The 57671-nt window shown below is 71.8% G+C and carries 48 protein-coding genes and 2 riboswitches (2 of these 50 cut by a window edge); of the genes, 30 read left to right on the forward strand and 18 right to left on the reverse strand.

Annotated elements, in window-relative coordinates:
- On the reverse strand, window positions 1-5672 hold the beginning of the coding sequence (locus ACFYYF_RS14460) for a non-ribosomal peptide synthase/polyketide synthase (RefSeq protein WP_388775265.1). Its footprint begins 16531 nt before the window's first position; only the first 5672 of its 22203 coding nucleotides appear in the window; it begins with the start codon at window positions 5670-5672; the stop codon falls past the left edge of the window.
- 188 nt (window positions 5673-5860) lie between these two features.
- On the opposite strand from ACFYYF_RS14460, the gene ACFYYF_RS14465 reads away from it, so the two are divergent.
- From ACFYYF_RS14465 to ACFYYF_RS14475, 3 genes are all read left to right on the forward strand, one after another.
- Window positions 5861-6886 carry a FecCD family ABC transporter permease gene (locus ACFYYF_RS14465; protein WP_388775729.1) on the forward strand — a complete coding sequence of 342 codons (1026 nt, stop codon included), beginning with the start codon at window positions 5861-5863 and terminating at the stop codon, window positions 6884-6886.
- 85 nt (window positions 6887-6971) lie between these two features.
- Window positions 6972-8018 (forward strand): FecCD family ABC transporter permease, encoded by a 1047-nt coding sequence (locus tag ACFYYF_RS14470; protein ID WP_388775732.1) that lies wholly within the window; start codon window positions 6972-6974, stop codon window positions 8016-8018.
- A gap of 49 nt (window positions 8019-8067) precedes the next feature.
- Window positions 8068-8901, forward strand: coding sequence for an ABC transporter ATP-binding protein (locus tag ACFYYF_RS14475; protein WP_388775735.1), 834 nt, complete (start codon window positions 8068-8070; stop codon window positions 8899-8901).
- A gap of 178 nt (window positions 8902-9079) precedes the next feature.
- Here the strand turns inward: ACFYYF_RS14475 and argB are convergent, their stop codons facing one another.
- Window positions 9080-9943, reverse strand: coding sequence for an acetylglutamate kinase (gene argB, locus ACFYYF_RS14480; protein ID WP_388775268.1), 864 nt, complete (start codon window positions 9941-9943; stop codon window positions 9080-9082).
- The gene (locus ACFYYF_RS14485; RefSeq protein WP_388775271.1) at window positions 9940-10887 is read right to left on the reverse strand and encodes a methionyl-tRNA formyltransferase; all 948 of its coding nucleotides are present in this window, start codon (window positions 10885-10887) and stop codon (window positions 9940-9942) included. The genes argB and ACFYYF_RS14485 overlap by 4 nt, the downstream gene beginning before the upstream one ends.
- 85 nt (window positions 10888-10972) lie before the next feature.
- On the opposite strand from ACFYYF_RS14485, the gene ACFYYF_RS14490 reads away from it, so the two are divergent.
- The 7 genes from ACFYYF_RS14490 (at window position 10973) to meaB (ending at window position 22373) form a co-directional block, all read left to right on the forward strand.
- Entirely contained in the window at window positions 10973-12319 is a 1347-nt protein-coding gene (locus ACFYYF_RS14490; RefSeq protein WP_388775273.1) for a lysine N(6)-hydroxylase/L-ornithine N(5)-oxygenase family protein, read from the forward strand.
- Between the two features lie 168 nt (window positions 12320-12487).
- On the forward strand, window positions 12488-14182 hold the full coding sequence (locus ACFYYF_RS14495; RefSeq protein ID WP_388775277.1) for an ABC transporter ATP-binding protein: 1695 nt from the start codon (window positions 12488-12490) through the stop codon (window positions 14180-14182).
- Window positions 14179-16152 carry an ABC transporter ATP-binding protein gene (locus ACFYYF_RS14500; protein ID WP_388775279.1) on the forward strand — a complete coding sequence of 658 codons (1974 nt, stop codon included), beginning with the start codon at window positions 14179-14181 and terminating at the stop codon, window positions 16150-16152. Before ACFYYF_RS14495 ends, ACFYYF_RS14500 begins: the two co-directional genes overlap by 4 nt.
- Complete coding sequence (locus tag ACFYYF_RS14505; RefSeq protein WP_388775281.1) at window positions 16152-17213, forward strand: iron-siderophore ABC transporter substrate-binding protein; 1062 nt, start codon at window positions 16152-16154, stop codon at window positions 17211-17213. Before ACFYYF_RS14500 ends, ACFYYF_RS14505 begins: the two co-directional genes overlap by 1 nt.
- A 194-nt stretch (window positions 17214-17407) precedes the next feature.
- Window positions 17408-19219, forward strand: coding sequence for a methylmalonyl-CoA mutase family protein (locus ACFYYF_RS14510; RefSeq protein WP_388775284.1), 1812 nt, complete (start codon window positions 17408-17410; stop codon window positions 19217-19219).
- The gene (gene scpA / locus ACFYYF_RS14515) at window positions 19219-21393 is read left to right on the forward strand and encodes a methylmalonyl-CoA mutase (protein ID WP_388775287.1); all 2175 of its coding nucleotides are present in this window, start codon (window positions 19219-19221) and stop codon (window positions 21391-21393) included. Before ACFYYF_RS14510 ends, scpA begins: the two co-directional genes overlap by 1 nt.
- Window positions 21390-22373 (forward strand): methylmalonyl Co-A mutase-associated GTPase MeaB, encoded by a 984-nt coding sequence (gene meaB / locus ACFYYF_RS14520; protein WP_388775289.1) that lies wholly within the window; start codon window positions 21390-21392, stop codon window positions 22371-22373. The genes scpA and meaB overlap by 4 nt, the downstream gene beginning before the upstream one ends.
- Before the next feature lie 225 nt (window positions 22374-22598).
- Here meaB and ACFYYF_RS14525 read toward each other — a convergent pair whose 3' ends face one another.
- The 3 genes from ACFYYF_RS14525 to ACFYYF_RS14535 form a co-directional block, all read right to left on the reverse strand.
- Complete coding sequence (locus tag ACFYYF_RS14525) at window positions 22599-23357, reverse strand: CbtA family protein (RefSeq protein ID WP_388775292.1); 759 nt, start codon at window positions 23355-23357, stop codon at window positions 22599-22601.
- Between the two features lie 20 nt (window positions 23358-23377).
- The gene (locus ACFYYF_RS14530; RefSeq protein ID WP_355775546.1) at window positions 23378-23599 is read right to left on the reverse strand and encodes a CbtB-domain containing protein; all 222 of its coding nucleotides are present in this window, start codon (window positions 23597-23599) and stop codon (window positions 23378-23380) included.
- A gap of 40 nt (window positions 23600-23639) precedes the next feature.
- Window positions 23640-23785: riboswitch (cobalamin riboswitch) on the reverse strand.
- Between the two features lie 60 nt (window positions 23786-23845).
- On the reverse strand, window positions 23846-24961 hold the full coding sequence (locus ACFYYF_RS14535; RefSeq protein ID WP_388775295.1) for an enoyl-CoA hydratase/isomerase family protein: 1116 nt from the start codon (window positions 24959-24961) through the stop codon (window positions 23846-23848).
- Between the two features lie 404 nt (window positions 24962-25365).
- On the opposite strand from ACFYYF_RS14535, the gene ACFYYF_RS14540 reads away from it, so the two are divergent.
- Window positions 25366-25719: a PRC-barrel domain-containing protein gene (locus ACFYYF_RS14540; protein ID WP_388775297.1), complete on the forward strand. Its 354-nt coding sequence runs from the start codon at window positions 25366-25368 to the stop codon at window positions 25717-25719.
- 118 nt (window positions 25720-25837) lie between these two features.
- Here ACFYYF_RS14540 and ACFYYF_RS14545 read toward each other — a convergent pair whose 3' ends face one another.
- Entirely contained in the window at window positions 25838-26743 is a 906-nt protein-coding gene (locus tag ACFYYF_RS14545; protein WP_388775299.1) for a LysR family transcriptional regulator, read from the reverse strand.
- 136 nt (window positions 26744-26879) lie between these two features.
- Between ACFYYF_RS14545 and ACFYYF_RS14550 the strand changes: the two genes are divergently transcribed.
- From ACFYYF_RS14550 to ACFYYF_RS14565, 4 genes are all read left to right on the forward strand, one after another.
- On the forward strand, window positions 26880-27698 hold the full coding sequence (locus ACFYYF_RS14550) for an inositol monophosphatase family protein (RefSeq protein ID WP_388775302.1): 819 nt from the start codon (window positions 26880-26882) through the stop codon (window positions 27696-27698).
- 63 nt (window positions 27699-27761) lie between these two features.
- Window positions 27762-28358, forward strand: coding sequence for an NADPH-dependent F420 reductase (locus ACFYYF_RS14555; RefSeq protein ID WP_388775304.1), 597 nt, complete (start codon window positions 27762-27764; stop codon window positions 28356-28358).
- Window positions 28359-28478: 120 nt separating this feature from the next.
- The gene (locus ACFYYF_RS14560; RefSeq protein ID WP_388775307.1) at window positions 28479-30851 is read left to right on the forward strand and encodes an ADP-ribosyltransferase domain-containing protein; all 2373 of its coding nucleotides are present in this window, start codon (window positions 28479-28481) and stop codon (window positions 30849-30851) included.
- A 296-nt stretch (window positions 30852-31147) separates the two neighbouring features.
- Complete coding sequence (locus ACFYYF_RS14565) at window positions 31148-33772, forward strand: hypothetical protein (protein ID WP_388775311.1); 2625 nt, start codon at window positions 31148-31150, stop codon at window positions 33770-33772.
- A gap of 17 nt (window positions 33773-33789) precedes the next feature.
- On the opposite strand, the gene ACFYYF_RS14570 is transcribed toward ACFYYF_RS14565, so the two are convergent.
- A complete protein-coding gene (locus ACFYYF_RS14570) occupies window positions 33790-34299 on the reverse strand; it encodes a cupin domain-containing protein (protein WP_388775314.1) in 510 nt (169 codons plus the stop codon).
- A gap of 139 nt (window positions 34300-34438) precedes the next feature.
- On the opposite strand from ACFYYF_RS14570, the gene ACFYYF_RS14575 reads away from it, so the two are divergent.
- The 12 genes from ACFYYF_RS14575 (at window position 34439) to ACFYYF_RS14630 (ending at window position 46238) form a co-directional block, all read left to right on the forward strand.
- The gene (locus ACFYYF_RS14575) at window positions 34439-34873 is read left to right on the forward strand and encodes an Rrf2 family transcriptional regulator (protein ID WP_365494198.1); all 435 of its coding nucleotides are present in this window, start codon (window positions 34439-34441) and stop codon (window positions 34871-34873) included.
- 92 nt (window positions 34874-34965) lie between these two features.
- Entirely contained in the window at window positions 34966-35877 is a 912-nt protein-coding gene (locus tag ACFYYF_RS14580; RefSeq protein WP_388775738.1) for a DsbA family protein, read from the forward strand.
- Between the two features lie 670 nt (window positions 35878-36547).
- Window positions 36548-38119 (forward strand): ABC transporter substrate-binding protein, encoded by a 1572-nt coding sequence (locus ACFYYF_RS14585; protein WP_388775318.1) that lies wholly within the window; start codon window positions 36548-36550, stop codon window positions 38117-38119.
- A 31-nt stretch (window positions 38120-38150) separates the two neighbouring features.
- Window positions 38151-39179: an ABC transporter permease gene (locus ACFYYF_RS14590; protein WP_365494204.1), complete on the forward strand. Its 1029-nt coding sequence runs from the start codon at window positions 38151-38153 to the stop codon at window positions 39177-39179.
- Between the two features lie 2 nt (window positions 39180-39181).
- Window positions 39182-40072, forward strand: coding sequence for an ABC transporter permease (locus tag ACFYYF_RS14595; protein ID WP_388775321.1), 891 nt, complete (start codon window positions 39182-39184; stop codon window positions 40070-40072).
- The gene (locus tag ACFYYF_RS14600; protein ID WP_388775323.1) at window positions 40069-40965 is read left to right on the forward strand and encodes an ABC transporter ATP-binding protein; all 897 of its coding nucleotides are present in this window, start codon (window positions 40069-40071) and stop codon (window positions 40963-40965) included. The genes ACFYYF_RS14595 and ACFYYF_RS14600 overlap by 4 nt, the downstream gene beginning before the upstream one ends.
- Window positions 40962-41789 (forward strand): ABC transporter ATP-binding protein, encoded by an 828-nt coding sequence (locus tag ACFYYF_RS14605; protein WP_388775325.1) that lies wholly within the window; start codon window positions 40962-40964, stop codon window positions 41787-41789. The genes ACFYYF_RS14600 and ACFYYF_RS14605 overlap by 4 nt, the downstream gene beginning before the upstream one ends.
- A 28-nt stretch (window positions 41790-41817) precedes the next feature.
- Complete coding sequence (locus ACFYYF_RS14610) at window positions 41818-43137, forward strand: NtaA/DmoA family FMN-dependent monooxygenase (RefSeq protein ID WP_388775327.1); 1320 nt, start codon at window positions 41818-41820, stop codon at window positions 43135-43137.
- A 143-nt stretch (window positions 43138-43280) separates the two neighbouring features.
- Window positions 43281-44315 (forward strand): LLM class flavin-dependent oxidoreductase, encoded by a 1035-nt coding sequence (locus ACFYYF_RS14615; protein WP_388775330.1) that lies wholly within the window; start codon window positions 43281-43283, stop codon window positions 44313-44315.
- Between the two features lies 1 nt (window position 44316).
- Window positions 44317-45093, forward strand: coding sequence for an alpha/beta hydrolase (locus tag ACFYYF_RS14620; RefSeq protein WP_388775332.1), 777 nt, complete (start codon window positions 44317-44319; stop codon window positions 45091-45093).
- A gap of 156 nt (window positions 45094-45249) precedes the next feature.
- A complete protein-coding gene (gene ssuE / locus ACFYYF_RS14625; RefSeq protein WP_388775334.1) occupies window positions 45250-45807 on the forward strand; it encodes an NADPH-dependent FMN reductase in 558 nt (185 codons plus the stop codon).
- A gap of 62 nt (window positions 45808-45869) precedes the next feature.
- A complete protein-coding gene (locus ACFYYF_RS14630) occupies window positions 45870-46238 on the forward strand; it encodes a YciI family protein (protein WP_388775336.1) in 369 nt (122 codons plus the stop codon).
- 55 nt (window positions 46239-46293) lie between these two features.
- Here the strand turns inward: ACFYYF_RS14630 and ACFYYF_RS14635 are convergent, their stop codons facing one another.
- The 9 genes from ACFYYF_RS14635 to ACFYYF_RS14675 all read right to left on the reverse strand — a co-directional run bounded on the left by ACFYYF_RS14635 (window position 46294) and on the right by ACFYYF_RS14675 (window position 54862).
- Window positions 46294-47421: an MsnO8 family LLM class oxidoreductase gene (locus ACFYYF_RS14635; protein ID WP_388775341.1), complete on the reverse strand. Its 1128-nt coding sequence runs from the start codon at window positions 47419-47421 to the stop codon at window positions 46294-46296.
- A 67-nt stretch (window positions 47422-47488) separates the two neighbouring features.
- The gene (locus ACFYYF_RS14640) at window positions 47489-48865 is read right to left on the reverse strand and encodes an NtaA/DmoA family FMN-dependent monooxygenase (protein WP_388775343.1); all 1377 of its coding nucleotides are present in this window, start codon (window positions 48863-48865) and stop codon (window positions 47489-47491) included.
- Between the two features lie 19 nt (window positions 48866-48884).
- Window positions 48885-50093 (reverse strand): LLM class flavin-dependent oxidoreductase, encoded by a 1209-nt coding sequence (locus tag ACFYYF_RS14645; RefSeq protein WP_388775345.1) that lies wholly within the window; start codon window positions 50091-50093, stop codon window positions 48885-48887.
- Window positions 50094-50165: 72 nt separating this feature from the next.
- The gene (locus tag ACFYYF_RS14650) at window positions 50166-50279 is read right to left on the reverse strand and encodes a putative leader peptide (RefSeq protein WP_388775347.1); all 114 of its coding nucleotides are present in this window, start codon (window positions 50277-50279) and stop codon (window positions 50166-50168) included.
- 104 nt (window positions 50280-50383) lie between these two features.
- Window positions 50384-51169 carry a GNAT family N-acetyltransferase gene (locus tag ACFYYF_RS14655; protein WP_388775350.1) on the reverse strand — a complete coding sequence of 262 codons (786 nt, stop codon included), beginning with the start codon at window positions 51167-51169 and terminating at the stop codon, window positions 50384-50386.
- A 90-nt stretch (window positions 51170-51259) separates the two neighbouring features.
- Entirely contained in the window at window positions 51260-52285 is a 1026-nt protein-coding gene (locus ACFYYF_RS14660) for an ABC transporter substrate-binding protein (RefSeq protein WP_388775353.1), read from the reverse strand.
- 160 nt (window positions 52286-52445) lie between these two features.
- Complete coding sequence (locus ACFYYF_RS14665) at window positions 52446-53210, reverse strand: amino acid ABC transporter ATP-binding protein (protein WP_388775740.1); 765 nt, start codon at window positions 53208-53210, stop codon at window positions 52446-52448.
- 200 nt (window positions 53211-53410) lie between these two features.
- On the reverse strand, window positions 53411-54415 hold the full coding sequence (locus tag ACFYYF_RS14670; protein WP_388775356.1) for an amino acid ABC transporter permease: 1005 nt from the start codon (window positions 54413-54415) through the stop codon (window positions 53411-53413).
- 312 nt (window positions 54416-54727) lie between these two features.
- The gene (locus ACFYYF_RS14675) at window positions 54728-54862 is read right to left on the reverse strand and encodes a hypothetical protein (protein WP_388775359.1); all 135 of its coding nucleotides are present in this window, start codon (window positions 54860-54862) and stop codon (window positions 54728-54730) included.
- A 156-nt stretch (window positions 54863-55018) separates the two neighbouring features.
- A riboswitch (SAM riboswitch) is annotated at window positions 55019-55164 on the forward strand.
- Window positions 55165-55200: 36 nt separating this feature from the next.
- Between ACFYYF_RS14675 and ACFYYF_RS14680 the strand changes: the two genes are divergently transcribed.
- Both ACFYYF_RS14680 and ACFYYF_RS14685 read left to right on the forward strand, forming a co-directional pair.
- Window positions 55201-55266 carry a putative leader peptide gene (locus ACFYYF_RS14680; protein ID WP_355773383.1) on the forward strand — a complete coding sequence of 22 codons (66 nt, stop codon included), beginning with the start codon at window positions 55201-55203 and terminating at the stop codon, window positions 55264-55266.
- Between the two features lie 111 nt (window positions 55267-55377).
- On the forward strand, window positions 55378-56172 hold the full coding sequence (locus ACFYYF_RS14685; RefSeq protein ID WP_388775362.1) for a cell envelope biogenesis protein OmpA: 795 nt from the start codon (window positions 55378-55380) through the stop codon (window positions 56170-56172).
- Between the two features lie 258 nt (window positions 56173-56430).
- Here ACFYYF_RS14685 and ACFYYF_RS14690 read toward each other — a convergent pair whose 3' ends face one another.
- On the reverse strand, window positions 56431-56703 hold the full coding sequence (locus tag ACFYYF_RS14690; protein WP_365494255.1) for a hypothetical protein: 273 nt from the start codon (window positions 56701-56703) through the stop codon (window positions 56431-56433).
- 307 nt (window positions 56704-57010) lie between these two features.
- Here ACFYYF_RS14690 and ACFYYF_RS14695 point away from each other — a divergent pair, with 307 nt between their 5' ends.
- A protein-coding gene (locus ACFYYF_RS14695; protein WP_388775365.1) for an acyltransferase family protein crosses the window boundary here: on the forward strand, window positions 57011-57671 show its 5' portion. 647 nt of this gene lie beyond the right edge of the window; only the first 661 of its 1308 coding nucleotides appear in the window; its start codon is at window positions 57011-57013; its stop codon lies beyond the right edge, outside the window.

A 57671-nucleotide genomic window follows, 5' to 3' on the forward strand; every position in this document is an offset into this window, starting at 1 on the left:
CCGGAGGTGTAGATCAGGTAGGCCGGGTCGTCGGGACCGGCCGCGACGAGCGGCTGCGGGCCGTCGGCCGCGGGCACGGACGGGGCGTCCACCAGCAGGTGGGTGAGGCCCGGCAGGGACGGCAGCCGGGACGCGGTCCCGGTGGTGGTGACGACGGTGGCGGTCCCGGAGTCGGCCAGCATGTGGGTCACCCGGTCGGCCGGGTAGTCCATGTCGACGGGAAGGTAGGCGGCGCCGGACTTCAGCACGCCCAGCAGGGCGACGAGGAGGTCCGTCGAGCGCGGCACGGCGACCGCGACGATGGTGCCCGGACCGGCGCCGCGGGCGCGCAGCAGGTGTGCCACCCGGTCGGCCCGCAGGCCGAGTTCGCGGTAGCTGACGGTCCCGTCCTCGTCGATCGCCGCGGCGGCCTCGGGAGTACGGGCCACCTGGGCCTCGAAGGCTTCGGCGATGGTGGTGTCCGGGACGGCGACGGACTCGCCCGCCGGGTGGGCGCCGGCCATTTCCGGCTCCGTGAGCAGCCCGATGTCGGCGGCGCGCTGCCCGGGGTCGTCGGCCAGGGCCCGCAGTACCAGGGTGAGCCGGTCGGCGACGCGCCGCGCCTGCTCGGTGCCGATCCGCCGGGTGTGGTGCTTGAGCCGCAGGTCGAGCCGGCGGCCCGGCTTCACGACGAGGGCGAGCGGATAGTGGACGGTGTCGTGGAAGGCGTGTCCGGTCACCCGGACCGTGCCGGTGGGGTCGGCGAGGCCGCCGGCGGCCGGGTAGTTCTCGAAGACGACCAGGGTGTCGAAGAGTTCGCCGCCGCCTGCGTGTCCGGCGACGCGCTGGATCTCGGCGAGGCCGAGGTGCTGGTGGTCCAGGAGCCGGGCCTGCTCGTCCTGAAGGCGGCCGAGCAGCCCGGCGAGGGTGTCGGCGGGCTCCCAGCGCAGCCGGGTGGGCAGGGTGTTGATGAAGAGACCGACCATCGACTCGATGCCCTCGACCTCGGCGTCCCGGCCGGAGACCGTGGTGCCGAACAGGACGTCCTGGCGGGCGGTCAGCCGGCCGACGAGGAGACCCCAGGCGCCCTGCACGACCGTGCCGAGCGTGACGCCCAGTTCACGGGCGCGGGTGGTCAGCCGTGTGGTGAGCCGCTCGGACAGCTCGATACGGACCTGGGCGGGCTCGATCGGGCCGCCGTCGGCGGGGGTGTCGACGAGCCGGGTCGCCTCCTCGGTCCCGGCGAGCGCGTCACGCCAGGCCGTACGGGCCGCCTCCCGGTCGGCGCCGGCCAGACGGCGCAGGTACGTGCCGTACGGGGTGACCTCGGGCAGCGGGGCGGGGGCCTCCCCGTAGCCCGCCATCAGCTCGCGGTGCAGCACGGGCAGCGACCAGCCGTCAGCGACGATGTGATGAAAGGTGAGCAGCAGGCGGCAGCTCTCCCCGGCCAGGCGGACGAGGGTGCAGCGCATCAGGGGCGGGTGGGCGAGGTCGAAGCGGCGGCCCCGCTCGTCGGCGGCCACGGCATCCGCCAGCGAGGCGGCGATCGTGCCGTCCTGGAAGGAGAGGTCCACCTCGCGCCACGGCAGTTCCACGCCCGTGGCCACGATCTGCACGGGCCTGCCGTCGGGGAGGGACCGGAAGCACGAACGCAGCGGGGCGTGCCGGTCCAGGACCCGCTGGGCGGAGCGGCGCAGCGCCTCGGCGTCGACGGGCCCGGACAGTTCGAGGGCCTGCTGCACCACGTAGGCGTCGCGGGCCTCTCCGTCCACGACGGAGTGGAAGTAGAAGCCCTCCTGGAGCGGGCTCAGCGGGAGCAGGGCCTCGACGGCGAGTGGATGCTCGCCCTGGAGTGCCGCGCGGTCGGCCTCGGTCAGGTCGAGCAGGGGGGCCTCGGCCGGACCGCCGGTGCGATCGGCGCCTTCGTCTTCGGTCCCTTCGGTGCGGTCGGTGCGGCCGGTGCGGTCGGCGGCCGCCTCTGCAAGCGCGGCCATCGTGCGGTGCCGGAACACGTCCCGGGAGGTGAGCCGCAGTCCTGCCGCGCGGGCGCGCACGAGAAGCTGGATGGCGGTGATGCTGTCGCCGCCGAGTGAGAAGAAGTCGTCGTCGACGGTGACGGAGTCCAGGCCCAGCACCTCGGCACAGGCGGCGCAGAGCGCTTCCTCGCGCGCGTCCCGGGGCCGGCGTCCGGAGCTGAGGGCGGCATGGTCGGGGACGGGGAGGGCGGCCGCGTCGAGTTTGCCGCTCGGGGTGACCGGCAGGCGGTCCAGCGGGACGAGGGCGGCGGGGACCATGTAGTCGGGGAGCTGTCCAGAGACGTACGAACGCAGTGTCTTCATCAGGGAGTTCACGTCCCTGAAGGGCGCCGGCCGGTTGGCCCGGGGCACGGTGCCGTTCACCTCGTACGGCCCGGGGAACGGTGTGCCGGAGGGGGCGAGGAGCACGTCGAGGCCACCGTCGTCGGAGCCGCCGTTCCAGGTGACGGCCACGCGCAGACCGTGCCGGGCGCCGAGGGCGTGGAAGGCCTCCGGGTCGGGCGCGCCGGCCGGTGCCGGCGTGTGGCTGCTGCCGTCCAGGGTCGCCAGGGCGGCCAGGTCGCGCGCCAGGCGGGCGTTGGGCACGCCCGTGACGCGCAGCGGGGCGCGGCCGTCGGCGAGCAGGGCGTCGACGGCGGCGAGTCCGTCCGGTCCGGACCACGGCACGGTGTGCGGGACGGCGGGGGCGGCCGTCGTGGCGGGGGCGTCGGACCGCTTGCGCAGGACGACGTCGTACCGGTACCGGGTCAGTTCGTTGTGGTGGCTGCCCCGCTTGACACGGATGTCGGCGTCGAAGCCGTCCAGGGTGGCGAAGAAGTCGGGGTCGAGGAGGAGTTCGCCCTCCCAGGCGACCGACCGCTCGACGGCGGCGCGCAGGGCGTGCTTGTCCTCGGGGTCGGTGGCGCGGCGGGTCTCCACCGCGGCGCGCAGGCACCTGAGCAGACGGGCGTTGCGGACGTCGCCGACGAACAGGCTGCCGCCGGGTGCCAGCAGCTCGCCCGCGGCCCGGATCACGTCGGCGAGATAGTCGGCGCCGGGGAAGTACTGGGCGACGGAGTTGAGGACGACGGTGTCGAAGTGGCCGCGTGGCAGGCCGGTGGTGTCGTGCGCGGGGCGGGCGTCGAGCCGGACGCGTCCCGCGAGTTCCGCGTCGGAATCGACCTGGGCCCGCAGGGCGCGCACGGCTTCCTCGGAGAGGTCGGTGCCCCGGTACTCCTCGCAGCCGGGCGCGAGACGGGAGAGGAGGAGGCCGCTGCCGACGCCGATCTCCAGGATCCTGCGCGGCCCGAGTTCCCGGATGCGGTCGACGGTCGCGTCGCGCCACTCCCGCAGCTCCCGGACCGGGATGGGCAGGCCGTCGTACATGCTGTTCCAGCCGGCGAAGTTCTCGCGCAGGCCCGCCAAGTTCCCTTCGTGGGCTGCCGAGTTCTCGTCGTGGTCCGCCGCGTTTTCGTCGCGGTCCGGGGTGTCCTCGTCGTGGTCCGGGGTGTCCTCGCCGTCGTTCGCGGTGTCCTCGCGTCGGCCCTCGGATCCGGCGGCGGAGTACAGGAGTTCGTGGAGGTCCTTCCATTCCTGGACCCGCTCGTCGGCACCGGCGCCCGGTCCCGCGTCGAGGGAGGGGACGACATAGACGGCGAGCCTGCGGTCACCCGGCCTGTCCTCGCGGATGACGACGGCGGCCTGGTCGACGGCGGGGTGGGCGCGCAGGACCGACTCGATCTCGCCGGGCTCGATGCGGAAGCCGCGGATCTTCACCTGGTCGTCCGCGCGTCCCAGGAACTCCAGGCGTCCGTCCGTCTTCCAGCGCACGAGGTCACCGGTGCGGTACAGCCGCTCCCCGGGGTCGCCGTAGGGGTCGGCGACGAAGCGTTCGGCGGTCAGGTCGGGCCGTCCGAGATAGCCGCGGGCCAGTCCGGCGCCACCGAGGTACAGCTCGCCCGTGACACCCGGGGGGACGGGCCGGAGCCGCGCGTCGAGGACGTAGGCGCGGGTGCCCGGGTCGGGAACCCCGATGGGCACGACGGCGCCACTGGGCGTGTCGGGGTCGCACAGGCCGAGCGTGGAGTTGGTGGTGGCCTCGGTGGGGCCGTAGGCGTTGAACATCATCCGGCCCCGGGCGTAGCGGCCGACGAGCTCGGGTGAGACCCGTTCGGTGCCGGCGAGCAGGGTGGCCGGCGGCAGTTCGACGTCCTCGGGCATGGCGGCGAGCAGGGCCGGCGGCAGGATCATGAAGGTGATGCCGTGGGCGTGGGCGTAGTCGGCGAGCGGGGCGCCCGGGACGCGCAGTTCGGTGGGCACGACGACGAGGCGGCCGCCGGAGAGCAGCCCGAGGCACAGGTCCCAGAAGGCGACGTCGAAGCTCGGGGAGGCGAACTGGAGGACCCGGCTGTGCGGTCCGATCCCGAACCGCTCGCTCTGGGTGGCGACGAGTTTGGCGACACCGGCGTGGGAGAGCACCACGCCCTTGGGGCGGCCGGTGGAGCCGGAGGTGTAGATGACGTAGGCGGCACCCGCGACGGCCAGCGGGCCGCGGTCGGGCTCCCCCGGGTCGTGGACCGGGCTCGCGGCCAGCTCGCTCCTCGTCCCGGGCGCGTCGAGCACCAGGACGTCCGTGCCCGGGCACGGCGGGATGTCGCCGGCCACCTCCGCGGTCGTGATCAGGCAGACGGGCGAGGCGTCGGCCAGCATGTACGAGACGCGGTCGGCCGGGTAGTCGGTGTCGACGGGGAGATAGGCCGCGCCCGCCTTGAGCACCGCGACCTCGGCGACGATCAGCTCGGCGGAGCGGGGGACGGCCAGGGCCACCACCCGTTCGGGTCCGGCGCCGCGTGCGATCAGGCTGTGGGCCAGACGGTTGGCGCGTTCGTCGAGTTCGGCGTAGGTGAGGCGGACGTCCTCGAAGACGAGCGCGACGGCGTCCGGCCGCAGGCGCACCTGTTCGGCGAACATCTCGGGCCAGGTGCGGGAGGGGACGTCGTGCGCGGTGTCGTTCCACTCCCGGAGGACGCGGTGGCGTTCCTCGGCGCCGAGCAGGTCCAGATCCCCGACGAGGGCGTCGGGCCTGGCCTGCGCGTCGGCCAGCAGGGTCGCGTAGTGGTCCGCCACGCGGTGGGCGGTGGCGTCCGTGAAGAGGTCCTGACGGTAGGTCAGCCTCAGCTCTTCGGGGCCGACTTCGAGGACGAGGTCCAGCGGAGGGCGGGCGGAGTCCGAAGCGGGGGCCGGCGCGGCGTCACCGGTTCCGGTCGCGGCGTGGAACGCCGTATTGAACAGCACGCCCCCACCGCGGGTCGGCTCCGGGGCCAACTGTGCGATGAGCGTGTCGAGTTCGATCCGGTGGGCGCGCGCCTCGTCGCACGCCCGCGCGACCCGTTCCGTAAGATCCGCGAATCCGGTGCCGCCGTCGACGGCGACCCTGACGGGCAGCGCCTCGACCCCGACGGTGACGTCGTGCCCGCCGCCGTAGCGGTGCAGCAGGGCCACGTAGGCGGCCAGCAGGGTGGACTCACCGGCCGCGTGGACGAGCGCGCGGCGCAGGGTCCGCCGGTCGCCGCCGGACCGCGCCGGATACGCGAAGTCGACGGGCAGCACCGCCTCTTGGGCGAGCGGATCCAGCCGCCGGCGCCAGTAGGCCACCACGCCGTCGTCGACACCGGACACACGATCTTCGATAGCGGACACAGGTGACCGTGCCTCCCGAATGCGCGGAACCGGCTCAGCCGGAGGACCGCGGCCATACTAAGGTAAGGATTACCTAACCAAAAGGCAATGGCCTCGGAGATTCCCGAGTCGCCCTCTACGCTTAAGGCCTGCCTAACCTAAGGGAGTTGGCCGTTGGAGACCGCAAGGTGACCGGGGGCAAGCGCGTCCGCCCGGTCTTTCTCGTGACACTTCTGAGCACGGTCCTGGCCGGGTTGTGCCTGGTCTCCATCGCCGTCGGCGCGGCCGGAATACCGCTCGACGACGTGGTGCGGGCCGTGTTCGGACACCCGCCGAGCCGGCTCGTCGACAACATCGTCTGGACGGCGCGGGTCCCGCGCACGACACTCGGCCTCGCCGCGGGCGCGGCGCTCGGTCTGGCCGGGGCGCTCATGCAGGCGCTGACGCGCAATCCGCTCGCCGACCCCGGCGTCCTCGGGGTCAGCGCCGGGGCGTCGTTCGCCATCGTGGTGGCCGTGGGCGTGTTCGGGTTCGGATCGTTCTACGGATACGTCTGGTTCGCCTTCGCCGGCGCCCTCGCGGCGAGTGTGCTGGTCTACTTCCTGGGCAGGCTCGGCCGATCCGGTCTCACCCCGGTCAAACTGGCGCTCGCCGGCATCGCGGTGACCTCGATGCTGTCCTCCCTGACGAGCGCGATCGCGCTCACCGACCCGGACGCCCTGGACCGCTACCGCTTCTGGTCCGCGGGCTCGATGGCCGACCAGGACGGCACCACCGTCCTGCGTATCCTGCCGTTCCTCGCCGTGGGCGCGGTGCTGGCGCTGGCCTGCGCGCCCGCCCTCAACAGCCTGGCCCTGGGTGACGACGTGGCGGCCTCGCTCGGGCGGCGGCTGGGTCTCGTCCGGCTCCAGGGCGTCACCGCCGTCACCCTGCTCACCGGTGCGGCGGTCGCGGTGATCGGCCCCGTCGTGTTCATCGGACTGGTCGTGCCGCACATCGCCCGGGTGCTGGCCCGTTCTGCGGGCCTCGGGCCGGACCACCGCTGGCTGCTGCCGCTCTCCGCCGTGCTCGCCCCGTGCCTGCTGCTCGCCGCCGACATCCTCGGACGGGTCGTCGCCCGGCCCACCGAGGTGCAGGCGGGCGTGATCGTCGCGTTCATCGGCGGCCCGTTCTTCATCGCCCTGGTCCGCCGCCAGCGTCTGGCGGAGGTGTAGCGTGCCCGATCCCGTGGTCACCGGACCGACCGTGAACTCCACCCCCAACCCGAAGGCGTACGAGGCCGGTTCGGGTCCGCCGCCGCTGCCGTCCTCCTTCCGCGCCTACCGCCTCGCCGTGCCGCCCGTCTCGGGGATCGTGCGGCCCCGGCTCGTCGCGCTGTGCGCGGTGCTGGGCGTCGGCACCTTCCTGCTGTTCTGCTGGGGTCTGACGATCGGCGACTATCCGGTCGGCTTCGCGGACGTCGTACGCGCCCTGGGCGCCTCCGGGGATCCCGGCACCGTACTGGTCGTCCAGGACCTCCGGCTGCCGCGCGCGCTCGTCGGACTGCTCGCGGGAACCGCGTTCGGCGTCTCCGGGGCGCTGTTCCAGACGATGACCCGCAACCCCCTGGCCAGCCCGGACATGATCGGCCTCACGCAGGGCGCCGGCACCGCCGTGGTCGCGGGCCTCGTGCTCGGCTGGGACGCGGGCCTCGGCACCCAGTCCCTCGGTCTCCTCGGCGCGCTGGCCACCGCCTTCCTCGTGTACCTCCTCGCCTGGCGGCGCGGCACCACCGGGTACCGGATCATCCTGGTCGGCATCGGCGTCTCCTGGATGTGCGCGAGTGCCACCGACTACCTGATGGCCAAGGGCGGGCGCTTCGAGGCACAGGCCGCCCTCGGCTGGCTGGTGGGCAACCTCAACGGCCGCACCTGGGAGGAGACCCGGCCGCTGGCCATCGCGCTGGCGGTGCTGCTCCCGGCGGCCCTGCTGCTCGGCCGGCTGCTGCGCACCCTCCAGCTCGGCGACGAGGTCGCCACCGGCCTCGGCACCCGGGTGCAGCTCGTCCGGCTGTCCGTCCTGCTCACCGGGGTCGGCCTCATCGCCTTCGCCACCGCGGCGGCCGGCCCCGTCGCCTTCGTCGCGCTGGCCGCCCCGCAGATCGCCCAGCGCCTGGCCCGTACCGCCTGGCCCCCGACCGTCGCCTCCGGCCTCACCGGAGCCCTGGTCGTCCTGGGCAGCGACCTGATCGCCCGCACGCTCGTCCCCGGCACGGAACTCCCGGTCGGCATCGTCACCGGCGTCCTCGGCGCGCCGATCCTGCTCTGGCTGCTCGTCCGCGCCAACCGCGCGGGTTCAGGAGGTTGATCCCATGTCGGCGAATCCCCTGTCGGCGGACGCCCCGCCGGCCGACCTCGTGCCGGGAGCGGGCCCGGACCTGCGGGCCGCCGGTCTGCATCTGGCCTATGACGGCCGGACGGTGGTGGACGGCCTGGACCTCGCCGTCCCGCCGGGCCGGATCACCGCGATCGTCGGCGCCAACGCGTGCGGCAAGTCCACCCTGCTGCGTGCCCTCGCCCGGCTGATGACGCCGCGTGGCGGCACCGTCCAACTCGACGGCAGGGCACTGCACTCCATGCCCTCGCGCGAGCTGGCGCAGCGGCTCGGCATCCTGCCGCAGAGTCCCGTCGCACCGGAGGGACTGACCGTCGTCGACCTGGTCAACCGCGGCCGCTCGCCGCATCAGACGTGGTGGCGGCAGTGGTCGAGGGCGGACGAGCAGGCCGTGCGGGCGGCCCTGGCCGCCACCGGGATGACGGAGCTCGCGGACCGGCCGGTCGACGAACTGTCCGGCGGACAGCGCCAGCGCGCCTGGATCGCCATGGCGGTCGCCCAGGGCACCGAGGTCCTGCTCCTCGACGAACCGACGACCTATCTGGACCTGGCCCACCAGATCGACGTACTGGACCTGATCACCGATCTCAACCGGCGGGAGCGCCGGACGGTCGTCATGGTGCTGCACGACCTCAACCAGGCCTGCCGGTACGCCGATCACGTCGTCGCCATGAAGGCCGGGCGGATCGTGGCCGAGGGTCCGCCGGCCGAGGTCATCACCGTCGCGACCGTCGAGGACGTCTTCGATCTGAACTGCGCGATCACCACAGACCCGGTGAGCGACACCCCGTTGGTCATTCCGATGGGGCGGCACCACGGAGCGCCCGCCCTGGAGGCCGCGGCACGGGCCGACTGACCGGCCCCCGGGCCCCGTTGGGGCTCCGGACCCGGGCGGGACCCAGGCGTGGTTGGGGGTCCTTCCGGCCCCCGGACCCGGGCGCGCTCCGGGTCCGCTTCGGGGCCGACCTGCCGGCCGCGCGGCACTTGTTCCGTTCGGCCGGCCGAACCGGTGCCCGCCGGCCGGGGGTACGGGACTACGCCCGGGCCTCCGGCACGACCGTGGTGCCGTGGTCCCCGGCCAGGCCGTGGAGGAGGGCGTGCGGCACCCGGCCGTCGAGAACCCGGGCCGTGCTCACTCCGGCCCGCACGGCCCGCAGGCACGCCTCCATCTTGGGCACCATGCCACCGCCGAGCCGGGGCAGCAGCGACTCCAGTTCGGCCGCGGTGAGACGGCCGACGACCTGGTCACCGTCCGGCCAGTTCGCGCACAGTCCCGGCACATCGGTCAGGACGACCAGCGCGTGCGCCCCGAGCGCGGCGGCCACCGCCCCGGCGGCGGTGTCGGCGTTGATGTTGTAGACCTGGCCGTCCTCACCACGGCCCACCGAGGACACCACGGGGATGTGACGGTGTCTCAACAGCAGTTCCAGGACCGCCGGGTTGACCTGGACCACGTCACCGACGAGACCGATGTCCACGCGTTCGCCGCCCACTTCGGCGTACCGTTTCACGGCGGTGAGCGTGCGCGCGTCCTCGCCGCTGAGCCCGACGGCGTACGCGCCGCGCTCGTTGAGCAGTCCGACCAGTTCCTTCTGGACCTGCCCGGAGAGCACCATCCGCACCACGTCCATGGTCTCGGGCGTGGTGACCCGGAGCCCGCCCAGGAAGGCCGACTCGATGCCCAGCCGGTCCAGGTGGGCACCGATCTGCGGGCCGCCGCCGTGCACGACGACCACCCCCGCCCCGGCGCGCCGCAGGGTCAGGACGTCCTCGGCGAAGGATCGCCGGAGCGGCGCGTCCGCCATCGCGTGGCCGCCGTACTTGACGACGACCGTACGGCCGCGCAGCCGCTCGACCGGGACGGCGGCCCGGTCGGCGACGCCGAGCGGAGCGCTCACGGACGGGCCGTGAGGTAGCCGCCCATGGTCCGGAAGTAGTCGGTGGCCGCGTGCTCGGCCCCGTCCTCGGTGCGCACGCGCCGGACCACCAGACCGGGCAGCCTGCCGTTCCTGGCCTGCGCTCCGGCGACGACGACGATCCCGTCGTCCTCGCGGATGAAGATCCGCCCCGGCGTGCCGCCGTAGCGCCCGCGGGACACGGCGGCGTCGACGATGCGGATCCGCTCGCCGCGGTGGTGGGTGAAGGCGTTCGGGTACGGGTCCGACTGGGCGCGCACCAGGCGCTCCAGGTCCTCGGCCGGCCAGGTCCAGTCGATACGGCTGTCCTCCGCGGAGCGCTTGTGGAAGAAGCTGGCCCTGCTGCGGTCCTGGGGTATCCAGCGGGCCCGGCCGGAGGCAATCAGGTCGAGGGACTCGGTCACCACCGGCGTGATCAGGTCGACGGTGCGGTGGAAGAGGTCGGTGACGGTGTCGGCCGCGCCGACCGGGACCGCGCGCTGCAACAGGATGTCCCCGGCGTCCAGTTCGGCGTTCATGCGGTGCGCGGTGACACCGACCTCGCGCTCGCCGTTGATCAGCGCCCAGATGAGGGGCGAGAACCCCGCGTAGGCCGGAAGCAGGGAGTCGTGGATGTTGAGCGTGCCGTGCGGCGGGAGGTCGAAGACCTCCGCGGGGAGCACGGTGCGCCAGTTGTTGGCGACGATGATGTCCGGCGCCGCGTCCCGCAGCGCGGCGAGGAGTTCGGGGTCGTCGGGCCGGTTGCGCAGCAGCACCGGGATGCCGTGCTTGTCGGCGAGGTCGGCCACGGAGTCGTCCCAGATCTTTTCGTAGGCGTGCTCGCTCTTGGGATGGGTGACCGCCAGGACCACCTGGTGGCCGGACTCCAGCAGGGCCTGGAGCGTGCGATGCCCCCAGGTCTGGTAGCCGAACATGACGACCCGCATAGTCGATCCTCTCTCGGAGACCACCATTGCAAGGTAAGGCTAACCTTATTTACCATCAGGGGCGCCCAAGGGAAGGGAAGTTGCGGTGAACGCACTGCACGACGAACCGGACGCCATACACGACGTACTCGGGATCGGTTTCGGCCCGTCAAATCTCGCGCTGGCCATCGCCATCGAGGAGCACAACGCCCGGTCAGCGGCGAAGGACCGGATCCGCGCGGAGTTTCTGGAGCGTCAGCCCTCCTTCGGCTGGCACCGCGGCATGCTGATCGACGACGCCACGATGCAGGTCTCCTTCCTGAAGGACCTGGCCACGATGCGCAACCCCACGAGCGACTTCACCTTCCTGTGCTTCCTGCGGGAGCGGGGCAGGTTGGTCGACTTCCTCAACGCGAAGACGCTCTTCCCGCTGCGGATCGAGTTCCACGAGTACTTCGCCTGGGCCGCGGCCCGGCTCTCGCATCTCGTCCGCTACGACTCCGAGGTCCTCGCCGTCGAACCGGTGACCGGCGAGGACGGCGAGGTCCGCTGGTTCGACGTGACCAGCCGGATGCCCGGCGTCCCGGGGCGCACCGTCACCCGGCGGGCCCGCAACCTGTCGGTGGCGGTCGGCCTGGAACCCCATCTGCCGCCCGACACGACCCTGTCCGACCGCGTCTGGCACAACAGCGAACTGGTCCCCCGGGTGGCCGAGTTGACCCGGTCCGCGACCCCCGTCGAACGGATCCTGGTGCTCGGGGCGGGCCAGAGCGGGGCCGAGGCGGTCGACTTCCTGCACCGGTCGTTCCCCGGGGCGGAGATCTGCGCGGTGTTCGCCAAGTACGGCTACACACCGGCCGACGACAGCCCCTTCGCCAACCGGATCTTCGACCCCGAGGCGGTGGACGTCTACTTCCGGTCCGCGCCCGAGGTGAAGCAGTCCCTGGTGGACTACCACCGCAGCACCAACTACTCCGTCGTCGACATGGACCTCATCGAGTCGCTGTACGCCACCATGTACCGCGAGAAGGTACTGGGCCGCGAGCGCCTGAGACTGCGCAACGTCTCCCGCATCCGTGACGTACGGGCCCGGGACGACCTGCTCGACGTCACGGTGGAGTACCTGCCCACGGGCGAACGGGAGACCATCTCCTGCGATCTGCTCGTCCACGCGACGGGTTACCGCCCCCGGGACCTGGACGCGCTGCTGGGCCGCGCCGGGAAACTCTGCCTGCGCGACGACAACGACTCCGTGCTCGTCGGCCGCGACCACCGGGTGGAGCTCTCACCCGAGGTGACGGCGGGCATCTACGTCCAGGGTGCGACGGAGCACACGCACGGCCTCACCTCCACCCTCCTGTCCACCACCGCCGTCCGCTCCGGCGAGATCCTCGACTCCCTGCTCACCCACCGGGCGGGCGACCCCGTCCCGGCCATCGACCGGCCCGCCTGAACTCCGCAGCACTGAAAGGCAGTTGCCCCCGGACAGGCCGACGCGCGACCGAACGCCGACCTGTCCGGCAGCACCGCCGAACCACCCGCGCCTCCGCGGCATATCTCGCCGCAACTTAAGGTAGCCTCACCTAAGTTTCCGTCGTCCGTCCTTCCCGGAGGGGTATGGATGAGTGCCGCACTTCCGTCGGGGCGCAGCGTCCTGAGAGCCTCGGTAGAGGGACAGCGCACCCGCGTGGCGCTCGGCACGCTCCTCGCCTGCGGACACCAGATCGGCGAGGCCCTCGTCCCCACCCTCATCGGCGTCGTCATCGACCGCGCCGTCACGGGATCCGACTCCGGCGCCCTCGTGCTGTGGCTCGCGGTCCTCGCCGCCGTCTACGCCGGACTGGCGCTGAGCTTCCGGATCGGCGCGCGGTCCGGTGAACTGGCCGCCGTCCGGGCCGAACACACCCTGCGCGTCACCCTCGTACGGCGGGTGCTGAGCCCGGGAGGCGGCACGGAGGAAGGCAGGCTCCCCGGCGCCCTGGCCAGCATCGCGACCGAGGACGCCAAACGCGTCGGCGCGGTCAACCTCGCGCTGACACTGGGCTTCTCCTCGCTCGTCGGCATCGCCACCTGCGCGATCGTCCTGCTGCGCACCTCGCTCGCCCTGGGACTGGTCGTCCTCGTGGGCACCCCGGTCCTGCTGTGGCTCGGGCACCTGCTGAGCAAGTCGTTGGAATCACGCAGCGAGGCCGAGCAGGACCGGGCGGCGCACGCCTCGGCCATCGCCGCGGACCTGGTCACCGGACTGCGGATCCTCAAGGGCATCGGGGGCGAGCCGGCCGCCATCGAGCGCTACCGCGTCACCAGCCGCGACTCGCTGCGCGCCACCCTGCGCGCGGCGCGGGCACAAGCCTTCCAGAGCGGCATGGTGCTCACCCTGACCGGCTGTCTGATCGCCGCGGTCGCCTTGGTCGGCGGCCGGCTGGCCGCCCAGGGAAGCATCAGTCTGGGCCAGTTGGTGTCGGCGGTCGGGCTCGCCCTCTTCCTCGTCGGACCGCTCGAGGTACTGGCCTGGGTGAACGCCGAACTCGCCCAGGGCAGGGCCTCGGCCGCGCGGATCGCGGAGGTGCTGGCCACCGCGCCCGCCGTCACCGCGGGCGGCAGCCCCCTGCCCCAGCCGGTGCGGGGCGCCGTCCGGCTCGACGGTCTCAGCCACGGCGGACTGCGGGGCGTCGACCTCGACGTCTCCCCCGGCGAACTGGTCGGCGTCGTGACGACCGACCCGGCCCACGCCGCCGACCTGCTGCGCTGCCTGGACCGGCGCAGCGACCCGGACGCGGGATCGGTCCAGCTGGACGGAGTGCCCCTGCGCGACCTCGACCCGGCCGAGATCCGTACCGCGATCCTCGTGGCGGAGCACGACGCGGACCTCTTCGAGGGCACGATCCGCGGCAACGTCACGGCCGCCGCTCCCGAGGCCGGCACCCCCGAGGCCGCGATGACGGCGGCCGGGGTGACCCAGGTGTCCGAGACCCTGCCAGACGGCGAGCACACGGCGGTCAGCGAACGGGGCCGGTCGCTCTCCGGCGGGCAGCGCCAACGGGTCTCCCTGGCCCGTGCGTTGGCGGCCGACCGGCCCGTCCTCGTGGTCCACGACCCGACCACGGCGGTCGACACGGTCACCGAGGCCCGCATCGCCTCGGGCATCCGTGAACTCCGCAAGGGCCGCACCACGTTGCTCGTGACGACCAGCCCCGCGCTGCTCGCGGTCACCGACCGGGTGCTGCTCATCCACGAGGGCCGGGTCAGGGACACGGCCCCGCACACCGACCTGGTGCGCCGCCACGAGATCTACCGATCGGCGGTGCTGGTATGAACACGAACGCGGAGACGTACGCGGACGCGGAGAGCGGGACCGCGGAGAACGGAACCGGGGAGACCGCGACCCGTCGCGAACTCCTGCCCACGGCGACCCCCGCCAGGACCCGCGCCGCCCTGCGCGAACTGGTCCGCCCGCACCGCCGTACGGCTCTCGCCTGCTTCGCCACGATGACCGCCGCCACCGCGGTGGGACTCCTCGTCCAGCCGCTGCTGGGGCACATGGTCGACCTCGTCGCCGACCACCGGCCGCCCGGCGATCTCACCCTCCCCGCCGTCCTGCTGGTCGTGGTGGCCCTGGTCCAGGGCGGCACCACGGCGCTCGGGCTCTCCCTGGTGTCGCAGCTCGGCGAGAGCGTCCTCGCGCGGCTGCGCGAGCGGTTCGTGGACCGGGCGCTGCGGCTGCCGCTGGAGCAGGTCGAGAAGGCGGGCACCGGGGACCTCAGCGCTCGCGTCACCCGGGACGTCGCGCGGGTCGGCGAGGCCGTCCGCTCGGCCCTGCCCGAACTGGTCCGCTCGGTGCTGGCCATCGTGCTCACACTCGTCGCGATGGCCGCGCTGGACTGGCGTTTCCTGCTTGCGGCCCTGATCGCCGTGCCCGTACAGGCGCACACCGCGCGCTGGTACGTGCGCAACGCCGTGCCCCTGTACGCCCGCGAGCGGATCGCCACCGGGGCCCAGCAGCAGCAGTTGCTGGACACCATCGCGGGTGCCGGAACCGTGCGGGCGTACCGCCTGGAGGAGCAGCACACCACCCACGTCACCGAACGCTCCTCGGCCGCCGTGGGGATGACGATGCGCGGGGTCGAGCTCGTGCTGCGGTTCTACAACCGGCTGCACGTCGCGGAGTACGCCGGACTCGCCGCCGTCCTGGTCACCGGGTTCTTCCTGGTGCGCGCGGGGTCGGTGAGCATCGGCACGGCCACCGCCGCCGCCCTCTACTTCCACAGCCTCTTCTCACCGGTCAACTCGGCCCTCGTCCTGCTCGACGACGCCCAGACGGCCACGGCGGCACTCAACCGTCTGGTCGGCGTCACGGACGACACGGGCACGTGCACGGACACGGACACCGGCACGGGCACGGACATCGGCGGAAGCTCCAGCTCCAGCACCGGCAGCGGCAGCGGCAGCGGCAGCGGCAGCGGCAGCGGCAGCGGCAGCGGCAGCGGCACCGAACCGGCCGCCTCGGGGATCGAAGCGTCCGGCGCCGTCGCCGTGGTCGGGGTCCATCACGCCTACGAGCCGGGCCGGCCCGTACTGCGGGACGTACACCTCACGCTGCGGCCCGGGGAACGGGTGGCCCTGGTCGGCCCGAGCGGTGCGGGCAAGACCACCCTCGCCAAGCTCATCGCCGGGGTCCACCGGCCGGCCTCCGGCTCCGTCTTCCTGCCCCGCCCGAAGGCGCCGGGCGGACCGTCCGTCGCCCTGGTCACCCAGGAGACGCACGTCTTCGCCGGGCCTCTCGCGCAGGACCTGCGGCTGGCCCGGGACTCGGCCGGCGACGACGAACTGCGCGCCGCGCTCGCCACCGTGGACGCGCTCGACTGGGTCGAGGCCCTGCCCGAGGGACTCGCCACCGTCGTGGGCGAGGGCGGCCACCGGCTCACCCCCGCCCAGATCCAGCAACTCGCCCTGGCCCGCCTGGTGCTGACCGATCCGCCGGTGGCCGTCCTCGACGAGGCGACCGCCGAGGCCGGCAGCACCGGCGCCCGGCTGCTGGAGCGGGCCGCGGCCCGGGCGGTCGAGGGCCGCACGGCCCTCGTCGTCGCCCACCGCCTCACCCAGGCCGCCGCCGCGGACCGGATCGTCGTCATGGAGGACGGCCGGATCGTGGAGAGCGGCCGCCACGACGAGCTGTGCGCGGCGGGCGGGACCTACGCCTCCCTCTGGCAGGCCTGGTCCGGCACGCGTGCGGACGCCGACCACCCCCCGCACACCACCACCGCTCCGACCCCGAAGGACCACTGATGCCCGGCTCTCTGAGGGGCACACGGCTCGCCGTGGCCCTCGCCTCCGTCCTCATGCTCCTGACCACCGTCGCGGCCTGCGGCTCCTCGGGGAGCACCGACGACGCCGACGCCGCGAAGCCCGCCGCCCCGGGCAAGGCGTGGCCCGTCACCGTCGCGCACAAGTACGGCAGCACGACCATCAGGTCCGAACCGAAGCGGATCGTCACGGTGGGCCTCACCGACCAGGATTCGGTGCTGGCTCTCGGCAAGGTGCCCGTCGGCACCACCGAATGGCTCGGCGGCTACAAGGGAGCCATCGGCCCCTGGGCCGCCGGCAAGGCGTCCGGCGCCGCGACCCCGACCGTCCTGAAGGACACCGGCACCGGCCCCCAGACGGAGAAGATCGCGGCACTGCGCCCCGACCTGATCCTCGCCGTCTACGGAGGCCTCACCAAGGCGCAGTACACGACCCTGTCCAAGTTCGCCCCCGTGGTGGCCCAGCCGAAGGAGTACAACGACTTCGGCGTGCCGTGGCAGAAGCAGACCGAGATCATCGGAAAGGCGCTCGGCCAGGAGGCGAAGGCCACGTCGCTGGTGTCCGGCGTCGAGGACGGCATCAAGGCCGCCGCCGCGAAGAACCCCGCGTTCTCCGAGGCCAGCGCCGTCGTGGCCACTCCGTACGAGGGCACCTTCGTCTTCGGCAGCCAGGACCCCCGTTCCCGCGTGCTCACCGGCCTCGGCTTCTCCCTGCCGGCCGACCTGGACAAGGTCATCGGTGACGAGTTCGGCGCCAACATCAGCAAGGAGCGCACCGACCTGCTGGACACCGACGCGATCGTGTGGATCGTCTCGGACACCGCCAAGGACGAGGCCAAACTGCACAAGGACGCCCTCTACGCCGACCTGAAGGTCGCGAAGCAGAGCCGCGAGGTCTTCATCAAGGAGACCAGCGACTACGGCAACGCGGTCTCCTTCGTCAGCGTGCTGAGCCTGCCGTACATGCTCGACCGTCTGGTGCCCCAGCTGGCCGCCGCCGTCGACGGCGACCCCGCGACGAAGGTGCCCGCCCCCGCGGCCTGACGACCGCTTCCGGCGGGCCCGCCGACGGGCCCGCCGGAGGGCACGGGGCCGGGCTCCGCCTCCCCGGAACGATCACGGACACGGGCCGTACGACCCCGGTCCGGCCGTTGAGATCTGGATCACCGACAGCAAGAGGTCAAGGTCACAGGCTGGGCCTCTGCTGTCGCCCTAGTGCTCTGACCTAGCATCCGAGCATGACAGTCCTGCCCAACGACGGGCTCGCGCTGGCCGCCGAGTTCCCTTCCGCGACCCATGACCAGTGGCAGCTCCTGGTAGAAGGTGTGCTGCGCAAATCGGGCAAGGAGGTCTCGGGCGCGGCCGCGGAGGACGCGCTGTCCACCTCGCTCGAGGACGGTCTCGCCACCAGGCCCCTCTACACCGCGCGCGACACGGCCGCCGACGCCGGTTTCCCCGGCTTCGCCCCCTTCGTCCGGGGCGGCAGGCCCGAGGGCAACACCGTGGGCGGCTGGGACGTACGGCAGCGGCACACGGCGGCGGACAACGCCCTCGTCCTCGGCGATCTGGAGAACGGCGTCACCTCGCTGTGGCTCACGGTCGGCGAGGGCGGCGTTCCGGTCTCGTCGCTCGAAGCGGTCCTGGACGGCGTCTACCTCGATCTGGCGCCCGTCGTCCTCGACGCCGGACGTGATGTCGAAGCGGCGGCCCAGGAGTTGCTGCGGCTCTACGCGGCACGCGGCGTGGCACCGGTTGCCGCGCGCGGCAACCTCGGCGCGGACCCGCTCGGCCACGAGGCCCGTACGGGAACGGCGCTGGACTTCGCCCCGGTCGTCCCGCTCGCCCTGCGGTGCGCCGACGCCTACCCCGGAGTGCGGGCGCTGACCGTCGACGCGCTCCCGTACCACGAGGCCGGCGGCTCGGCCGCCCAGGAGCTTGGCGCCTCGCTCGCGACCGGTGTCGCCTATCTGCGCGAGCTGACCGAGGCGGGCCTGTCCGTCGAACAGGCCTGTGCGCAACTGGAGTTCCGGTACGCGGCGACCGCCGACCAGTTCCTGACGATCGCCAAGCTGCGGGCCGCGCGCAGGCTGTGGGCCCGGGTCGCCGAGGTGTGCGGGGCCCCCGCCGCGGGTGCGCAGGTGCAGCACGCCGTGACCTCGCCGGTGATGATGTCGCGCCGCGACCCGTGGGTGAACATGCTGCGCGCGACGATCGCGACGCTGGCGGCCGGTGTCGGCGGCGCCGACTCCGTCACCGTCCTCCCGTTCGACCACGCGCTCGGCCTGCCGGACGCGTTCGCGCGGCGCATCGCCCGCAACACCTCGACGATCCTCATCGAGGAGTCGCACCTGTCCCGGGTGATCGACCCGGCGGGCGGCTCCTGGTACGTGGAGAAGCTGACCGACGAACTCGCCCACGCGGGCTGGGAGTTCTTCCAGGGGATCGAGCAGGACGGCGGCCAGGCCGCGGTGCTGCGCTCGGGCCGGCTGGCCCGGGACCTGGCGGACACGTGGGCGGCCCGCTCGGTGAAGCTCGCCAAGCGGCGCGAACCGATCACCGGCGTCAGCGAGTTCCCGCACCTGGCCGAGCGCCCGGTGGAGCGCGAGCCCGCTCCCGAGGCACCCTCCGGGGGTCTGCCGCGGGTGCGCCGCGACGAGGCTTACGAGGCGCTGCGGGCCCGCTCCGACGCGCATCTCGCCGCCACCGGGTCCCGGCCCCGGATCTATCTCGCCACGATCGGCCCCGCCGCCGCGCACACCGCGCGAAGCACCTTCGTCGCGAACCTCTTCCAGGCCGGCGGCATCGAGCCGGTCACGGAGGGCTCGTTCGAGGACAGCGGGGCCACCGAGGCCGTCCTGTGCTCCAGCGACGCGCTGTACGAGGAGCAGGCCGTGAGCACGGCCGAAGCCCTCGCGACGGCCGGCGCCCGGCACGTCTTCCTGGCCGGCCGGCCCGCGCAGTACGCCGGTGTCGACTCCTACGTCTTCGCGGGCTGCGACGCCGTCGCCGTCCTGACCGCCACCCTCGACCGCATGGGAGTGTCCTCCTGATGGGAATCCCCGACTTCTCCGGGATCGACCTGGGGACACCCACCGCCGAAGGCGGTGCCGACGAGTGGAGTGCCGCCGCCGGGAAGGCCACGGGCGCCGGTGAGGCGTTCTGGGAGACCCCGGAGGGCATCGCCGTCAAGCCGCTGTACACCGGCCGTGACGTGGAGGGCCTGGACTTCCTGGAGACGTACCCGGGCATGGCGCCGTATCTGCGCGGCCCGTACCCGACGATGTACGTCAACCAGCCCTGGACGATCCGCCAGTACGCGGGCTTCTCCACCGCCGAGGAGTCCAACGCCTTCTACCGCCGCAACCTCGCCGCGGGCCAGAAGGGTCTGTCGATCGCCTTCGACCTGCCCACCCACCGCGGCTACGACAGCGACCACCCCCGGGTGACGGGCGATGTCGGCATGGCGGGTGTGGCCATCGACTCCATCTACGACATGCGGCAGCTCTTCGACGGCATCCCGCTGGACAAGATGACGGTGTCGATGACGATGAACGGTGCCGTGCTGCCCGTCCTCGCGCTGTACATCGTGGCGGCCGAGGAGCAGGGTGTGCCGCCCGAGAAGCTGGCCGGAACCATTCAGAACGACATTCTGAAGGAGTTCATGGTCCGCAACACCTACATCTATCCGCCGAAGCCGTCGATGCGGATCATCTCCGACATCTTCGCTTACACCTCGCAGCGGATGCCGCGCTACAACTCCATCTCCATCTCCGGGTACCACATCCAGGAGGCGGGCGCGACGGCCGACCTGGAGCTGGCGTACACCCTCGCGGACGGCGTGGAGTACATCCGGGCGGGCCGCGAGGCGGGCCTGGACGTGGACGCGTTCGCGCCGCGGCTCTCGTTCTTCTGGGCGATCGGCATGAACTTCTTCATGGAGATCGCCAAGATGCGGGCGGCGCGCCTGCTGTGGGCCAAGATGGTCAAGCAGTTCGACCCGAAGAACGCCAAGTCGCTCTCCCTGCGCACCCATTCGCAGACGTCCGGCTGGTCGCTGACCGCTCAGGACGTGTTCAACAACGTCACGCGCACGTGTGTGGAGGCCATGGCCGCCACCCAGGGCCACACCCAGTCGCTGCACACCAACGCGCTGGACGAGGCGCTGGCCCTGCCCACCGACTTCTCCGCGCGGATCGCCCGCAACACCCAGCTCCTGATCCAGCAGGAGTCCGGCACGACCCGGGTCATCGACCCGTGGGGCGGCAGCGCGTACGTGGAGAAGCTGACGTACGACCTCGCCCGCCGGGCCTGGCAGCACATCGAGGAGGTCGAGGCCGCGGGCGGCATGGCGCAGGCCATCGACGCCGGCATCCCGAAGCTCCGGATCGAGGAGGCGGCGGCCCGCACCCAGGCCCGCATCGACTCCGGCCGCCAGCCGGTCATCGGCGTCAACAAGTACCGCGTGGAGTCCGACGAGCAGATCGACGTCCTCAAGGTCGACAACTCCTCCGTCCGCGCGCAGCAGATCGAGAAGCTGCGCCGGCTGCGCGCCGAGCGCGACGACCGGGAGGTCCAGGGCGCGCTGGAGGACCTGACGCGGGCGGCGGCCGGCGAGGGCAACCTGCTGGAACTGGCGGTCCGCGCGGCCCGCGCGAAGGCCACCGTCGGCGAGATCTCCGACGCCCTGGAGAAGGTGTACGGCCGCCACGCGGGCCAGATCCGCACGATCTCCGGGGTGTACCGCAACGAGGCAGGGGAGTCCCCTTCCGTGGACCGCACCCGCACGCTGGTGGACGCGTTCGAGGAGGCCGAGGGCCGGCGCCCGCGCATCCTGGTCGCCAAGATGGGCCAGGACGGTCACGACCGCGGCCAGAAGGTGATCGCGACCGCCTTCGCCGACCTGGGCTTCGACGTCGACGTCGGCCCGCTGTTCCAGACGCCGGGTGAGGTCGCCCGTCAGGCGGTGGAGGCGGACGTGCACATCGTGGGCGTCTCGTCGCTGGCCGCAGGGCACCTCACCCTCGTACCGGCGCTGCGCGAGGAACTGGCGGCGGAGGGCCGGGAGGACATCATGATCGTGGTCGGCGGGGTGATCCCGCCGCAGGACGTGCCGACGCTGCTGGAGATGGGCGCCGCGGCGGTCTTCCCGCCCGGGACGGTGATCCCGGACGCGGCGTACGACCTCGTCCAGCGGCTCTCTGCCGACCTCGGGCACGACCTGTGATCCAACTCGACACCTATGTCAAGGGTGTGCTCGACGGGAAGCGGGCGCTGGTCGCCCGCGCCATCACGCTCGTCGAGTCCACCCGGCCCCAGCACCGCGCGCTGGCACAGGAGTTGCTGACCGAGCTGCTCCCGTACAGCGGCAAGGCCCGCCGGATCGGTGTCAGCGGGGTGCCGGGCGTGGGCAAGTCGACCTTCATCGACGCGTTCGGCACGATGCTGACCTCGCTCGGGCACAGGGTCGCGGTCCTCGCCGTCGACCCGTCCTCCAGCCGTACGGGCGGTTCGATCCTCGGCGACAAGACGCGTATGGAGCGGCTGGCCGTGGACCCGGCCGCGTTCATCCGCCCCTCCCCCACCGCCGGCACGCTCGGCGGGGTGGCGAAGGCGACCCGCGAGTCGATCGTGGTGATGGAGGCGGCCGGGTACGACGTGGTGCTGGTGGAGACCGTCGGCGTCGGCCAGTCCGAGACCGCGGTCGCCAACATGGTGGACTCCTTCCTGCTGTTGACGCTGGCCCGCACCGGCGATCAGTTGCAGGGCATCAAGAAGGGTGTCCTGGAGCTGGCCGACGTGATCGCCGTCAACAAGGCGGACGGCCCGCACGAGCGTGACGCGCAGTCGGCGGCACGTGAACTGGCGGGCGCGCTGCGCCTGATGCACGGCAAGGACGCCGTGTGGACGCCGCCGGTGCTGAGTTGCAGCGCCCGCGAGTCGGCCGGTCTGGACACGCTCTGGGATCGGCTCGAACAGCACCGGACGCTGCTCGACTCCACCGGCCGCCTCGCCGAGAAGCGCCGGGACCAGCAGGTGGACTGGACCTGGACGATGGTCCGGGACGAGCTGCTCGGCCGGCTGCACGCCGATCAGGCCGTACGGGCCGTCGCTCCCGACCTCGAACGGCAGGTACGGGAGGGCGGGTTGACGGCCACTCTCGCGGCGGAACGCATTCTCAGGGTTTTCGGCGGCGAAGGCCGCTGAGTCGGACGGCGGTGGCGGGGCAGGTCGGAGCCCGGCCACCGCTCGTACCCGTGGTGACCGCGCCGAATCGCCGGATGTGCGGGACGCGCCGGTCGCACCGGTCGCACCGGAACGAGGAGCACGCCGGGCAGACTGCCCCTGGCCACTCCACGCGCCGCGGCCCGGACACACGACAGGCCCCCGGAATGATCCGGGGGCCTGTGGCGTGCGGTGTCGCGCAGGGGTTCAGTTCGCGGCCGGGACCGATGTCCCCGAAGGAACCTTCGCGGGCCGGGGGTTGAGCATCCGCTCGGCCAACTCGCCGAAGACCAGACCGAATCCGCCCCACATGACGGCCTGCATGGCCAGGGCGGAGAGCCTGAACCGCCACAGGAGGGTGGCCGGGAAGTCTCCCGGCACCTCGTTGACCACGGGCAGGAACGCGAAAGCCAGTCCGATCGCGACGGCGAAGGCGGCCACCGCGGCGACGGTGGCGTACCAGGTGCCCAGCGCGGGGGCGAGACGCTTGCCGAGGATGGTGGCGCCCACCGCGAGGAGCACGCTGAGGACCATCATCAGGAAGTACAGGGCGGTCCGCTTGCCGATGGTGTCGGGGTCGCCGACCGACGGCGGGTTGGCCGGGTACTTCAGGAACGGCACGACGTACACGGCGAGGAGCGCGGTCCCGGACAGCAGGAGCGCGGTCGCGCGCGGGCCGAAGCGACCCACGCGGCCGAGTGCGAAGCAGTAGGCGAGCGCGGCGATTCCGCCGAAGGAGACGCCGTAGACCAGGACACCGGTGGCGAGGCCCGCCGTGGACTGGAGGCTCCGGGAGACGAGTTCGACCTCGTGCCCGTGTTCGTGGGCGTGGGCCTCCTCGAAGCCGATGGCGCTGTCGACGTTCGGTTCACCGAGGAAGTAGGCGACGACCAGGGCGAGTACACCGGCGGCGAGGCCGGCGAGCATGCCGCGTACGAGGAGGTTTCTTACCGTTGCGGAGTTCATGATGTGCGCTCTTCCTCGCGTCAGTGGCAGGGGAAGCCGAGCAGGTGGCGGGCGTCGTGCACCCACTCGTGAACGTCCTCGCCGGAGACGACGGAGGTGGCGCCCTGTTCGGCGCCGACGAAGTACAGCAGGACCAGCATCAGGATGCCGAAGAAGGCCGCCCAGGGGACGATCGCACCGATCGGCAGTTTGGCGGGGAGAGCGGGGGTGGTGGCTGTCGGCGGAGCGACGGTCTGCGCCATGGCAGGACCTCCTCGGGAGTTCGCGTCCCATCTCGGTGGTGCACAGGATGACGCCTACGGGTCTGACTCACGGGCGCCCAGCGTGGCTGGGACGTCTCGTTCACAGTGGCGCGACCGTGCCGGATTTCCGCCGGCTTCCGTCTTGGCGTCGTCGATATCGGACCGACCGTACCGCGTGGCGCGTACCTGGCCAAGACCACGCCGACCGGGGTGATCTTCCTCTCGTCCCAGGTGGAGCGCCGCTCCTCAGTCCCGTGCGGCCTCCGTCCCGGTGCCGGACTCGCCTCCGGACAGCCCGAGTTCACGCTCGCCCAGGGGCGTGAAGAAGCGCTCGACATCGGTGTCGGTGACCTCGGCGAGCGTGGCCGGGGACCAGCGCGGCGCCCGGTCCTTGTCGATGATCTGGGCCCGGACGCCTTCCACCAGGTCGGGTGCGGTGAGGGCCGCGCACGAGACGCGGTACTCCTGGTCGAGGACCCGCTCCAGTGATCCGAGCCGCCGGGCGCGGCGCAGAGCGGCCAGCGTGACCTTGAGGGCGGTGGGTGAGTTGCCGAGCAGGATCTCCGCCGTCTCCTTGGCGGCCGGGTCGTCGGCCGCGAGCAGCAGCCGGACGATCTCCTCGACCGTGCCGGCGCCGTAGCAGGCGTCGATCCACTCGCGCCGCTCCGCGAGTTCGGCCGGCGGGGCGGGCCGCGTGTGCTCGGCCAGGGCATCGGTCACGGGCCGGTCCGCGAGGTCGGCCACGAACCGCCGGAGCGCGGAGGAGGGCATGTACCAGTCGGCGAGGCCGCACAGCAGCGCGTCCCCGGCGCCGATCGAGGCACCCGTCAGGGCGAGATGGGTGCCGAGTTCGCCCGGCGCGAGAGCCAGCAGGTGGGTGCCGCCGACGTCGGGGACGAACCCGATGCCGGTCTCGGGCATGGCGACGCGCGAGCGCTCCGTGACGATCCGGACGCTGCCGTGCGCGGAGACACCGACGCCGCCGCCCATGACGATGCCGTCCATGACCGCCACGTACGGCTTCGGGTAGCGGGCGATACGGGCGTTGAGGTGGTACTCGTCGCGCCAGAAGGCCGCGGACGCGCTGCCGTCCCCGTCGCGCGCGTCGTCGTGGACGACCCGGATGTCGCCGCCCGCGCACAGTCCGCGTTCTCCGGCGCCGGTGATGACGACGGTCTCGACGGCGGGGTCGTGTTCCCAGGCGGTGAGCGCGTCGCCGATCCGGCGCACCATGCCATGATTCAGCGCGTTCAGCGCCCTGGGCCGGTTGAGGACGATGTGACCGGCCCGTCCCTCGGTGCGCAGCAGGACGGATTCGTCCGCGCCGGGTGTCTCGGTGCCGGGTGTCTTGGTGCCGGTCATCCGCACACCTCGGTCGGTCGGCGGGTCACGATGGCGCGCATGATCTCGGTGGTTCCTTCCACGCTCCGACCGGCTCACGGATCACGCCGGCCACGTCGCCACCGTACCGACCGCTCGATCGCGGGAGGCCACGGGCACTCCGGGCGACACGCTGCACCACCTGAGCCCAAAAGGGCGCACCAACTCGAAACGGAACCAGCCGTCATCGCCGGCACGCCGAAATACCGTTCGGCCTGTTCGCGAAAGCACCGGGCCGACTCCGCTCTCGAAACTCGCGGAGGTGTCAGCCTCCAAAGCCTGGGAACCCGGCTCTGCGAGGAAACGTCATCGAATCCGGTGACGCCTCAACAGATTCCGCAGTTCGGCTGTGGATTGCAGCGGATTCAAATGAGGGAGCCTTTCTTATGAGCGACAGCATCTGGGGCTACCAGCCGACCACCGGTCACACGGTGGGCACCGACCTGATCGGATACAAGGTCGAGGCCACCGACGGCAGCATCGGGAAGGTCGACAAGCACTCGGACGAGGTCGACTCCTCCTACCTCGTCGTCGACACAGGCGTCTGGATCTTCGGCAAGCAGGTCCTGCTCCCGGCCGGCACGGTGCAGTCGGTCGACAGGGACGAGCAGAAGGTCTACGTCGCGCTCACCAAGGACCAGATCAAGCACTCCCCGGAGTTCGTCCAGGACCAGCACCTCGGGGACGCCGACTATCACGAGCGGCTCGCCGGCTACTACACCGGCCTGCGCATGATCTGACCTCACGGCATACGCGCGAGGGGCGGGTGGCGAAACAGACTTCCTCCGTTTCGCCACCCGCCCCTCGCGCATCCCCCGAACGACCGGCCACCGAGCCTGCGGCCTGCCGACGAGCCGACTACGAAGCTCCGCACGTGGCCAGCGCGGTGCGCGCAAGCCCACGCAGCCAGGCATGGGCCTGGTCGGTGTCGTAGCGCTGATGCCACGACAAGTACACGGGTGCCGAGGGCAGTTCGAGGGGGAGGGGGAGCACGACCAGGCCGAGGTCGGCGACCGCTGACCGCGTGGTGACCTCGGGGACACTGACCAGGAGATCGGAGCCACGCGCGAACTCCAGCGCGGCCGCCTCCGTGGGCGCGCTCGCCACCACACGGCGGGTGAGGCCGAGCGTCGCGAGGGCGTCGTCGACGGCGTTCGCGAGGTTTCCGCGCCGCGACACCGTGACGTGCTCGGCGGCGGCGTACCGCTTCGCGGTGACGGTCCTGACACGCGTGAGGGGATGCCCCGGCCGCACGACGACGACGAGGCGGGTCTCGCCCACGTTCTCGGCACGGATGTCCGGTGCGCCCGGGCGGTTGGCGTTCGCCTCCAGGTCGACCTCACCGCGCCGCAACTCCGGGGTGTCGACGCTGGATTCCGCGACGAAGCGCAAGCGCACTCCGGGCGCCTGTTCGCGGACCGCCGCGAACAGTGCGGGGCCGCTCAGGGCGACCAGGGAGTCGTGCCAGCGGAGCGTGAACGTGCGCTCCAGCGTGGCCAGATCGAGTTCACGACTCGGTGCCAGCACTCCCTGGACCTGGTGCAGCAGCTCGTGCACCTGCTCCCGGACGGCGATCGCGTACGGGGTCGGGGTCATCGTGCGGCCGGTGCGCACCAGGATCTGATCCCCGGTCGCGCGCCGGATACGGCCCAGGCTCCGGCTCATCGCGGGGGCGGTGACGTGCAGGCGTGCCGCCGCCCCGGCCACACTCCCCTCCTCCAGCAGCGCGTCCAGCGCCGTGAGCAGGTTCAGATCCAATTGCATGCGAGTAATCCTATCCGTGCCTGACATGCATTTGAAGTTAATCCAGAGCCTCTATACCTTCGAAACGAGAGCGCAAGACGAAACGCACAGCCTGGCCCGATGGCCCAACCACCCCTGCTCACACGGGAGTTCCACCATGTCCGAAACACTTCAGACCACTGACGCCACCGCCTTCGACGCCGACCTGCTCGACCGGACCGCGAGCGCGGTGCGGTCGGCCGGTTCGGCGCTGCGCGAGCGCTTCGGCGAGGTGGTCCGCTACGAGACGCGCGATGAGCTGATGCGCGCGCTCGCCGCCAACGACGACACGGCCCTCGACATCCTGCGCCCTCGCCTCACGCACCTGCGTCCCGATGCCGGCTGGGTGGAGGACGAGCTGGACGGCGGGGCGCTGCCGCCCGGCGAATGGTGGGTCGTGGATCCGGCCGAGGGCAACGTCAACCACCTGCACGCCCTGCCGGAATGGGCGGTGACCGCCACCCTGGTGCGTGACAACCGTCCCGTGCTCACCGTGGTCCACCTGCCGTTGACCGGCGAGACCTACACCGCCCTCGCCGGGGCCGGCGCCCACCTCGACGGTCGGCCGCTGTCCGTCTCCCCGACCGCGGATCTCGGCCTGAGCATCGTGGCCACCAGCCAGGCCCGGCCGGACGAGGACGAGAAGGTCGTACGTCGCGTCGGCTCCTCCATCACCGCGATGCTCCTCGACGCGCTCGTCGTCCGCACCGCCGTGCCGGCGACCCTGCACCTGCTGAACGTAGCGGCCGGCCGGATCGACGCCTTCTGGCAGTTCGCCGGCGCCCGCGCGGACCTGCTGCCCGGTGCGCTGCTCGTCACCGAGGCCGGCGGGCGTATCTCCGACGCCGAGGGCCGCCCCTGGACTCCGCAGAGCGCGAGCTTCCTGGCGGCCGCGCCCGGCGTCCACGCGGAGGCCGTCGCCACACTCGCGCGCTGACGGCCCACACCACCACCCACACCTACGCCCCCACACCCACACCCACGGATGGATCAGATCACCATGACCACGATCGCAGTTCTCGGAAACGGCCGCGTCGGCGGCAGCCTGGCCGCGGCGCTCACCCGGGCAGGGCATGAGGTGACCGTGGCGGACCGCACTCCGGGCGCCGCAGCCGCCGCCGTCCTGACAGCCCAGGTCGTCATCAACGCCACCCCGGGCTCCGGCTCCCGGGACCGGCTCGCCGCCCTGCGCGAGGAACTGCGCGGCAAGATCATGCTCGACGTCTCCAACGCCACCGTCGACGGACCGGACGGCCTGCCCGCCGACTTGCTCTACCCCGGCTCGAGCCTGGCCGAGCAACTTCAGGAAGCACTCCCCGGGACGCGCGTCGTCAAGACACTCAACACCATGCTCTTCCCGGTGATGACCGAGCCGACCCTGCTCACCGAGGCACCCGAGGTCTTTCTCTCCGGCGAGGACCCGACGGCCAAACAGACCGCCCGCGACCTGTTGGTCAGCCTCGGCTGGCGCGAGGAGTGGATCACCGACCTCGGCGGAATCCGGACGGCCCGCGCCACGGAGGCCGCGATCCTGTTCGTACCGCACGTGATCCGATCGAACGGCTTCACACCCTTCGCGATCACGGTCGCCCGCTGAAGCATCCGCGCGGCCGCGGAGCATGACGGCAGGTCATGGGCCGCTTCTCGGAGCCGCGTTGTCAGTGGTGGGCGATACGTTCGGCTTCTTGGAACCGCTGGTGCACGACAGGAGTGGACGATGACCGAGAGCAGTGTGCTGCCCGCGCTCAGGGTGGTGCTGACGGACGTCAACGAGCGTGTGGTGGAGGCGTGGCGCGCCGCCTTCGCCGACACCCCCGGCATCGAGATCCGCAAGGGCTCGATCCTCGACGAGGACGTCGACGCCTGGGTCACCCCCACCAACTCCCGGGGCCGGATGGACGGCGGGGTCGACGCCGTCATCAAGCGGTACTTGGGGTCCGGCATCCAGGTGCGCGTCCAGCGGGCGATCCGTGACCGGTTCGCCGGGGTCATGCCGGTGGGCAGCGCGGTCTGCGTCCCGTCCGGCGCGACCGTTCCCCGGTACCTGATATCGACGCCGACGATGGTGCGGTCCTCGCAGAACGTGAGTGCCACGCTGAACGTGGCGCTGGCGTGCGCGGCCGCTTTCCAGGCCGTTCACCGGCAGAACCGGAAGAAGCCGGGCAGCATCCGATCCGTGGCGCTGGTCGGGCTGGGGGCGCAGACCGGCCAGGTACCGGCCCGGGTGTGCGCCAATCTCATGTGGACCGGCTACACGCTCTTCCACGACCACTGGTTCGAGGACGACGACGAGCTGCGTTCCACGATCGTCTCCCAGTTGCACGGGATCGAGAACGCGCCCGTCGACCAGCGCGTGCGCATCGTGCCACCGGCGGCCGCCAAGCCGGCGCCCGGAACTCCCGCTCCCTCCTCTCCTCCTGCCACGACGAATGAAGGCGCCTCCGCCATGACCGGATCGACGACCGGAGTCCCGGCTCCGGGCCAGCCCCAGCAGCCCGATGCGAACGACCCCCTCGCCCTGACCGAGCTCTTCGAGGGCGGCGGGGAGTCCTGGCTCCCGCTGCTGAAGCCGGTCATCGAGGCGCAGCCGGACGCCCCGCGGTTCATCGGGAAGGGCCGCAGCCCCGAAGTGGTCCCGGTCCGCGAGCTGACGTTCCAGGCGCTCAAGCCGAACCCGCCGCACAAGTGGAAGGTCGTGGTCTTCGGCCAGAACCCGTATCCGCGGCCGGAGAGCGCCACCGGCATAGCCATGTTCGACAACACCTTCAGCGACTGGAAGGACAGCCAGTTCGGCCGGGTCGTCAGCATCCGGTGCCTCATCAAGGCGGCGGCGATGTGGAAGTACGGCATCGTCAAGAAGACCCCGATCGCCGACGTGCGGGCGCTGCTGAAGGAGCGGGACACGGTCCAGCCGCCGGAGTGGTTCCAGGCGATGCTGACGCAGGGCGTGCTCTTGCTGAACGCGTCACTGACCGCGAGCGGTGACGGGGCGATGGGGGCCGACCAGCACACGGCGTTCTGGCGGCCGGTGGCCGAACGGATCATCGAGGAGATCCTCAAGGCCAAGCAGGACGCGGCCGAGGAGGACCGCGGGGTCGTGTTCGCGTGGTGGGGGGCGCACGCCCGCAGCCTGAAGCGGGTCGTCCTGCGGCTCCAGCAGAAGTACCCGGACGTCGAGGTCCGCCACCTCGACCACGCGAACCCGGCGGCACAGGGCGACATCTTCTGCGAGGGTGACCACTTCGCCCAGGTCAACGACGCCCTTGCCTCGCTGGGCGCCGACGGCATCGACTGGCTGCCGAGCAAGGGCTGGAACGAGGCGGCGGCCGGCGCGGGCGGTGCGGACGGCGCTGTGGCCGCGCGCATGGGCGCGTTCATCGAGTCGACCATGAACCTGCACCAGCTGTACCTGGAGCGCCTGACCAGCGTCAAGGACGAAGGTCTGGTCCTGCCCGAGATCACCGGGGTCTTCGACACCCCGCTGATGGACTTCCAGGACGCCGTCGACCCGGTCTCCGCCACCCTGTCCGGGCTCGCCGGGCACATCCGGCGCTCCCGTGACTTCGGCAAGCAGCGCGCGGACCAGGCGGCCGGCAGCAGTCTGTCCGCCGACGCGATCGCCGCGCTCCATCTCTACACCTGTGAGTCGGCCTTCTACCGCGAGATCAACAGCGTCCTGCGCTCCCCCGACCGCACCAGGGTCACGCCTTACCTGCCGTACCTGCGACTGCTGTTCTCGGCGGTCTCCAAACTGCCGGCCTACACGCAGCCGTTGTGGCGCGGGGTGTCACTGGACCTTCGGGCGCAGTACCCGGTGGGCCGGACGGTGACCTGGTGGGGCGTCTCCTCGTGCACCTCCGAGCTGAAGGTGGCCAGGGCGTTCCTGGGCAGTCGCGGCAAGCGGACCCTCTTCGAGGTGACGCCGGCCCGTGCGGTCGGGATCAAGAGCTTCTCGGCCTTCACCGGCGAGGAGGAATACATCCTCACGCCGGGTACGCAGCTCAAGGTGACGGAGGTGAAGAGCGAGCCCCGCGGACTGTGCACGGTCCGTCTGAGCGAGGTCACGGACACCGCTCCCATGGTGTCCTGAACCGCTCCCGTTCACGAGGACGCCTGCTTGTGGTCCGCCCGGATGGCTGCAAATACACCAGAAGGAGGACGCTTTCGCCCTAAACTCGCCGTTCTCCGTGTTGTCGCCGCGAGAAGGGCGCATGCATGCCAAACGGGACGACTCAGGGCCCGGCATCCGCGGCCCTCCACACGTGGACGGATCCCGCGGAGCAGGCGATCTACCTCCGGACGGTCGAAACCTGCCTGGCCGGCCCTCGAATCCAGCAGAAACTGGAGTCACGTTCCACCGTCACGGCAGACGCGGTGCGGGCCGCCATGGCCACGGAGGCGAACATCTCCCGGGCCACGGCGCCCTGCACGGAGACGTACACCGCCTACCGGGCGGCGGCGGACAGGCTGCGGGAGGACCGGGAGGCCCGCCACCAAGCCTGGATCGACCTGGGATTCGACCTGCGCTCGGTCGTCGCCGGGTCCTACTGCGTCCTCATGCTCGCCTGGATCATCGTGGCGAACCACCTGTTCGGGAAGGCGATCCTGCCAGCGCTGGCCACCAGCGCGGGCGGCGGGATCGTCGGCGGAGCCGCCTTCATCTGGCTCGACAGCTCAGAGCGGTCGAAGACGTACGCCAAGAGCCACTTCACCCTGGTGTTGGGGCCGTTGAGGCTCGCGGTGCGTACGCTGCGCGCCCGGTTGGAATCGAAACGGTGGGAGGAAGACCTCCGTCAGAACGGCACGGAGCCCGTCGTCGACCTGGTCATCCAGGCGCTCCTGGGCGACGATCCCCATTCGGTGCTGCTGCCGGACAACTTCGACGGTCTGCGGGTCACCCAGACCCAGGGATATCTGGTGCCCATCGGTGCGGCGCTGGACCTGAAGCGCAAGCTGTCCATCCTGGAAGGCGGCACCATCGCCGTGTGCGGGCCACGCGGCGCCGGGAAGACCACTCTGCTCGAAAACGCCCTGTCCGAAGGCGACTTCACTGTCCGCGCTCATGTCCCGGCCGCCTACACCCCACCTGACTTCCTGCTCTCCCTGTTCGTCAGAGTCTGCGAGCAGTTCATCACCCGGCAAGGGTTCGCAGTTCCGGAGTTCACCCGGATCTCCGGCTTCGTCCGTGCCTTGCGCAGGCTGCGGACATCCCTGCGACGCCTGCGCCGGGTGGCCTTCTTCGGTGTACCCGCGGCAGCCCTTGTCGTCCTCGGCTGCTTCGCGACAGCCCAGTCGCTGTGGCACCGGTACGGCGGGGGCCTGCGGACTTCTCTCGACTCCGCCCTGCGCTGGACGACCACCCTCGCCGAGAAGACCTGGCAGGGCGACAATCTCGGCGCAGGGCTGCTCATCACACTCGCGGGCCTGCTGGTCTGGGTGCTCCAGTTCTCCACCCGCTGGCGCCGACGCCTGCGTGCGCTGCCGCGGAGGATCTGTCTCCTCGCCTCCTACGTCCTGCTGTTCGGCGTCACTGTGTCCTTTCCCGGTGACGACGAACTGGGCCGGCACGCGCACGCCCTCAGCGACCCGTTCATCCTCGGGGCACTGCTCCTCCTGGCGGCTCCCCTGGGCCTCTGGGTGACCGCCTATGTGAAGAGCACCATCCGGATCGGCGGCCATCGGATCAGCACACGCTGGATCACCACACCCGCGGCCCTGTGCTGCCTCGCCGGCTGGGTGATGCTCCTGCGGAGCAATGCCGACGTGACCGCGATGTTCCTCGACCGCGAGAACCCTGCCCGGCTTCTCGGCCTCATCGCAGCCGGGCTTCTCCTGTACGTCTCCCGCCTGCGGGCCAAGACCCCGGAACCGGACCTGGTCACGAAATGCCGTGATCAGCTGTACCAGCTCAAGACCGTCCAGAGCACGTCCGCGGCCGTCAATCCGAGCGTCACACAGCTCATCACCCTGGGCAGCGGCCACACCTCGGGGCTCTCCACCATCCCGTCGAACTTCCCGGAACTCGTCGAGGACTTCCGCACCCTGCTGACCAGGATCGCCGACCATGTGCACGTCCAGGGCCACCGCACGGTGATCTCACTCGACGAACTCGACCGCCTCGGCTCCGATGCCAAGGCGCTGGAGTTCCTGCGCGAGATCAAGGGCATCCTGGGCGTCCCGCACGTGTACTACCTGATATCCGTCGCCGAGGACGTGGGCGCCGCCTTCGTCCGCCGCGGACTGCCGCACCGCGACGCCACCGACAGCTCTCTCGACGACATCGTCCACGTCCAGCCGTGCACCCTCGGCGAGTCGACGGCCATCATGGACCTGCGGGCTCCGGGTCTCACCTCTCCGTACGTCCTGCTCGCCCACGCCCTCTCCGGTGGCATCCCCCGCGACCTCATCCGCTACGGGCGCGGAATCATGGAGATGCGCGAGCGGACCAGTTCCGTCGAACTGACGGAGATCTCCCGCCGTCTCATCCTGGGAGAGCTGTCCGACACCCTCGCCGGTTTCCGGACCCTGCTCGGCAAACAGCAGTGGTCCCCCGACACCGCGGGCGTCCTGACCTCCTATCGCGAACTGATGCTCCAGTTGCGCTCCACCTGCGCGTGTCACGCCGACGCCCTGACACAGGCCCTCGAACGGTTCTCGGCCGAGTCGGCACCTGGCACGTCGACCCAGTCAGCGCTGCCCGAAGGTGCCACTCACCTGATCCACGAGGCCTCCGTCTACACGTACTTCGCCCTCACGCTGGTACAGATCTTCAGCTCACCAACCTTCGACCAGCGCCGTGCCGACGCCGCAGCCCGCGGACCCGCCGGTCATCCTCAGTACCTGGCCGACACACGGTTGGAGCTGGCCGTGTCGCCGTACAGCGCACGCTCATTGATCACCGAGGTACGTCAGGCGTGGAGCCTGCGCCCCGTCACGACGTCGGCACTGGCTCCCTCCACGACCATCCCCGCACCTCGGCTCCGGCCGTGCCCGCTGCATCAGCCCACCTGACGTCCCGGTCGGTGCCCTCAGCCCTCCTCGCCGTCCCGCAGGACGTACAGCCCCGGCAGGTTGACCACGATCGCCTCCTGGGTGCTGCGGGCGATGACGACGACGGCCTCCTCGGCGGGGTCCGGGTTCTCCTCGCGGTGCGGCACGAACGGCGGTACGAAGATGTAGTCGCCGGGTGAGGTGCGCAGTCGCACTTCCTCGGGCTGGTCTCCCGCGTCGTCGAGGAAGACGAACTCGGGGTGTCCGCTGACCACGTAGATGGCGGTCTCGGAGGCTCCGTGATGGTGGTCCGAGGAGGAGGTGGAGGGGGCGACGTGGGTCTGGCCCATCCACAGCTTCTCGGAGCCGACGGTGGTGCCGCTGACGGCGGCGAATCTGCGCATGCCTCCGGTCTGCGCCGTGTCGCCGTCGAGGGCGCCGGCGCGGATGTGGTGCAGGCGGGCGCGCAGGGAACGTACGGACTGCCCTTCGGCGTCCGGGAGATGGGGGTGGAATCCTTCGCCGGGGGTTGTCGACGGCTCGCTCATGGTGGGGGACGCTAGAGCGGTCCGGAAAAGGATGTCAAGAGGTATCCATTGCGCTTCACCTGCGGCAATGTTCCCGCAATGTACGTGGGGAACCGGTGGAGACCCGCTCGGCGGACAGCGGTTCGGGCATCATGGGCGCATGCATATCTCCGCGAAGGCGGACTACGCCACGCGGGCTCTCCTGGAGCTCGCCCGCGAACCGGCCCGCCCGCTCACCTGTGAGGCGATAGCGTCCTCGCAGCAGGTCCCGTTCCGGTTTCTGAAGTCCGTGGTGGGCGAGTTGCGCAGGGCCGGACTGGTCCGCAGTCAGCGTGGCTGCGAGGGCGGGTACTGGCTCGGCCGGCCCGCCGACGAGATCACCCTGCTGGACGTCGTACGCGCCGTGGACGGTGAACTGATCACCCTGCGGGGCGAGCCGCTGGCCGGGCTCGACTATCCGGGGCCCGCCTCCGGACTTCCCGGGGTGTGGCGCCGTATCGAGGCGGACGCCGCGGCGGTGCTGGGCGGGACGACCCTGACGGCGCTACTGCCCGCCGGGTCGGCCGGACGGATGGACCACGAGGGAGCCGCGTGACCCGCGCGCCGGACCGGCCGGCGGAGGACACCGTGCAGCCGAGGCACGCGGTGGACGCGGAGCGGCCGGAGGACGCCTTGGACGCGGGCCGCTTGAGGGACGCGGCCGGCACGGTGGAGGTCGTGGAGTACACCGACCCGCTGTGCCCGTGGGCCTGGGGTTCGGAACCGGTGTTCCGCGGGCTGCGCGCCGCGCTGGCGGGCCGGGTCCGCTGGCGGCGCGCGTACTGCGTCCTGTTCGATGACGACGACGACCCGCCGCCCGATCCCGCAGCGGAGACCGCCTGGTACGCGCGCTACGTCGAGGACATCGGCGCCCACACGAAGGCCCCGCGAGCCCGGCGGCTCAACCGGGTCGCGGCGAGTTCGTGGCCGGCATCGCTGACCGCCAAGGCCGCCGAGCGACAGGGCGACGAGGTGGCCGGGCAGGTGTTGCGGCGGCTGCGGGAGAGCGTGTTCGTGCTGGGCGAACCGGCGGACACGGCTGCGCTGACGTTGTCCGCGGTACGGGGTGTGCCCGGCCTCGACCACGAACGGCTGGCGGCCGACGCCGCGTCGGTGTCGGTACGGGAAGCGGTACTTGCCGACCGGACCGAAGCGCGCCGGCCGGTTCCCGAGGTGCTGTCGGTGCGCGGCGGTTCGCCGCATCCCGGCGCCGCCAAGGAGACCTCCGAGGGCGGGTACCGCTACGCGCTGCCGACCCTGCTGGTCCGCGCTCCCGCGGGGCGGCGCGTCGTCCCCGGCTGGCGGCCGTACGAGGAGTACGCGTCGGCGTTCGACGCGCTGTGTCCCGGACTGCTCGCGGAGCCCGCGAGGCCGGCCCCCTCGGAAGCGCTCGCGCGGTACCGGAGTCTGACCCGCCCGGAGGCCGCGGTGCTGAGCGACGGGCCGTGGCCTCCCCGGGACGCGGTGCGCGTCGAGACCGGCAACGGACCGCTCTGGCTGCATCCCGACGAGGCCGCCGTACACCCGGCCCTCGACCGTGGCACCGCTGCCGCACCCTGACGGCCTTCCCGTCGGCCGCCAAGCCTTCCCGTCGGCCACCGGGCCTTCCGGTCAGCCGCCGGACCTTCGCGCCCGGCGTGAGAGGCGCCCCGTGTGAGGTGCCCGGCGTGAGAGGTGCCCGCGCGAGAGGTGCCCGGTGCGCGGCACGATCGGTGTGAGGCGCGCCCGTCCATCCCCGGCAGCCTTCTGATCAGCCATCAGAACCTGTCCCGCCCAATGAGACACCAAAAGGTGTCCATTGACAGCCGCCGAGAACCGGCCCCAGGATGTGCACCATGCTTACGACGCACCCCGCCGTGGTGTGCCGCTACGTGGACCTGCGGCGCACCTGCAGCGCCCTCTGTCGCTGACCGCCCGCCAGCCGCGGCCTCCAGGCGCCTGACGCCCGTCCCGCCGACCCCGGCACCGGTCCCGCGCGGCCCCGCCGTCCGGCCCCCGTCATCGCGCGCCGCCCTCCCAGCGTTTCGTCGTTTCCGCTCCCCCGGCCTCCCGGTCCCCTCCGCGATCCGCCGACGCCTCCCGCCCTGAACGCGGCATGCCCCCGTGCGCACCGACGCGCACACCGGCATGCGCGTCCGAGGCATGCGTGGCGTCCGTCCGCGGGGTGGGCCGCCCTCGCTCCGCGCCGCGCCGCCCCGGCGTGGGCGGAGCCTTCGCAGAAAGAACTCCGATGCCCGGACGTCTCACGCCTCGCACCCCCGCCACGGCCCTCCGCAGTGCCCCGCGACCCGGCCGCCTGCGCGCCGCCGCGCTGGGGACGGCCCTCGCCACGGTGCTGGTCCCCACGCTCAGCGCCTGCGGCGGTGACGCCTCCTCGTCCGCCGGCTCCGCCGCGCTGAAGTGGACCTCCTCCTACTTCCCCGCCCACTGGGACCCGGTCGTCAGCGGCAGCGGCGCCCAGTTCCGTGAACTCGCCCTGGTCTACGCGTCGTTGACACGTACGGACGAGAGCGGGAAGGCCGTCCCGGACCTGGCCAAGAGCTGGGACTACAACGCGAAGGGTGATGTGATCACCTTCCATCTGCGGCCGAACCTGAAGTTCAGCGACGGCGCGCCGGTCGACGCCGCCGCCGTGAAGGCCGCGATCGAGCGGGCCAAGAAGCAGAAGAACTCCGCCCTGTTCGGCGATCTGACCTCGATCACGTCCGTCGACGCCAAGGGCCTCGACGCGGTGATCCACCTCAGCCAGGTCGACTACCAGATCCCCCAGCTGCTGGGCGAGCGCGTCCTGCAGATCGCCAGCCCCAAGGCCGCCGCCTCCCCCACCGAGCTGGATCAAAAGCCCGTCGGCGCGGGCCCGTTCATCGTGACCCAGCTCGTCCCGGGCACCAAGGCCGTCCTGAAGAAGAACCCGGACTACTGGGACGCCAAGAACATCCACATCGACACCGTCGAGCTCAGCTCCGCCCCCGACGCCTCCACCGTCGTCTCCGGACTCCAGACCGGTGTCTACAACTTCGCCGACATAGCGCCGAGTCAGGCCGAGGCGGCCAAGAAGGCCGGACTCGACGTCTTCGTGCAGCCCGGCTTCAACGCCTCCAACATCAGCCTCAACACGAACAAGGCGCCCTTCGACAACGACAAGGTCGTCGACGCGGTGCGCTACGCGGTCAACCGTCAGGAGTTCGTCGACAAGCTGACCTTCGGCTACGGCTCGGTGACCAACCAGCCGTTCCCCAAGGGGTACGTCGCCTACGACCCGGAGTCGGAGAACGCCTACGCCTACGACCCCGCGAAGGCCAAGAAGCTGCTGAGCGAGGCCGGTTACAAGCCGGGAGCCCTCAAGCTCAGCCTGGTCATCCCGGCCGAGGACCCGCAGGCCGAGATCGTGCAGGCGCAGTTGGCGAAGGTCGGAATCACCGTCACGATCAAGATCGACAAGAACTGGGCCACGCCGTTCTTCGCCAAGGACCTGACGTTCTCGCTGTACGGCACCACCGGCCGCGACTCCGCGGCACAGACCCTCACCGCGCACTTCGGTCCGAACGGCCCGCTCAACCTCAGCTCCCCGTACGAGCCTTCGGGCTTCGAGGCGGCCATCGCCAAGGTCCGCCGGACCCCGCTGGACTCGCCCGACTACCCGAAGGTGCTCCAGGCGGCGACCCGGGCCGGCCTCCAGAGCAAGGCCCTGGTCTTCACGTACTCCTCGCCCAATCTCATCGCCAAGAACAAGGCCGTCTCCGGCCTGCCGAAGAACCCCGCCCACATCGACTGGACCGGCGTGACGATCTCCGGCAACTGACACTCCGTCCATCACAGAGAGGGGGCAACCCATGACGACGACGGAGGCAACGGCACCGCCCGACGTCCGTCTCCCGGCCGCCGCGGCCAGGACCCGGCACACCCTGGGCCGCGTCCTGGCCACCCTCGCCCGGTCGGTCGCGATCTTCGTGCCCGTCTTCCTGGTCGCGACGTTCGTGACGTTCGCGCTGCGGTCGCTGAGCGGGCTCAGCCCGGCGCGCATCCAGTTGGGCGAGGAAGCCACGCCCGAGGCGGTCGCCCGCGTCGAGGCACAGTGGGGTCTCGACCGGCCCTTCCTCGTCCAGTACGGGGACTGGTTCGGGAACGTTCTGCACGGCAGGCTCGGCACGAGCTGGACCAACGGCGCCGACATCTCCACCCTCATCGGCCTCGGCCTGGGCGTGAGCCTGTCGGTGGCGACCTTCGCGCTGATCATCGGAGTCGTCGCGGGGTTCGGTCTCGGCACCCTCGCGGCGCTGCGCCGCACCACCTGGATCGACCGGGCGATCACCGGCTTCGTGACGGTGATCTCGGTGATGCCGGCCTTCGTCGTCGGCATCGTCCTGGTCGCGGTCCTCTCCGTGGGACTGCACCTGTTCCCGTCCGCCGGATACGTCCCGGCGGAGCAGGGGTTCGGGCCGTGGCTCGCCCACATCACGCTGCCCGCCGTCGCGCTGAGCTTCGACGTCGTCGCCGACGTCGCCCGCCAGCTGCGCGGGGGTCTCGTCGGGGCGTACGCCGAGAACTACGTGACGGGCGCGGTGGTCCGCGGGCTGAGCCCGCGCCGGATCTTCTTCGGGCATGTGCTGCGCAACGGCATCGGGCCCGCGCTCGCCACCCTCGGCCTGAAGTTCCCCGCCCTGGTCGGCGCCTCCGTCGTCACGGAGTGGATCTTCGGACTCCAGGGCTTCGGGCGCTTCGCCAACGACTCCGCGCAGGCCGGGGACGTACCGGCCGTGCAGGGCGTCCTCGTGGTGTCGATCGTCCTGGTGGTCGCCTTCAATCTGCTCGTCAACCTGGTGCTGGCGCGCGTCGCACCGGCCTCGCGGCGGGGGGTGTGACCATGGTGCGCCGCGTTCTCGCCCTCACCTCCGGCCGGATCGCCCTGGCCGTCCTCACGGTGATCGCCGTACTCGCCGTGTTCGGGCCGCTGATCGCTCCGCAGAGCCCCCTGGCCACCGGCGACCACCCGCTCGCCGCCGCGTCCGGCACCCACTGGCTGGGGACCGACTACCTCGGCCGTGACGTGCTGAGCCGGCTCCTCGACGGCTCCCGGGTCAGCGTGCTCGGCTCACTGGAGGTCGCGTTCACGGCCCTGGCCATCGGCGCCCTCCCCGGCATCCTGTCGGTCCACCTCGGCCGGGTCTTCGAATGGGTCACCCTCCGGCTCGCCGACACACTGGTCGCCCTGCCGTTCCTGCTGTTCGCCGTCGCGGTCGTCGCACTGCTCGGCAACGGTCTCACCCAGGCGATGCTGGTCACGGGCGCGCTGGTGTCCCCGTTGTTCTACCGCGTGGCCCGCGCCGCCACCCTGGCCGTCGCCCGCTCGCCGTACGTGGAGGCGGCGGTCATCGCGGGCGCCTCGACCGGCTGGATCGTACGCCGTCACATCTGGGCCAAGGTGCTTCCGCCGATCGCGGTCGCCCTCGCCCAGACGGTCGGGGTCGGCTTCGTCATCGTGTCGAGCCTGACCTTCCTCGGGATCGGGGTCCAGCCGCCCGCTCCCACGTGGGGCGGCCTGCTCGCCTCGGACCTGGGCTATCTGAGCCAGCAGCCCTGGGCACCGCTGGCACCCGCCCTGCTGATCATGGTCACGGTCTGGGCCTGCAACCTCCTCGCCGACGCGATCCGCGACGTCACCGGCGAGGCGGGCCGTACACCGGCGGCCGGCCGCGGCACCCGCGCCGACGACCGCACCGAGGCCGACCCCGCTCCCGCTGGAGGTGCGCGATGACCACCCTGTCCCAGAAGCTCCCCGCCGAAGTCGAGAGGACCGAGCAGTCGTCCGGTCCCGCCGAGGCGGTCCCGTCCCTGGCACCCGTACTGGCCGTACGCGATATACGCATCGGGGACCGGTCCGCCGGCCGCGAGATCGTCCACGGGGTGAGCTTCACGCTCACGCCCGGCCGGGCCGTCGGCATCGTCGGCGAGTCCGGCAGCGGAAAGACCCTCACCTGCCGTGCCGCGCTGGGAATCCTGCCCACCCCCTTCGAGATCACCGGCGGCTCGGTGGAGATCGACGGCGGCGACATCGCCGGCCTCTCCCCCGCGCGGTGGACCGGCCTGCGGGGCGCGACGATCAGCGCGGTCTTCCAGGACCCGGCGTCCTATCTCAACCCCTCGATCCGGGTGGGAGCGCAGATCGCCGAGGTCGTCCGGGTCAAGAAGGGACTGAAGCGGCGCGCGGCCCGCCGTCGGGCGGTCGAGCTGCTGCGGTCGGTGCACCTGCGGGACCCGGAGCTGGTCGGCTCCCAGTACCCCCACGAGCTGTCCGGCGGCATGCTCCAGCGTGTCCTCATCGCCGTGGCGATCGCCGCGGGACCGCGGATCCTCATCGCCGACGAGGCCACCACCGCGCTCGACGTCACCGTCCAGGCCGAGATCCTCGACCTTCTCGCCGATCTGCGCGAGCGGACCGGACTGGCCCTCGTCGTGGTCTCCCACGACCTGGCGGTCGTCGCCCAGCTGTGCGACGAGGTGCTCGTCATGCGCGACGGCGAGGTGGTCGAGCAGGGTCCCACCGAGGACGTACTCCACCGTCCGCGCCACGAGTACACCCGGCTGCTGATCGCCGAGCACCAGCAGTACGGCCTGGAGAAGTTCCTCGCGCCCGAGGAGGACGCATGAGTGGCGAGCCCCTCCTGGAGGTCACCGGCCTCGAAGTGCGCTACGGACCGCGCCGACGCCGCCGGCACGCGCTGCGCGGTGTCTCGCTCACCGTCTCGCCCGGCGAGACCGTCGGGATCATCGGCGAGACGGGGTCGGGCAAGACGACCCTGGCGCGGGCCGTGCTCGGTCTGGTGCGCGCCTCGGCCGGTTCCGTCGTCGTCGACGGTGAGGACGTCACGGCCTACGGCGGACGCCGGTGGCGCGCGCTGCGCCGCCGCGGTGTCGTCCAGTACGTCTTCCAGGACCCGCTGCGCAGCCTCGACCCGGACCTCACCGTCGAGGCATCACTGACCGAACCGCTGCTCGTCCGCGGGGTGTCCCGCGAGGAGGCCGCACGACGGGTCCGCGCGTTCCTCCCCCGGGTCCACCTCTCCGACGACCTCCTCGGCCGGCTGCCCGGTCAGCTCTCCGGCGGACAGCGTCAGCGGGTCGCCGTGGCACGGGCGTTGGTGACGGAGCCCCGGCTGGTCATCCTCGACGAGCCGGTCAGCGCCCTGGACTCGGCCAACCGCGTCCAGATCCTGCGCATCCTGCAGGAACTCCGGGACGACGGAGTGGCCCTCGTCTTCATCTCCCACGACCTCGGTTCCGTCGCCGGCGTCGCCGACCGGATCGCCGTGCTGTACCAGGGCGAGCTGGTCGAGACCGGAGCCGCCCGCGAGGTCATCGGCCGGCCCCGGCACCCCTACACCCGCCTGCTGGTCCGCTCCGCGCCCACGCTGCACTCGGCCCCGGCCGACCGGGCCGAACGCGCCGCCCTACGGGCCCTGCTGAATGTCTGAAGCCCCCGAGAGACAGGAAGAACACGCCATGCCCCGCACCATCCATCTCGCCCTGCACCCCTACGGCGTCGGCGGTCCCGGCCAGCACGGTCTGTGGAAGGACCCGCGCGTGGCGAAGAACGCCAGCATCGACATCGACTACTACATCCGGCTGGCGAAGGCGGCCGAACACGCCCTCTTCGACGCGCTGTTCATCGTCGACAGCCAGTTCATCAACGCGACCTATCCGGCGCACTACCTCAACCGCCTGGAGCCGCTGACCCTGTTGTCCGCGGTGGCGACCCACACCCGGCACATCGGCCTGGTCGGCACGGCGAGTTCGACGTACAACTCGCCGTTCAACCTGGCCCGCCGGTTCGCCTCCCTGGACCACATCAGCGGCGGGCGGGCCGGCTGGAACGTCGTCACCAGCTTCGACACCGGTACGTCCCGGAACTTCGGACTCGACGAACACCTCGACTACACCACCCGCTACGGCCGCGCCCTGGAGTTCGTCCGGGTCGCCCGCGGCCTGTGGGACTCCTACGAGGACGACGCCTTCCCCGCGGACGTGGCCCGGGGCGTGTTCCTCGACCCGGCCAAGCTGCACGCGCTCGACCACGAGGGCGAGCACTTCAAGGTCGCCGGACCGCTCAACCTCTCCCGCTCCGCGCAGGGGCAGCCGGTCATCTTCCAGGCCGGGGTCTCCGAGGAGGGCCGCGACCTGGCCGCGCAGGTCGCCGAAGGCATCTACGCGCCGGGCGGCACGCTGCGGCAGGCCCAGGAGTACTACGCCGACATCAAGCGGCGCACCGCTTCCTACGGCCGCGACCCCGAGCACATCAAGATCTTCATCCACGGGAGCCCGGTCGTCGCCGCCACCGACGAGGCGGCCCGGCGCCGCGAGCGGGAGATCTTCGAGGAGGACAACGACTTCGACCGCAACCTCGCGCTGCTCGGCCGCTCCTTCGGCGCCTACGACTTCAGCGCGCACGACCTCGACGCGCCGTTCCCCGACGTCGCGCACCTCGCGGAGAAGGGCGGCCGCACCGGGGCGTCGGCGCTCATCGAGCGGGCCCGGACCGAGAACCTGACGCTGCGCCAGGTCGCCGAGTCCGTCAACCAGTTCCGCGCCTCGCCGTTCGTCGGGGCTCCGGAGACGGTCGCCGACACCATCGAGGAGTGGTTCGCCGCCGGCACCTTCGACGGCATCAACCTCGCCTTCCGCACCGAGGACGAACTGAACCTCTTCGTCGACGGCGTCGTCCCGGTGCTCCAGAAGCGCGGGCTGTTCCGTACCGAGTACGCGGCCGACACCCTGCGCGGCAACCTCGGCCTGCCCGTCCCGGCCAACCGTCACGCCCGCTAGCCGCAGCTCGCGAACGACTGAGAGCCCGCCGCGACCGGCCCGTGGAGCGGAACCGGGCTTCACCGGCCGGCCGCCGGCTCTCCCGCGAACCGTCCGGCACGGCGACCCGACGAGACGACCCGCCACCGAAAGGCCGACAACCCATGACGAGCGAGCGACCACGCTTCAGACTCGGCTTCCTCACCCATGTCCAGGGGCGCGACGAGGACATCGCGCGCACCTACCGCAACGCGCAGGACCTGTTCACCGTGGCGGACGAACTCGGCTTCGACGTCGGCTGGGTGGCCCAGCACCACGTGCCCCTCGGCGGCGGCGGACTGTCCTCGCCCTGGACCTTCCTCGCCCACGCGGCGGCGCGGACCACCCGGATCCGGCTGGGCACCGCCGTCACCGTCCTCCCGCTGGAGGACCCGGTCCGCCTCGCCGAGGACATCGCCACCGTCGACACCCTCAGCGGCGGCCGTGTCGAGATCGGCGTGGGCAGCGGATCGAGCGGCCAGGAGTACGCCGCGTTCGGCAGGGACGCCGACCGCAAGCGCGAACTGACCAGCGAGAACCTCGACATCCTGCGCCGGGCCCTCGCCCACGATGAGGTGGGCACACCCGGCTTCCGTGTCCAGCCCCGCCCCGGCGACTTCGGCCGCCGCATCTGGCAGGGCGTGTTCAGCGCGCAGGGGGCCGAGTACGCGGCGCGCCACGGCTCGAACCTGCTGCTCAACCGGGCGGCCTACGGATTCGACTCCCCCACCGACGAGGTGCAGCGGCCCTGGGCCGACGCCTTCCTCGCCGCCTGGGACCAGCCGCACCGCCCGCGCATCGGCCTGTCCCGCTTCGTCTTCCCGGCCAAGGACCGGCGCACGGCGCTCCGCGCGATCGGCGACGACGTCCACCGGGCGGCGCTGCGCATGGCGGAGAGCGGCGCGTTCCCCAAGGGCCTCGACCGGGACGAGGCGCTGCGCCGCTTCCACACGTTCTACGGCCATCCCGACGACGTCGTCGAGGCCCTGGGCCGGGAGAAGGTCCTGCCCGTCGCCACCGATCTGATCGCCCAGTTCAACCCCGCCGTCCCCGACCACGACGCCGCCGTCCGTGCCCTCGAACTCATCGCGACCGAGGTGGCACCGGCGCTGGGCTGGAAGCCCGCGCGCACGGGCGAGCCCGCATCCGCAGGAGTGTGACATGACTCAGTACAGCGACCACCACGGCCCCGAAGGCCTGCTCGTCCGCGGCACGATCCTCGTGGTGCCCGGCCGCGGCGAGACCCGGGGGACGTACGAGCGCTTCGGCGCGCGGCTCGCCGCCGACGCCTACCGCGTCCGCGTGATCGACCCCCCGACCCTCGACGCCGCGGACCCGGCCGGGTCGCTGACCGATCTGGCCGCGCGGATCGCCGGGGCGATCGAGGACACCGCCCCGCAGGACGGTGTCGTACGGCCTGTCGTCCTCGTGGGCGCGGACGCGGGGGCCGTCGCGCTCGCCGCACTCCTCGGCGGGGCCCGGACCCCGGCCGCGTGGTGGCCGGACGCCCTGGTCCTGGCCGGGCTTCCCGGTCCGGCCGCGACGCCCGGAGCCGGCGGCGAGAGCTGGGACCACGAGCTCGACGTCCGCACCTCGTGCCCCACCCACCGGGGCCGCCTCACGCAGGACCCACTGGTACGGCGCGGGTCGCTCAACGACGCGCTGCCGGACTCCCTGCTCGGCGCGGCGTACGACAGCGAGACGCCCCTGCCCACCCTGCTGCTCGTAGGCGACGCCGACCCGCTCGCCGACGACGAGGCGCTCGCCCGTCTGGCCAAGTCGCTGCCCCTGGCGCGTCTTTCGGTCGTGCACGGCGCTCACCACGACGTCCTCAACGACCTCCAGCACCGTTCGGTGGCGGCCGAGGTCGTCGGCTTCCTTGAAGCGCTGCGGGGCGATCTGCGGCCGCTGATCAGTGTGCGGTCGAGCGCCTGGTGAGGCCGCGCGGTGCGGGCGCGGCGGGTGAACCTCTCGCGCCGCGCCCGCGCCGCACCCGCACCCGCACCCGCACCCGCACCCGCACCCCACCGCAGCCGCGCCGCCTCCCGCCCCCACCCGCTTCACGTATCCGAATCCCGACCCGGAAGGTCAGCCATGGCCACGATCGTGTCCGTCTCCGGAAGCCCCTCTCCCACTTCCCGCACCACACGGCTCCTGCGTCACCTGGACGGCCGGCTCCGCCGCCACGGCCATGAGGTGATTCCCCTGGAGGTACGCACGCTGCCCGCCCACGCGCTGCTCGGGGCCGACTTCCGGCACCCCGCGATCGTCGAGGCCGCCGCTCTGTTCGAGGGGGCGGACGGGGTGGTGATCGGCACGCCCGTGTACAAGGCTGCCTACTCGGGTCTGCTGAAGTCGTTCCTGGATCTGCTCCCGCAGTACGCGCTGGCGGGCAAGACCGTGCTGCCCCTGGCCACGGGCGGCAGTACGGCCCATGTGCTGGCCATCGACTACGCGTTGCGCCCGGTGCTGACGTCCATGGGCGCGTCGCACATCGTGCCCGGCTGGTTCACCCTCGACAAGGACATCACCGCCGGCGAGGACGGCACGGCCGTGATCGCACCCGCCGCGGCCCAGGCACTGGAACAAGTGACGGACCATTTCTCGGCCGCGCTGGGAGGCCGCGTCACCGCCCTCGCGTCGACCGGCTGAACCGGACCGCCGGGACCGCCCCGCGCAGCGTGGATGTCAGTCCCCGGTGCCAGGGTGGAGCCATGAAATACATGGTGCTGATGTACGCCGATCCGGCGGCGACCGAAGCGATGACGGCGGAGCAGCGGGCCGACGTGTTCCGCCGTCATGAAGCCCTCCACAGAGACCTGGAGAGCTCGGGCGAACTACTCAACGGAGCGGGGCTGGCCTATCCGCGGGACACCACGACCCTGCGCCGGAGCGAGGAGGGGCCCGTCACCTCCTCCGACGGGCCCTTCCTCGACGCCACGGAACACCTCACGGCCTACTACGTGATCGAGTGCGCGACCCCCGCCCGGGCCCGCGCCATCGCCGAGCGTGTACTCGACTTCCACGTGGTGACGACGGAGGTACGCCCGATCCACGACGCGTTCGGCATGGGGGACGGCTGATCACCCGGCTCGCCGGGTGATCAGCCGTCCCCCTCCTCGTAGGCCATGCGCCGGCTCAACTGGCGCGCCACTCCTCGGCCAGCAGTTCGTAGGAGCGCACCCGGTCTGCGTGGTCGTGGGTGATCGTGGTGATCAGCAGCTCGTCGGCTCCGGTGGCCTCCTGGAGTTGTGACAGGTGGGCGGCGACCCGTTTCGGGGAGCCGACGAACTGGGTGTCGAGGCGGTCCTGGACGAGGGCCCGGTCGGCGTCCGACCAGGTGTGGGCGCGCGCCTCGTCCGGGGTGGGGAACTCGATGGCCCCCTCGGCGGTGCGGATGCTGCGGACCCACAGGCCGTATCCCGTGGCGAGTTCGCGGGCCCGCTCGTCGTCCTCGGCGACCACGACGTCCGCGGACACGCTGACGTACGGCTTGTCGAGGACGTCGGAGGGCTGGAACGCGGCACGGTAGCCGTCGACAGCCTCCAGCACGGTCGCCGGGCTGACGTGGTAATTCGCCCCGAACCGGAGCCCGTTGCGGCCCGCGACCTCGGCGCTCTGTCCGCCGCTGCTGCCGAGGATCCAGAGTTCCAGATCGGCGCCCTCGCCCGGGACGGCGTGTGCCTCGACTCCCTCCGCGGAGCGGTAGGTGCCCGCGAGCAGCGCGAGGATGTCGTCGACCTGCTCGCCGTAGTCCTGCGACCGGGCGTCGGGCTGCTGGAGGAGGGCGCGCTGGAGGGCGACGCGCGGTGAGCCGAGAAGGTGCTCGAAGGAGAAACGGGGCGGAATGCGGAGCCCGTTCGGAGCACGGCCGTCGACCACGGGGGTCGCGGTCGCCGGCGGTCCCGCGGTCCTGCCCGTGGGCCGGCCGCCGGAGCGTCCGAGGCCCAGGTCGAAGCGCCCGGGGTGCAGCGCGTCGATCAGACCGAACTCCTCGACCGTGGACAGGGCGGTGCGGTGGCCGAGTTGCACGGCACCCGCGCCGAGCCGGATGGTCGAGGTCGCGGAGGCCGTCAGAGCGAGGACGACCGCGGGCGAGGTTCCGGCAACCCCCGGGTTGAGATGGTGCTCGGCGAACCAGTAGCGGCTGTACCCGAGGCTCTCGGTCCGCCGGGCCAGGTCGATGGAGTTGCGCAGAGCGTCCGCGGCCGTGGAACCCGAGGAGATCGGGATGAGGTCGAGTACGCCGAGAGGGATGTCGGACATGTGCGGAGGCCTCCTCAGCGCTCGGCGGATATGCGGATCGGTTCGAGAACGGGTGTCGCGGGGAGTCTCATGACGCCGCCCGGTCGGCGGATGTCCCGGCGTCGGGGTGGGCGAGGCCGAGGTGGTCGCGCAGGGTGGAGCCCTCGTACTCGGTGCGATGGACACCGCGTTCCTGGAGGATCGGGACGACCTTGTCGGCGAATGCGTCGAGGCCGCCCGGGGTGATGTGCGGGACGAGGATGAAGCCGTCGGAGGCGTCGGCCTGGACGAAGTCGTTGATGGTCTCGGCGACCGTGGCCGGGCTGCCGACGAAGGCCTGCCTGCTGCCGGTCTCGATGACGAGGTCGCGGATGGACCACTTGTTGGCGGCGGCCCGCTCCCGCCACTCGCGGGCGGTGGCCAGCGGGTCGCGGTACATCCTGACCTGGGCGCGGCCCCGGGCGACGGTGTGCTCGCCGAGGTCCGGGTCGATGTCGGGAAGCGGGCCGTCCGGGTCGTACGCGGACAGGTCGCGGTTCCAGACGAACTCGAGGTGCTTGATGGCGGTGGCGCCGCTGACCTGGAGGCGCCGCACCTCGCGGGCATGTTCCTCGGCCTCGGCGTCGGTGTCGCCGAGCACGAAGGTCGCGGCGGGCAGGATCAGCAACTGGTCGGAGCGGCGGCCGTAGCGGGCGAGGCGCCCCTTGACGTCCGTGTAGAAGGCCTGGCCCTCCTTCAGGGTGGAGTAGCGGCTGAAGATGGCGTCGGCACTCGACGCGGCGAACTCGCGGCCCTCCTCGGAGTCTCCGGCCTGGAAGATCACCGGGCGGCCCTGCGGGGAGCGCGGGACGTTGAACTGCCCCTCGATGTCGAAGTGCTGTCCGTGGTGGACGAAGGCCCCGGCCTTGGCGTCGTTCAGGAAGGTGCCGCCGGCGCGGTCGGCGACGATCTCGTCCCCGCGCCAGGAGTCGAAGAGTTCGTTGGCCGTGGCCAGGAACTCCTTGGCCCGCGAGTAACGGTCCTCCTGGGGCAGGAAGCCGCCGCGGCGGAAGTTCTCGCCGGTGAAGGCGTCCCAGGAGGTGACGACGTTCCAGGCTGCGCGCCCGCCGGAGAGGTGGTCCAGGCTCGCGAACTGGCGCGCCACTTCGTAGGGCTCGTTGAAGGTGGAGTTGATGGTGCCGGTCAGGCCGAGGTGTTCGGTGACGGCGGCCAGCGCGGCGAGCACGGTGAAGGTGTCGGGCCGTCCGACGACGTCCAGGTCGTAGATGTGTCCGCCCTGTTCGCGCAGACGCAGCCCTTCGGCCAGGAACAGGAAATCGAACCTGGCGCGCTCGGCGGTGCGGGCGAAGTGCGCGAAGGAGCTGAACTCGATGTGGCTGCCGGCCTCGGGGTCGCTCCACACGGTGGTGTTGTTGACGCCGGGGAAGTGCGCCGCGAGATGGATCTGCTTGAGCGGCTTGCTCATGGTCGGGGGTCCTTCCGGCTCAGGCGGTGGTGGCGTAGCGGTTCGCGGGGCGGGCGAGCCCGAGCAGTCCGCGCAGGGTGTCGGCCTCGTAGGCCCGCCGGAACACGCCCCGGCGCTGGAGTTCGGGCACCAGAGAACGGGTGATCGCGGGCAGGTCGTGGCCTGCGACGGCGGGCCTCAGCCGGAAACCGGACAGCCCTGCCTCGCCCAGTTCCTGGAGCAGATCGGCGAGTCCCGCCGGGGTTCCGGCGAAGATCCGGGCGTCGCTCGTGTACGGGCGGCCCGCGAGGGCGTCCAGTCGCTCACGGCGGGCCTCGGCGGCACCGGGGGTGTCGTCCAGGAAGACCACGAGGTCGCCGAAGACGTGCACGGTCTCGTCCCCGCGGCCGGCGGCGGTCTGTTCGGCGCGGATCTCCTCGACGACGGCGCGCGCCTGTCCGGCGTCGTGCGGGGTGACGTATCCGACGTCGGCGGCCCGGGCCACCAGCCGGTACGGGACGGTCGCGTGCGCGAGCGCGCTGACGATCGGCTGGCCCTGCGGCGGCCTGGGGGTGATCGAGGGACCCTTGACGCTGAAGTGCCCGCCCTCGAAGTCGATGTAGTGGAGCTTGTCGCGGTCGATGAAGCGGCCGGTGGCGACATCGCGTATCTCCGCGTCGTCCTCCCAGCTGTCCCAGAGCCTGCGGACCGCCTCGACGTAGTCGGCCGCCTCGTCGAAGAGTTCGGTCACCAGTGCCTGCCCGGCGGGCGTGCCGTAGTCCTCGATGCGGAACGGCGGGAGCGTACGGCGGCCGAAGTGCGCGGCCTCGTTCTGGCGTGCCGAGACCTGGACGCGTACACCCGCACGGCCGGTGCTCACGTAGTCGAGGGTGGCGATCGCCTTGGAGATGTGGAACGGCTCCGTGTGTGTGGCCACGACGGTCGGCACCACACCGATGTGACGGGTCAGGGGCGCGATCCGCGCGGCGATGAGGACGGCGTCGAGTCGGCCGCGGACCTGGTCGGTGCGGCCGTCCGGCTCCGCGGGCGAGGAGGACTGGAGGCCGAGACCGTCCTCGATGGTCACGAAGTCGAGCAGACCGTGCTCGGCCTCGGTGACCAGATCGGCCCAGTAGGCGGCGGTGAGCAGTTCGCCGGGCCGAGCGACGGGTTCGCGCCAGGCGGCCGGGTGCCAGCCGGCGCCGTCGAGTGCGACGGCGAGGTGCAGGGGGGAGGGTGACGAGGACACGGAGGTGCCTTCCTGATCGGCCGTACGAGGAATCCCGCCCCCGTGAAACGGGGCGGGGCTGCGTGGAACGGATCAGAGGCGACAGAGCGCGCCGGCGACCCGCAGCAGATCGATGTGCGGCCGGCCGTACAGGTGCAGGGGGCGGGGCGCGAGCGGTCTCGGCACGCGGTGGTTCACACGGCGCACGGACCTCACCTCCGCCCTCTCGGCCCGGTGCTCCCGGGTCCCCCGACCGCCCGGCCCGAGTGGGTCCCCGCCGGGGCGCCGCACGGTCCTGGACAAGACCAACCTCATCGGTGTGCCTTTTCTTCCGGCTGCCCGCCCTCTTCGTGTCCCGCGGGCACGGACCGCTGTCCGCCGGGTGTCCGGACGAGCACGAACCGCGTGCGGCGGCGCAGGGTGAACCCGATCGACTCGTAGAGCCGGATCGCGTTCGTGTTGTCGGCGGCCGCGTGGAGGAACGGGGTGTCCCCCCGCTCCTCGATCCCCGCCGCGACCGCGCGGACGAGGCGGGTGGCCAGGCCCTTGCCCCGGTGGTCGGGATGGGTGCACACGGCGCTGATCTCGGTCCAGCCCGGCGGCCGCAGCCGCTCGCCGGCCAGGGCGATCAGCCGGCCGCCTTCCCGGATGCCGAGGTAGGCGCCGAGTTCGACGGTACGGGGCAGGAAGGGGCCCGGCCGGGTGAGGGCGATCAGGCCGAGGATCTCGGGCACGTCGGCGGGGCCGAGGCGTACCGCTTCGGGCGCGGGCTCGGCGCGCAGCGCGGTGGCGGTCAACTGGACCCCGTCGCCGCCGTGTTCGATCGTCCAGCCGTCGGGCACGGCCTGGATCGCGGTGACCGGGGTGACCGTCCCGGGACCCACCAGTTCGGCGAGGTCGTCCCACGCGCGGGGGTCGGCGGGATCCGCGAGCGCGGTGAACGGGGACACGTCCGTCGGGTAGCGGGCGGCCCTGCCGACGCGTTCGGCGAGGTGGGCGTGCGGGCCGGTCAGCGCGGCCCACGCGGCGTTGTCGAGGATGTGCGGTGGGGCCGGGCTCGGGGAAGGGGCGGGTGCGGGGTGGACGCTGGTGGACATGGCGGTGCGGGTTCTCCGTATCTGGAACGCGGCCGGTCGCGCCCGGGACTCCGCCGCGATGCGGCGGAGTCCCTTGGGGCGGGCGGTGGTTCAGGAGTTGTCGAGCGGCAGGCCGGGCGGGTTGACCTCGGAGGTCTTCACCGCCTCGTTGGAGAGGTTCCAGGCGGCCAGCCACTTGGCGTACTGGCCGTTGTCGATCAGGTAGTTGATGGCGTCGGCGACCGGCTTGGCGAGACCGCTGTCCTTCTTGGCGGTGGCCGCGATGAGTCCCTGGATCGTGGCGCCCGCGCCGGAGAACTGGCCGGCGTTGCGGGTCGGGTGAGGGGACTTGGCGTTCTGGGTGACGTGGTAGGCGACGGCCGGGTTGGGGCCGAAGGAGGCGTCGATCTTCCCGCTGTTCAGCGCCAGAGCCGTGGCGTTGTTGTCCTGGTAGTACTTGACGGTGAGCTTCTTGCCCGCCTTGGCCAGCTTGTCCTTCCACTCCAGGAGGATCTTCTCCTGGTTGGTGCCGGCGCCCACCGCGACGGTCTTGCCGGCGAGGTTCCGGTAGTCGCCGTCGAAGTTCCAGGTGCTCTTCTTCGGCACCTCGAAGGCGAGGTTGTCCTGGCGGTACGAGGCGAACTCGTACTTCTTCTTGCGTTCCTCGGTGTCGGTGACGTTCGAGAAGGCGACGTCGACCTTGCCGCTGTCGATCCCGACGAACAGGTTCTCCCAGGTGGAGTTCTTGACGACCGGCTTCAGCCCGAGGACCGCGGCGACCAGCTTGCCGAGATCGGGTTCGCTGCCGGTGAGCGTCTTCTGATCCTGTCCGACGAAGTTCAACGGCGGCGATCCGGCGGGCAGTGCGCCGATGCCCACCACCAACGTGCCTCTTTCCGCGACGGACTTGGGCAGCTCGGCACTGATGGACTTCACCTCGGAGACCTTCAACGTGGTTTCCTTCGCTGCCCCGTTCGAGAGCGCGCCCACGGTCACGGTTCCGGCCGCGTCGGACCGCGTCCGGGTGGCGGCGTCGCTGTCCGCGCCGCAGGCCGCGAGGGAGACGGCGAGGGAGGCGACGGCCGCGGTGGCGGCGACGCCGCGGAGGGCTGTGCGGTTCAGGCTGTGGGTGCGCATGGCTGTCCTTGTCGAGTGTGCGATGAGAGATGTGGGGGAACGGTCCCGGCGGGCCGCCGAATCGGGGGTCCGCCCCGACGCGGGTCGGGGCGGCAGGGCAGGGAACACCTCGTCGAGCGGTGTCCCGCTGCGCGTCGGACATGAAGCGGTCGGAGCACCGTCAGAGCACCTTGCTCAGGAACTCTCGGGTGCGTGCTTCTCGCGGACGGTCCAGCACCTGCTCGGGCGGACCCTGTTCGACGATGCGCCCGCCGTCCATGAAGACCACACGGTCGGCGATCTCACGGGCGAAGCCGATCTCGTGGGTGACGATGACGAGTGTCGTGCCGCTGTGGGCCAGGTCCTTGATGACCGCGAGGACTTCGCCGACCAGTTCGGGGTCGAGCGCGGACGTGGGTTCGTCGAAGAGGATGACTCCGGGACGCAGGGCGAGGGCCCGGGCGATGGCCACGCGCTGCTGCTGACCGCCGGACAGCTGCCGGGGGTAGGCGGCGGCCTTGTCGGCCAGGCCCACCCGGGCGAGCAGATCACGGGCGAGTTCCTGCGCCCCGGCCCTGGACAGCCTGCCGGTCGCCACCGGGGCAGCGGCCACGTTGTCCAGAACGGTCAGGTGCGGGAAGAGGTTGAAGTTCTGGAACACGAACCCGATCCGGCTGCGCTGGGCCAGGATGACCCGCTCGCTCAGCTCCTTGAGACGGTCGCCGTGCCTGCGGACGCCGATGAGCTCGCCGTTCAGGCTGACGTGGCCGATCTCGGGCTTCTCCAGGTGGTTGATCACCCGCAGGAGGGTGGACTTGCCGGAGCCGGACGGACCGAGGACGACCGTCACCTCGCCGGGCCGGACGGTCAACTCCACGCCGTCCAGCACCTGTTGGGACCCGTACCACTTGTGCACGTCGTGCACCTCGACGGCGGCCGGCCGCACGTGCAGCCCGTCGTCGATCTCGGCGGCCGGGTCCGAGGCCGCGTGCGAGGCCGGGGCCGGGTCCGCGGCCGGGTGCGTCACCGGGGCGGAGGCTGTCGACGCCGCGTCCGTCGCCCGGACGGAGGCAGTCGGCGCCGCGTCCGTCACCTCGCCGGCCGGGGCCGTCCGCGTCTTCACCGTCGTCGGATTCGTCTCGCCGCTCATATCGCCGTCTCCCTCCGGAACCGGGCTCGCACCTCGCGCAGACCGTTCCGCGCCTTCTGCAAAGGGGTCGGCGGCAGGGTGCGCAGGGCGCCCCGCGAGTAGTGCCGCTCGACGTAGAACTGGATGACGGACACGACACTGGTGAGGATCAGGTACCAGGCGGTGGCGACGAGGAGCAGCGGCACGATGTCGCCGGGGTAGGTGCTGCCCATGCTCTGCACGGAGCCGAAGAGGTCGAGCAGGGACACGTAGAAGACCAGCGAGGTGCCCTTGATGAGACCGATCAACTGGTTGACGTAGTTGGGGGTGATGGAACGCAGCGCCTGCGGGAAGACGATCTTCGCGAACTGGTACCGCTTCGGCAGACCGAGGGCGGACGCCGCCTCGTGCTGGCCCTGGTCGACGGAGAGGATCCCGCCGCGCACCACTTCGGAGGCGTACGCGGCCTCGTTCAGGCTCAGTCCGACGACGGCGACGGCCATGTCGGTCGCCAGGCGGGACTCGTCGAAGGTGAAGAAGGCCGGCCCGAACGGCACTCCGACGCTCAACGTCTGGTACAGCGCGCTGAAGTTGTAGAGGAAGAGCAGGACGACGATCAGCGGAACCGACCGGAACAGCCAGGTGTAGACCCAGCTCACCGCCCGCAGCACCGGGCTCCGGGAGAGCCTGGCCAGAGCCAGCAGGACACCGCCCAGAAGACCCAACACCGCGCTGTAGAGGGCGACTTCCAGGGTGATGAGCAGACCGTCGAGAATCGTCGGGCGCAGGAACCAGTACTGGAAGCGATCCCACTGGTAGAAGGGGTTGGTCACCAGTCCGTGGGCGATCTGGGCGACCAGCACCAGCACGACGGCCGTGACGATCCAGCGGCCGGGCCGCCGCAGCGGCAGGACCCGCTGGGCCGCCGGACGTTCGGACGCGGCGGGGAGGTCGGTACGGGGGATCGCCTCGGCGGGCGGTGCTGATCCGAAGGACACAGCGGCGCCTGGAGGTTGGCTCATGGAGAACTCCAGCGGATTCGGACACCCCGGACCACGGAGCGGCGGCGCACCGCCGAGCGGGACGGCTCGGTACACGGCGATGCGCGGGCACAGGTGGGACGAGGGCTGGGCGGGGAAGGGGCGTTGCGCGACCACGGCGGCCGCCGAGGGCTGGAGCCGTCAGCGCGTGGCCGTCAAAGGCCTGCGGTGATCAGAGACCTGAGGACATCGAAGACCTGAAGTCGTCGAAGACCTGAAGTCGTCGAAGACCTGAGGTCGTGAGAGACCTGGAGGAACCCTCGGCTCGGGACGGCCGAGGACTCGGAGAGACCGTCAGCCTCGGCTGAGGGAGCGACACGTGCCCGGACACAGGGCGCTGTTGACGCGCAGCAGGTCCACGGCCCGGTCGGCGCACAGCACATCGCGACCGAGGCGCCGCCATGCGGCCGTCCCGTCTGCTGCGTGCATCGCCGTCACCATTTCTTCTCCGGCCGAAAGGCATCCTGTGGTGGGCCGCACGTTAGGCCCGCCCCGAAAAGAATGTCAATGCGGGTGACCACCAGGTGAGACCGTGCGTCCGGCCTTCTTGACGGCGCAACAGAGCGCGCCGAGACTGTCATGGACGGTCACGATTGTCAGCGCCCACGGCGCGGGTTCGCCCCGCTCCAGTGGTCATCGGCCCCGGCCCGCTGACAGGCAACCCTTCCGCCGCGACGGGGTGCCCCGGGTGACGACCGGGTCCCGCCGGTGCGGCGGGGCAAGCGTGGTCTCGCGTCTCGCGAGCCCTGAGCCGGGACCGGTGGGAATTGCCCAAGAGCGGTTTGACGAGGCGCCTGCACATCGACCTCCTGCGCGTCTCCAGCGCTTACTGATCCGCGACCGGTCCGTTAGATCCGGACCGGTGCGACAAGCGCAGTCATTCCGCATCCGGCCGCCGGTGCCCACAAAGCGGCGGTGGCTTCCGTCTTCCCCCAGGGAGAGTCATGCCCGAGACAGCTTCGCGCCCGTCAAACACTGCCAACTCACGCCCCTGTGACCAGATCTCGCTCCCGTCGGCCGCTCCGCGGCTCAAGCAGGCGACGGCGTCGTCCGCACTCCCCCACCGCGTCGACAGCCGCATCGGTGTCGGTCTGGCGGGCGGCTTCTACCCGGCTCCACACCGCTACGAGCTGTATCTGGCGCAGAGTTGTCCGCCCTCGCTGCGCATCGCCATCACCCTGGGACTGCTCGGCCTGCGGGACTCGGTCGCCACCACACTCGTGGCGGACGCCGCGCGGACTCCCGACGCCTTCGCCTCACTGCGCCGTGCCTACGAGGCCACCGAGCATCACTTCGACGGGCCGCTCACCGCGCCCGCCCTGTGCGACCGGTGGAGCGGACGCATCGTCAGCAACCACACGCCCGCCATCCTCCGCGACCTGGCCGGTCTGCGCTCGGGTCACACCACGACGTGCCCGTCCACGCTCTGTCCGCCGCCCCTCGCCGCGGACATCGAAGCCCTCCGCGAGCTGCTGGACCGCGCCGTCACCCTGGCCGCCCCGCCCTCGGAACTCGCGGCGGCCCTGGAGCTGCTGGACTGCCGGCTCTCCTCGCACGCCTACGTGCTGGGCGAATCCCTCACCGCGGCGGACGTGGACGTATGGACGGCGCTCACCGGTCTCGGCCGGTCCCGCGCCCTCGGCTCGCGCCCCCGGCTCCTGGACTACGTACGGCGTCTCGGTGGTCACCCGGCCTTCCGGCACGGGAGCGACCTGGTGCCCCTGACCGCGGCCGCCTGACCCGGACGGCGGGTCCGGCTGCCGGGCAGGTGGGTGTTTCCGCGCGCGCGACGAGCGCCGGCGCGGAGCCACCGGCCCGGCGGTCGGACCAGGCCGTCGCACGGAACCGCCCGGCGGCCGGACCCGACCGTCACACGGAACCCCGCCGCGACCAGACCCCACAGTCACACGGAACCCACCCGCGGCCGTACCCCACAGTCACACGGAACCCACCCGCGGCCGGGCCCGACAGTCATACGAAACCCCGGCGCGGACCGATCACTCGCGCGGGACCAGCAGAATGCTGACCCCGTTCACGGTCGACGTCCATCGCCGGCCCTGCTCAACGACCTCCCGCCCCGGACCCAGAATGCGGTCCTGGAGCAGCAGCGCCGAGTCGCGGAGTTCCTCCCACGGCTCGGGCGTCTCGAAGGCACGTCGGGACCGCTCCACGGAGCCGATGAGAGAGCGGCATGCCGCCTCGACGTCGGGGACGTTCTGTCCGGCCGAGCCGACGCCTTCGAGCGACCACGTCATCCACAGGTGGCCCATGGGATCACTCTGTCCCATCCCCGCGGGCGACGCATGCCGGCCTCGCGAGCACGGCCGACGGCCACGAGGCGCTGACCAGCACGCGTAGGCAGTCACGGTGAATTTGGGCAATCCTGGCTAAAGCCGCCTCATCAGGGCGTGTCCCGTGCCGCGTCGCCGGCTGTCCGCACTTCGATGTGGAATCCACGGCCTCGCGAACCGAACACCGGCGAGCCGCCGGACCGGGCCGCCCGGTTCGCCGTGCCCGCTTCCCGCCCGGTCCGGCGCAGCCGCCACCCCACAGGACCCGGTCCAGGCAGGCGTTTCCATGGAACCCGCACCCCCCGTTCTCCGGCCGCTTCCCCGGCCGACGCCCCCGGCATCGCCCGCCCCCGCGCCCGGTGGATCCGCCGGAGCCACGCGCCTCGGCCGGCTGGACGCCCTGCGCGGGATCGCCGCGCTTCTCGTGGCGGTCGACCATTCCTCGTACTCCTTCATGGCGGAGTTCCGGGGGCAGGTGATGCCGCAGATCGACATCGGCCGGTACGGCGTCATGCTGTTCTTCCTGGTGAGCGGTTACGTCATCCCGGCCTCGCTGGAGCGCCGGGGCTGCGTCAGGAGTTTCTGGATCGGCCGGGCCCATCGCATCTACCCGCTCTGGGCCGTGGTGGTGGGTTCGGTACTGGCGCTGAATCTCGTGGGCCTCGCGCACCTCGGGGCCCGTTTCGACGGACAGAATCCCGTCACGGTGGCCGTGGCCCACGCCACGCTGCTCCAGGAAGTACTGGGGACACCGAGTGTCGTCCTCGTCCTGTGGACCCTGTCGTACGAACTGGCGTTCTACCTGCTGGTGGTCGCCCTGTTCACGGTCCGGCTGCACCGGCGCTCGGCGACGGTCGCGGTGTCTTTGGGAACGCTGGCCGCCGTGACCGCGACCGTGGCGTTCGTGCCACCGGCGTCCGCGCTGTCCTCGGCGGTCGGCAGGGGGC

The organism is Streptomyces sp. NPDC001914 (assembly GCF_042891215.1).
Lineage (GTDB): Bacteria > Actinomycetota > Actinomycetes > Streptomycetales > Streptomycetaceae > Streptomyces.

Bases quoted from the DNA above. Each gene is read 5' to 3' on its own strand.
- ACFYYF_RS14485 (WP_388775271.1), bottom strand. From the start codon at position 10,887: ATGCGGGTCGTCATGTTCGGCTACCAGACCTGGGGGCATCGCACGCTC.
- ACFYYF_RS14495 (WP_388775277.1), top strand. From the start codon at position 12,488: ATGAGTGCCGCACTTCCGTCGGGGCGCAGCGTCCTGAGAGCCTCGGTA.
- ACFYYF_RS14500 (WP_388775279.1), top strand. From the start codon at position 14,179: ATGAACACGAACGCGGAGACGTACGCGGACGCGGAGAGCGGGACCGCG.
- ACFYYF_RS14505 (WP_388775281.1), top strand. From the start codon at position 16,152: ATGCCCGGCTCTCTGAGGGGCACACGGCTCGCCGTGGCCCTCGCCTCC.
- ACFYYF_RS14510 (WP_388775284.1), top strand. From the start codon at position 17,408: ATGACAGTCCTGCCCAACGACGGGCTCGCGCTGGCCGCCGAGTTCCCT.
- scpA (WP_388775287.1), top strand. From the start codon at position 19,219: ATGGGAATCCCCGACTTCTCCGGGATCGACCTGGGGACACCCACCGCC.
- ACFYYF_RS14525 (WP_388775292.1), bottom strand. From the start codon at position 23,357: ATGAACTCCGCAACGGTAAGAAACCTCCTCGTACGCGGCATGCTCGCC.
- ACFYYF_RS14530 (WP_355775546.1), bottom strand. From the start codon at position 23,599: ATGGCGCAGACCGTCGCTCCGCCGACAGCCACCACCCCCGCTCTCCCC.
- ACFYYF_RS14535 (WP_388775295.1), bottom strand. From the start codon at position 24,961: ATGACCGGCACCAAGACACCCGGCACCGAGACACCCGGCGCGGACGAA.
- ACFYYF_RS14540 (WP_388775297.1), top strand. From the start codon at position 25,366: ATGAGCGACAGCATCTGGGGCTACCAGCCGACCACCGGTCACACGGTG.
- ACFYYF_RS14545 (WP_388775299.1), bottom strand. From the start codon at position 26,743: ATGCAATTGGATCTGAACCTGCTCACGGCGCTGGACGCGCTGCTGGAG.
- ACFYYF_RS14550 (WP_388775302.1), top strand. From the start codon at position 26,880: ATGTCCGAAACACTTCAGACCACTGACGCCACCGCCTTCGACGCCGAC.
- ACFYYF_RS14555 (WP_388775304.1), top strand. From the start codon at position 27,762: ATGACCACGATCGCAGTTCTCGGAAACGGCCGCGTCGGCGGCAGCCTG.
- ACFYYF_RS14560 (WP_388775307.1), top strand. From the start codon at position 28,479: ATGACCGAGAGCAGTGTGCTGCCCGCGCTCAGGGTGGTGCTGACGGAC.
- ACFYYF_RS14565 (WP_388775311.1), top strand. From the start codon at position 31,148: ATGGCCACGGAGGCGAACATCTCCCGGGCCACGGCGCCCTGCACGGAG.
- ACFYYF_RS14570 (WP_388775314.1), bottom strand. From the start codon at position 34,299: ATGAGCGAGCCGTCGACAACCCCCGGCGAAGGATTCCACCCCCATCTC.
- ACFYYF_RS14575 (WP_365494198.1), top strand. From the start codon at position 34,439: ATGCATATCTCCGCGAAGGCGGACTACGCCACGCGGGCTCTCCTGGAG.
- ACFYYF_RS14585 (WP_388775318.1), top strand. From the start codon at position 36,548: ATGCCCGGACGTCTCACGCCTCGCACCCCCGCCACGGCCCTCCGCAGT.
- ACFYYF_RS14590 (WP_365494204.1), top strand. From the start codon at position 38,151: ATGACGACGACGGAGGCAACGGCACCGCCCGACGTCCGTCTCCCGGCC.
- ACFYYF_RS14595 (WP_388775321.1), top strand. From the start codon at position 39,182: ATGGTGCGCCGCGTTCTCGCCCTCACCTCCGGCCGGATCGCCCTGGCC.
- ACFYYF_RS14600 (WP_388775323.1), top strand. From the start codon at position 40,069: ATGACCACCCTGTCCCAGAAGCTCCCCGCCGAAGTCGAGAGGACCGAG.
- ACFYYF_RS14605 (WP_388775325.1), top strand. From the start codon at position 40,962: ATGAGTGGCGAGCCCCTCCTGGAGGTCACCGGCCTCGAAGTGCGCTAC.
- ACFYYF_RS14610 (WP_388775327.1), top strand. From the start codon at position 41,818: ATGCCCCGCACCATCCATCTCGCCCTGCACCCCTACGGCGTCGGCGGT.
- ACFYYF_RS14615 (WP_388775330.1), top strand. From the start codon at position 43,281: ATGACGAGCGAGCGACCACGCTTCAGACTCGGCTTCCTCACCCATGTC.
- ACFYYF_RS14620 (WP_388775332.1), top strand. From the start codon at position 44,317: ATGACTCAGTACAGCGACCACCACGGCCCCGAAGGCCTGCTCGTCCGC.
- ssuE (WP_388775334.1), top strand. From the start codon at position 45,250: ATGGCCACGATCGTGTCCGTCTCCGGAAGCCCCTCTCCCACTTCCCGC.
- ACFYYF_RS14630 (WP_388775336.1), top strand. From the start codon at position 45,870: ATGAAATACATGGTGCTGATGTACGCCGATCCGGCGGCGACCGAAGCG.
- ACFYYF_RS14635 (WP_388775341.1), bottom strand. From the start codon at position 47,421: ATGTCCGACATCCCTCTCGGCGTACTCGACCTCATCCCGATCTCCTCG.
- ACFYYF_RS14640 (WP_388775343.1), bottom strand. From the start codon at position 48,865: ATGAGCAAGCCGCTCAAGCAGATCCATCTCGCGGCGCACTTCCCCGGC.
- ACFYYF_RS14655 (WP_388775350.1), bottom strand. From the start codon at position 51,169: ATGTCCACCAGCGTCCACCCCGCACCCGCCCCTTCCCCGAGCCCGGCC.
- ACFYYF_RS14660 (WP_388775353.1), bottom strand. From the start codon at position 52,285: ATGCGCACCCACAGCCTGAACCGCACAGCCCTCCGCGGCGTCGCCGCC.
- ACFYYF_RS14670 (WP_388775356.1), bottom strand. From the start codon at position 54,415: ATGAGCCAACCTCCAGGCGCCGCTGTGTCCTTCGGATCAGCACCGCCC.
- ACFYYF_RS14675 (WP_388775359.1), bottom strand. From the start codon at position 54,862: ATGCACGCAGCAGACGGGACGGCCGCATGGCGGCGCCTCGGTCGCGAT.
- ACFYYF_RS14685 (WP_388775362.1), top strand. From the start codon at position 55,378: ATGCCCGAGACAGCTTCGCGCCCGTCAAACACTGCCAACTCACGCCCC.
- ACFYYF_RS14690 (WP_365494255.1), bottom strand. From the start codon at position 56,703: ATGGGCCACCTGTGGATGACGTGGTCGCTCGAAGGCGTCGGCTCGGCC.